The 57,007-nt window shown below is 67.9% G+C and carries 53 protein-coding genes (1 of these 53 cut by a window edge); 19 read left to right on the top strand and 34 right to left on the bottom strand.

Translation table 11 applies throughout. The annotated features are described in order from the left end of the window. On the top strand, nt 1-1,878 hold the final stretch of the coding sequence (gene hrpA, locus GOAMR_RS21205) for an ATP-dependent RNA helicase HrpA (protein WP_040516035.1). Its footprint begins 2,121 nt before the window's first position; the window shows 1,878 of its 3,999 coding nt (coding positions 2,122-3,999); its start codon lies beyond the left edge, outside the window; it ends in the stop codon at nt 1,876-1,878. 25 nt (nt 1,879-1,903) lie between these two features. On the opposite strand, the gene nrdR is transcribed toward hrpA, so the two are convergent. Then, nucleotides 1,904-2,389, bottom strand: coding sequence for a transcriptional regulator NrdR (gene nrdR, locus GOAMR_RS21200; protein WP_005192862.1), 486 nt, complete (start codon nt 2,387-2,389; stop codon nt 1,904-1,906). 209 nt (nt 2,390-2,598) lie between these two features. Next, nucleotides 2,599-3,075, bottom strand: coding sequence for a LysM peptidoglycan-binding domain-containing protein (locus GOAMR_RS24380; protein WP_005192859.1), 477 nt, complete (start codon nt 3,073-3,075; stop codon nt 2,599-2,601). Nucleotides 3,076-3,332: 257 nt separating this feature from the next. On the opposite strand from GOAMR_RS24380, the gene lexA reads away from it, so the two are divergent. Next, nucleotides 3,333-4,016 carry a transcriptional repressor LexA gene (lexA, locus tag GOAMR_RS21190; protein ID WP_005192857.1) on the top strand — a complete coding sequence of 228 codons (684 nt, stop codon included), beginning with the start codon at nt 3,333-3,335 and terminating at the stop codon, nt 4,014-4,016. Between the two features lie 72 nt (nt 4,017-4,088). On the opposite strand, the gene ptsP is transcribed toward lexA, so the two are convergent. Further along, complete coding sequence (gene ptsP, locus GOAMR_RS21185) at nt 4,089-5,750, bottom strand: phosphoenolpyruvate--protein phosphotransferase (protein WP_005192854.1); 1,662 nt, start codon at nt 5,748-5,750, stop codon at nt 4,089-4,091. Between the two features lie 415 nt (nt 5,751-6,165). On the opposite strand from ptsP, the gene GOAMR_RS21180 reads away from it, so the two are divergent. From GOAMR_RS21180 to GOAMR_RS21165, 4 genes are all read left to right on the top strand, one after another. Next, nucleotides 6,166-6,936: a DeoR/GlpR family DNA-binding transcription regulator gene (locus GOAMR_RS21180; RefSeq protein WP_005192849.1), complete on the top strand. Its 771-nt coding sequence runs from the start codon at nt 6,166-6,168 to the stop codon at nt 6,934-6,936. Next, the gene (locus tag GOAMR_RS21175) at nt 6,933-7,910 is read left to right on the top strand and encodes a 1-phosphofructokinase family hexose kinase (protein WP_005192847.1); all 978 of its coding nucleotides are present in this window, start codon (nt 6,933-6,935) and stop codon (nt 7,908-7,910) included. Before GOAMR_RS21180 ends, GOAMR_RS21175 begins: the two co-directional genes overlap by 4 nt. A gap of 56 nt (nt 7,911-7,966) precedes the next feature. Further along, on the top strand, nt 7,967-10,036 hold the full coding sequence (locus GOAMR_RS21170) for a PTS fructose transporter subunit IIABC (RefSeq protein WP_005192844.1): 2,070 nt from the start codon (nt 7,967-7,969) through the stop codon (nt 10,034-10,036). 67 nt (nt 10,037-10,103) lie between these two features. Then, the gene (locus tag GOAMR_RS21165) at nt 10,104-10,364 is read left to right on the top strand and encodes an HPr family phosphocarrier protein (RefSeq protein ID WP_005192841.1); all 261 of its coding nucleotides are present in this window, start codon (nt 10,104-10,106) and stop codon (nt 10,362-10,364) included. Nucleotides 10,365-10,442: 78 nt separating this feature from the next. Here GOAMR_RS21165 and hflX read toward each other — a convergent pair whose 3' ends face one another. Together hflX and dapF are read right to left on the bottom strand one after the other, a co-directional pair. Further along, complete coding sequence (gene hflX, locus GOAMR_RS21160) at nt 10,443-11,939, bottom strand: GTPase HflX (protein WP_005192837.1); 1,497 nt, start codon at nt 11,937-11,939, stop codon at nt 10,443-10,445. Between the two features lie 70 nt (nt 11,940-12,009). Further along, nucleotides 12,010-12,915 (bottom strand): diaminopimelate epimerase, encoded by a 906-nt coding sequence (gene dapF / locus GOAMR_RS21155; protein ID WP_005192833.1) that lies wholly within the window; start codon nt 12,913-12,915, stop codon nt 12,010-12,012. A gap of 71 nt (nt 12,916-12,986) precedes the next feature. On the opposite strand from dapF, the gene GOAMR_RS21150 reads away from it, so the two are divergent. After that, nucleotides 12,987-13,742: a M15 family metallopeptidase gene (locus tag GOAMR_RS21150; RefSeq protein WP_005192830.1), complete on the top strand. Its 756-nt coding sequence runs from the start codon at nt 12,987-12,989 to the stop codon at nt 13,740-13,742. Between the two features lie 26 nt (nt 13,743-13,768). On the opposite strand, the gene miaA is transcribed toward GOAMR_RS21150, so the two are convergent. Both miaA and GOAMR_RS21140 read right to left on the bottom strand, forming a co-directional pair. Beyond that, entirely contained in the window at nt 13,769-14,695 is a 927-nt protein-coding gene (miaA, locus tag GOAMR_RS21145) for a tRNA (adenosine(37)-N6)-dimethylallyltransferase MiaA (protein ID WP_005192818.1), read from the bottom strand. Further along, nucleotides 14,692-15,477 (bottom strand): class III extradiol ring-cleavage dioxygenase family protein, encoded by a 786-nt coding sequence (locus GOAMR_RS21140; protein ID WP_040516009.1) that lies wholly within the window; start codon nt 15,475-15,477, stop codon nt 14,692-14,694. Before GOAMR_RS21140 ends, miaA begins: the two co-directional genes overlap by 4 nt. 250 nt (nt 15,478-15,727) lie before the next feature. On the opposite strand from GOAMR_RS21140, the gene GOAMR_RS21135 reads away from it, so the two are divergent. Then, nucleotides 15,728-17,083, top strand: coding sequence for a DUF349 domain-containing protein (locus GOAMR_RS21135; protein ID WP_005192810.1), 1,356 nt, complete (start codon nt 15,728-15,730; stop codon nt 17,081-17,083). Nucleotides 17,084-17,163: 80 nt separating this feature from the next. On the opposite strand, the gene GOAMR_RS21130 is transcribed toward GOAMR_RS21135, so the two are convergent. Both GOAMR_RS21130 and miaB read right to left on the bottom strand, forming a co-directional pair. After that, the gene (locus GOAMR_RS21130; RefSeq protein ID WP_005192808.1) at nt 17,164-17,799 is read right to left on the bottom strand and encodes an Rv2732c family membrane protein; all 636 of its coding nucleotides are present in this window, start codon (nt 17,797-17,799) and stop codon (nt 17,164-17,166) included. 12 nt (nt 17,800-17,811) lie between these two features. Then, nucleotides 17,812-19,377, bottom strand: coding sequence for a tRNA (N6-isopentenyl adenosine(37)-C2)-methylthiotransferase MiaB (miaB, locus tag GOAMR_RS21125; RefSeq protein WP_005192799.1), 1,566 nt, complete (start codon nt 19,375-19,377; stop codon nt 17,812-17,814). Nucleotides 19,378-19,578: 201 nt separating this feature from the next. Here miaB and GOAMR_RS21120 point away from each other — a divergent pair, with 201 nt between their 5' ends. Genes GOAMR_RS21120 through GOAMR_RS21105 form a run of 4 tightly spaced genes read left to right on the top strand, consistent with a single transcriptional unit; the run spans nt 19,579 to nt 22,894 of the window. After that, a complete protein-coding gene (locus GOAMR_RS21120; protein WP_005192796.1) occupies nt 19,579-20,307 on the top strand; it encodes an amino acid ABC transporter ATP-binding protein in 729 nt (242 codons plus the stop codon). Further along, the gene (locus tag GOAMR_RS21115) at nt 20,307-21,305 is read left to right on the top strand and encodes a glutamate ABC transporter substrate-binding protein (RefSeq protein ID WP_005192791.1); all 999 of its coding nucleotides are present in this window, start codon (nt 20,307-20,309) and stop codon (nt 21,303-21,305) included. The genes GOAMR_RS21120 and GOAMR_RS21115 overlap by 1 nt, the downstream gene beginning before the upstream one ends. A gap of 15 nt (nt 21,306-21,320) precedes the next feature. Next, a complete protein-coding gene (locus GOAMR_RS21110) occupies nt 21,321-21,992 on the top strand; it encodes an amino acid ABC transporter permease (protein WP_005192788.1) in 672 nt (223 codons plus the stop codon). Beyond that, a complete protein-coding gene (locus GOAMR_RS21105; RefSeq protein ID WP_005192786.1) occupies nt 21,989-22,894 on the top strand; it encodes an amino acid ABC transporter permease in 906 nt (301 codons plus the stop codon). Before GOAMR_RS21110 ends, GOAMR_RS21105 begins: the two co-directional genes overlap by 4 nt. 99 nt (nt 22,895-22,993) lie before the next feature. Here GOAMR_RS21105 and GOAMR_RS21100 read toward each other — a convergent pair whose 3' ends face one another. From GOAMR_RS21100 to pgsA, 7 genes are all read right to left on the bottom strand, one after another. After that, entirely contained in the window at nt 22,994-23,494 is a 501-nt protein-coding gene (locus tag GOAMR_RS21100) for a regulatory protein RecX (RefSeq protein WP_005192785.1), read from the bottom strand. Nucleotides 23,495-23,496: 2 nt separating this feature from the next. Next, on the bottom strand, nt 23,497-24,537 hold the full coding sequence (gene recA / locus GOAMR_RS21095; protein ID WP_005192783.1) for a recombinase RecA: 1,041 nt from the start codon (nt 24,535-24,537) through the stop codon (nt 23,497-23,499). A gap of 289 nt (nt 24,538-24,826) precedes the next feature. Beyond that, nucleotides 24,827-25,021, bottom strand: coding sequence for a DUF3046 domain-containing protein (locus GOAMR_RS21090; protein ID WP_005192780.1), 195 nt, complete (start codon nt 25,019-25,021; stop codon nt 24,827-24,829). A gap of 11 nt (nt 25,022-25,032) precedes the next feature. Then, nucleotides 25,033-26,271, bottom strand: coding sequence for a glycosyltransferase (locus GOAMR_RS21085; protein WP_005192778.1), 1,239 nt, complete (start codon nt 26,269-26,271; stop codon nt 25,033-25,035). Nucleotide 26,272: 1 nt separating this feature from the next. Beyond that, nucleotides 26,273-27,088 (bottom strand): phage shock protein PspA, encoded by an 816-nt coding sequence (gene pspA / locus GOAMR_RS21080; RefSeq protein ID WP_005192776.1) that lies wholly within the window; start codon nt 27,086-27,088, stop codon nt 26,273-26,275. 144 nt (nt 27,089-27,232) lie between these two features. Further along, complete coding sequence (locus tag GOAMR_RS21075; RefSeq protein ID WP_005192775.1) at nt 27,233-27,550, bottom strand: helix-turn-helix domain-containing protein; 318 nt, start codon at nt 27,548-27,550, stop codon at nt 27,233-27,235. A gap of 278 nt (nt 27,551-27,828) precedes the next feature. Beyond that, nucleotides 27,829-28,482 (bottom strand): CDP-diacylglycerol--glycerol-3-phosphate 3-phosphatidyltransferase, encoded by a 654-nt coding sequence (pgsA, locus tag GOAMR_RS21070; protein ID WP_005192774.1) that lies wholly within the window; start codon nt 28,480-28,482, stop codon nt 27,829-27,831. A gap of 173 nt (nt 28,483-28,655) precedes the next feature. On the opposite strand from pgsA, the gene GOAMR_RS21065 reads away from it, so the two are divergent. Next, nucleotides 28,656-29,210, top strand: coding sequence for an amino-acid N-acetyltransferase (locus GOAMR_RS21065; protein ID WP_005192772.1), 555 nt, complete (start codon nt 28,656-28,658; stop codon nt 29,208-29,210). Between the two features lie 53 nt (nt 29,211-29,263). Here the strand turns inward: GOAMR_RS21065 and GOAMR_RS21060 are convergent, their stop codons facing one another. The 5 genes from GOAMR_RS21060 to thyX all read right to left on the bottom strand — a co-directional run bounded on the left by GOAMR_RS21060 (nt 29,264) and on the right by thyX (nt 37,753). Beyond that, entirely contained in the window at nt 29,264-32,173 is a 2,910-nt protein-coding gene (locus GOAMR_RS21060; protein ID WP_005192761.1) for a DNA translocase FtsK, read from the bottom strand. A gap of 330 nt (nt 32,174-32,503) precedes the next feature. Beyond that, on the bottom strand, nt 32,504-34,039 hold the full coding sequence (locus GOAMR_RS21055; RefSeq protein ID WP_005192758.1) for a class I adenylate-forming enzyme family protein: 1,536 nt from the start codon (nt 34,037-34,039) through the stop codon (nt 32,504-32,506). A 7-nt stretch (nt 34,040-34,046) separates the two neighbouring features. Continuing rightward, nucleotides 34,047-35,948, bottom strand: coding sequence for a ribonuclease J (locus GOAMR_RS21050; RefSeq protein WP_005192754.1), 1,902 nt, complete (start codon nt 35,946-35,948; stop codon nt 34,047-34,049). Further along, a complete protein-coding gene (dapA, locus tag GOAMR_RS21045) occupies nt 35,948-36,853 on the bottom strand; it encodes a 4-hydroxy-tetrahydrodipicolinate synthase (protein WP_040516024.1) in 906 nt (301 codons plus the stop codon). The genes GOAMR_RS21050 and dapA overlap by 1 nt, the downstream gene beginning before the upstream one ends. 147 nt (nt 36,854-37,000) lie before the next feature. Further along, the gene (gene thyX / locus GOAMR_RS21040; RefSeq protein WP_005192750.1) at nt 37,001-37,753 is read right to left on the bottom strand and encodes an FAD-dependent thymidylate synthase; all 753 of its coding nucleotides are present in this window, start codon (nt 37,751-37,753) and stop codon (nt 37,001-37,003) included. Nucleotides 37,754-37,992: 239 nt separating this feature from the next. Here thyX and GOAMR_RS21035 point away from each other — a divergent pair, with 239 nt between their 5' ends. Further along, nucleotides 37,993-39,720 carry an alkaline phosphatase D family protein gene (locus GOAMR_RS21035; RefSeq protein ID WP_005192747.1) on the top strand — a complete coding sequence of 576 codons (1,728 nt, stop codon included), beginning with the start codon at nt 37,993-37,995 and terminating at the stop codon, nt 39,718-39,720. Nucleotides 39,721-39,740: 20 nt separating this feature from the next. Then, complete coding sequence (locus tag GOAMR_RS21030) at nt 39,741-40,571, top strand: tyrosine-protein phosphatase (RefSeq protein ID WP_005192745.1); 831 nt, start codon at nt 39,741-39,743, stop codon at nt 40,569-40,571. Here GOAMR_RS21030 and GOAMR_RS21025 read toward each other — a convergent pair. The 4 genes from GOAMR_RS21025 to GOAMR_RS21010 form a co-directional block, all read right to left on the bottom strand. Next, complete coding sequence (locus GOAMR_RS21025) at nt 40,555-41,325, bottom strand: HAD-IIB family hydrolase (RefSeq protein ID WP_005192741.1); 771 nt, start codon at nt 41,323-41,325, stop codon at nt 40,555-40,557. The genes GOAMR_RS21030 and GOAMR_RS21025 overlap by 17 nt on opposite strands. A 141-nt stretch (nt 41,326-41,466) precedes the next feature. Then, nucleotides 41,467-42,693 (bottom strand): winged helix-turn-helix domain-containing protein, encoded by a 1,227-nt coding sequence (locus GOAMR_RS21020; RefSeq protein ID WP_005192738.1) that lies wholly within the window; start codon nt 42,691-42,693, stop codon nt 41,467-41,469. A gap of 15 nt (nt 42,694-42,708) precedes the next feature. After that, on the bottom strand, nt 42,709-43,212 hold the full coding sequence (locus GOAMR_RS21015) for a dihydrofolate reductase (protein ID WP_005192735.1): 504 nt from the start codon (nt 43,210-43,212) through the stop codon (nt 42,709-42,711). 1 nt (nt 43,213) lies between these two features. Continuing rightward, nucleotides 43,214-44,044 (bottom strand): thymidylate synthase, encoded by an 831-nt coding sequence (locus GOAMR_RS21010; protein ID WP_040516005.1) that lies wholly within the window; start codon nt 44,042-44,044, stop codon nt 43,214-43,216. Between the two features lie 172 nt (nt 44,045-44,216). On the opposite strand from GOAMR_RS21010, the gene GOAMR_RS21005 reads away from it, so the two are divergent. Beyond that, entirely contained in the window at nt 44,217-45,863 is a 1,647-nt protein-coding gene (locus tag GOAMR_RS21005) for a TerD family protein (RefSeq protein ID WP_005192730.1), read from the top strand. Between the two features lie 41 nt (nt 45,864-45,904). Here GOAMR_RS21005 and lepB read toward each other — a convergent pair whose 3' ends face one another. Then, entirely contained in the window at nt 45,905-46,780 is an 876-nt protein-coding gene (lepB, locus tag GOAMR_RS21000) for a signal peptidase I (protein ID WP_170319199.1), read from the bottom strand. Here lepB and GOAMR_RS20995 point away from each other — a divergent pair. After that, nucleotides 46,754-47,071: a hypothetical protein gene (locus GOAMR_RS20995; RefSeq protein WP_005192726.1), complete on the top strand. Its 318-nt coding sequence runs from the start codon at nt 46,754-46,756 to the stop codon at nt 47,069-47,071. The two genes, lepB and GOAMR_RS20995, sit on opposite strands and share 27 nt — an antisense overlap. Before the next feature lie 468 nt (nt 47,072-47,539). On the opposite strand, the gene GOAMR_RS20990 is transcribed toward GOAMR_RS20995, so the two are convergent. The 5 genes from GOAMR_RS20990 to GOAMR_RS20970 all read right to left on the bottom strand — a co-directional run bounded on the left by GOAMR_RS20990 (nt 47,540) and on the right by GOAMR_RS20970 (nt 51,684). After that, nucleotides 47,540-47,995, bottom strand: a complete 456-nt coding sequence (locus GOAMR_RS20990) for a flavodoxin family protein (RefSeq protein ID WP_005192725.1) — start codon at nt 47,993-47,995, stop codon at nt 47,540-47,542. Further along, on the bottom strand, nt 47,992-48,516 hold the full coding sequence (locus tag GOAMR_RS20985; RefSeq protein ID WP_005192723.1) for a tetratricopeptide repeat protein: 525 nt from the start codon (nt 48,514-48,516) through the stop codon (nt 47,992-47,994). The genes GOAMR_RS20990 and GOAMR_RS20985 overlap by 4 nt, the downstream gene beginning before the upstream one ends. A gap of 3 nt (nt 48,517-48,519) precedes the next feature. Then, nucleotides 48,520-49,269 (bottom strand): 4-hydroxy-tetrahydrodipicolinate reductase, encoded by a 750-nt coding sequence (gene dapB / locus GOAMR_RS20980; protein ID WP_005192720.1) that lies wholly within the window; start codon nt 49,267-49,269, stop codon nt 48,520-48,522. Between the two features lie 80 nt (nt 49,270-49,349). Next, the gene (locus GOAMR_RS20975) at nt 49,350-50,123 is read right to left on the bottom strand and encodes an NRDE family protein (protein ID WP_005192717.1); all 774 of its coding nucleotides are present in this window, start codon (nt 50,121-50,123) and stop codon (nt 49,350-49,352) included. A gap of 61 nt (nt 50,124-50,184) precedes the next feature. After that, entirely contained in the window at nt 50,185-51,684 is a 1,500-nt protein-coding gene (locus GOAMR_RS20970) for a putative nucleotidyltransferase substrate binding domain-containing protein (RefSeq protein ID WP_005192715.1), read from the bottom strand. A 150-nt stretch (nt 51,685-51,834) separates the two neighbouring features. Between GOAMR_RS20970 and GOAMR_RS23865 the strand changes: the two genes are divergently transcribed. Further along, nucleotides 51,835-52,362 carry a hypothetical protein gene (locus GOAMR_RS23865; protein ID WP_138943844.1) on the top strand — a complete coding sequence of 176 codons (528 nt, stop codon included), beginning with the start codon at nt 51,835-51,837 and terminating at the stop codon, nt 52,360-52,362. A gap of 121 nt (nt 52,363-52,483) precedes the next feature. On the opposite strand, the gene GOAMR_RS20960 is transcribed toward GOAMR_RS23865, so the two are convergent. The 3 genes from GOAMR_RS20960 to GOAMR_RS20950 all read right to left on the bottom strand — a co-directional run bounded on the left by GOAMR_RS20960 (nt 52,484) and on the right by GOAMR_RS20950 (nt 56,565). Then, nucleotides 52,484-54,763 carry a polyribonucleotide nucleotidyltransferase gene (locus GOAMR_RS20960; protein WP_005192710.1) on the bottom strand — a complete coding sequence of 760 codons (2,280 nt, stop codon included), beginning with the start codon at nt 54,761-54,763 and terminating at the stop codon, nt 52,484-52,486. A 406-nt stretch (nt 54,764-55,169) separates the two neighbouring features. Beyond that, on the bottom strand, nt 55,170-55,439 hold the full coding sequence (rpsO, locus tag GOAMR_RS20955; RefSeq protein WP_005192707.1) for a 30S ribosomal protein S15: 270 nt from the start codon (nt 55,437-55,439) through the stop codon (nt 55,170-55,172). Nucleotides 55,440-55,596: 157 nt separating this feature from the next. Then, nucleotides 55,597-56,565, bottom strand: a complete 969-nt coding sequence (locus GOAMR_RS20950) for a bifunctional riboflavin kinase/FAD synthetase (protein ID WP_083837050.1) — start codon at nt 56,563-56,565, stop codon at nt 55,597-55,599. 139 nt (nt 56,566-56,704) lie between these two features. Here GOAMR_RS20950 and GOAMR_RS20945 point away from each other — a divergent pair. Next, nucleotides 56,705-57,007 (top strand): metal-dependent transcriptional regulator (locus tag GOAMR_RS20945; protein ID WP_005192703.1); only part of this gene is annotated, 303 nt, incomplete at its 3' end.

Genomic DNA, 57,007 nt, shown 5'->3' with positions numbered 1-57,007 from the left:
GAGATCCTCGAAACCTCACGGCTGTTCGCGCATACCGTTGCCGCCGTCGACCCGCTCTGGGCTGAGCGTCTGGCCGGGGATCTGGTCAAGCGCGTCTACAGCGAACCGCACTGGTCGCAGCGGCGCGGCGCGGCGATGGCATACGAGAAGGTCACCCTGTACGGGGTGACGCTCGTGGCCCGCCGCCGCGTCAACTACGGCACCATCGACCCGGTCGTGTCTCGGGAACTGTTCATCAGGCACGCCCTCGTCGACGGTGAATGGACCACCGAGCACGCGTTCTTCCAGAAGAACCGTGACCTGCTCGACGCGGTCGACGACATCGAGCAGCGCATCCGCCGCCGCGACATCTCGATCACCGAGGATCAACTGTTCGACTTCTACGACGCCCGGGTCGGCGCCGACTGCGTATCCACGCGGCATTTCGACACCTGGTGGAAGAAGACCCGACGCACCCGGCCCGACCTGCTCGACCTCGACCCGGCCCAGTTCGCCACCGTGGTTCCCAACGCGGACAAGGACTTTCCGCCCGCGTGGCGACAGGGCGAGGCGACCTTGGAACTGCGGTACCGGTTCGATCCGACCGCGGGCGACGACGGTGTCACCGTGGTCATCCCCGAACCACTGCTGACGCATGTGCGTCCGGCGGGCTTCGACTGGCTGGTGCCGGGACTGCGCGGTGAGGTGGCCACCGAGCTGATCAAGACGCTGCCAAAACACATCCGCAAGACGATGGCCCCGGCAGGCCGCTTCGCCGACCTGGCGCTCTCGCGGCTCAAGCCGCGATCGGAACCACTTGTGGCCGGGCTGGCGCGCGAACTGTCGGTGATCACCGGTTCGACGATCACCCCGGCCGACTTCCGGCCGGCGACGCTGCCCAAGCATCTGACCATGAACTTCAGCGTGGTCGACGGCTCCGGGCGCGAGATCGCGGCAGGCCGGTCGCTGCCGGAACTCCGCAAGACACTGACGACGACCGGTGCCGCCCGCGCACCGAAGGCGCCGACCTACACCGACTGGACGGCCGACGGGATCGGCACCCTCGCCGAGTCGACCACCACAACCGTTGCCGGACAGAAGGTCACGCATTTCCCGGCGTTGCTCACCGTGCCGGTCGGGCCCCGATTCGGGGTGCAGGTCACTGCCGCGGTGTCCGCCGCGGAACGAGACCGCCGCCATCCGGTGGCCGTCGCCGCGCTGTTCGACCACCGCATCCCGGCACTCACACCCAAGATCACGGCCGGGCTCGATCCGCGAGGCAGGTTGAGCCTGAGCCAGAGCCCGTACCGTGAGCGCGACCGGATGGTCGCCGACTGTACCTATCGGGCGATCCGCGACGCGGTCGCGGCCGATCCCGCGGCCGTCTCGGCGGTACGATCCCCCGACGCCTTCGAACGGCTGCTCACCACGCTGAGTCCGCAGGTGCGTTCGGCTGCGCCCGAATACTTTTCGGCGGCGATCGCGGCGCTCCGCGAGGTCGCCCCACTACGCGGCCTCATCGACCTGCACGCAGGCTCGGCGGCCGCCGACGATGTGGCCGAACAACTCGACAACCTCATCTTCGACGGATTCATCGCCGCCACGCCCCTGTCCGCCCTACGGCATCTACCCCGTTATCTGCAGGCCGCGCAACAGCGTCTCGAGGCACTTCCGGCCGGCGCGGACCGGGACACACAGGGTTTGCGCTCGATCGACCGGGTCATCGAACACTGGAATGCCCGGCTCGCGAAGGTACCGGCCACGCGGCGGGACGCGGTCAACGACGCGGCGCAGTGGCTGGTCGAAGAACTGCGGGTCGGGCTGTTCGCCCAGCGTTTGGGCACCGCCTACCCGGTGTCGGAAAAACGGATCATCAAGGCGATCGACGCACTGCGCTGACAAGGCGCGGCGGCGGCCGGCGGGGTCAGGCCCGTTCGGATCCCGCCTCCGCCGGTGCCGTCGCACCCGAGACGCCACGCAGGTCGTCGATCTCGCGCTGAAAGTCCTCGACGGAGTCGAACGAGCGGTACACCGAGGCGAACCGCAGGTACGCCACCTCGTCAAGGTCGCGCAGCGGGCCGAGGATCGCCAGACCGACCTCGTTGCTGGGGATCTCGGCCGAGCCCGAGGCCCGGATGGCCTCCTCGACCTTCTGCGCGAGCAGGGCGAGGGAATCCTCGTCGACGTGCCGGCCCTGGCAGGCCCGGCGCACACCTCGCATCACTTTCTCGCGACTGAACGGCTCGGTGACGCCGTTGCGTTTGACCACCGACAGCACGGCACTTTCGACGGTGGAGAATCGGCGGCCGCACTCCTGGCAGGCCCGCCTGCGCCGGATCGCCTGCCCTTCGTCGGCGACACGTGAGTCGATGACCTTGGTGTCTTCGTTGCGGCAAAACGGGCAGCGCATGTTGTCCTCATGACCGTCGCGGGGCGCGCCGGCGCACCGCGGAACGGTCACACCGTGTCGGTTTCCGACTGGACCCTGTGGCATGAGAATACCGCCGTTCAGCGAGGCGCTCGATGTACCCCTGACGGTGGGCGCCCTGTCACAGCGCCTGTTTCCCGACCCGTCGCCGGGGTCGCGGCCCGTCGGCACCGGGTTCCTCGGTACCGCACTCATCGATATCGGGGCACGACGAGCGGCTGCCCGGGCACCAGGCCGGACGAGGTCAGGTCGTTGAGCTCCCGGATCTGTTCGACGACCGCTTCGACGGGATAGCCGGGCGCGACCCGGGCGGCGACCGAGGAGAGCGACTCGTTCGAACGGACGTGCACGAGCGCACTGCCGGTGGGGTCCGGAGCCACCGCGTCGGCGTAGTTGTTGCCGACGATGACCAGCAGCCATGTGACGACGGCCAGCAGCGCGCCGGCCAGTACTGCCGAGGCGACAGACCGGCGTCGGGCGATGGTCTCCCACGACGCGATCTCGCGTGGGTCGTGACCTCGTGCGGCACAACGTGTACCGGCCGGCACCGGGGTCCGCGGAGCCACCCGGCGCGCAGCCGTGCCGTGGTTGCCGGCCGGCCGGCGCGGGGCGATGCGGTCGTGCGTCGGTGCCGCACGGCGGGCGTGTTCTGCGAATGTCGTGGCCATCGCCACCACCTCCGAGGTTGTCGTTCCTGTTGCCCGATCCGGCCGGCTATCCGTCCGGATGTTCGATCAGTTGTTCGATGAACTGATGTTCGATTTCTACCACGGGGCTACGACAAAGTCGCACGGATCTCGAACAAACGTTTGGTACGCGGGTCGCAGTTCGACTACGCTGGCGTTCGAATATCTCGACGAATCACGCCAGAACACCCGATCCGGGCGACGTGACCGGCAGGTCTGACCGACAGGAGAGAACATCCATGAGTGAGAAGACCGGAGACGCGTCCGGCACATCCGATGTCGTTGTGGCAGAGGAATCGCTGACGCCCCGGCAGCGCGCGGTGCTCGAGGTCATCCGGACCTCTGTGCGTGAGCGGGGCTACCCGCCCAGCATCCGGGAGATCGGCGACGAGGTCGGTCTGGCCTCCACGTCGTCGGTGGCCCACCAGTTGCGCACACTCGAACGCAAGGGTCTGCTCAAGCGCGATCACAATCGTCCGCGCGCGGTCAATATCCAGGAGTCCGACCAGTCGCAGGCCAAGGTCGCCGCGATCGGTTCGAACCTGCCCGAACCCACCTTCGTCCCGGTACTCGGCCGGATCGCCGCCGGCGGCCCGATCCTCGCGGAAGAGGCTGTGGAGGATGTGTTCCCGCTGCCGCGTGAGCTGGTGGGCGAGGGATCGCTCTTCATGCTGAAGGTCGTCGGCGAGTCGATGATCGACGCCGCCATCTGCGACGGCGACTGGGTGGTGGTGCGCCAGCAGAACGTCGCCGACAACGGTGACATCGTCGCCGCGATGCTCGACGGCGAAGCCACCGTCAAGACATTCAAGCGCAAAGACGGACATGTCTGGCTGATGCCGCACAACGAGCACTTCCAGCCGATCCCCGGCGACGAGGCCGCGATCCTCGGCAAGGTCGTCACCGTCATGCGACGCATCTGACCCTCACAGCCACGAAACGCCCTCGGCCCCGGAGGTTTCTCCGGGGCCGAGGGCGTTGACGGGTGGCGGTGGCTACAGCAGGATCGCCGCCACCGCGGTGCGCGCCGCCTCCGGATCCTCGGCGGCCAGCGCGGCATCGGCGGCCTCCCGGCACTGGTCGCTGCTCGTCTGCGCGAGCCGGGCGCCCACCGCGGCAGCCGCGACCGGCGCACTCGACAGCGAGGTCACGCCGAGGCCAACCAGTACGCACGCCAGCAGAGGATCGGCCGCGGCCTCCCCGCACACGCCGACCGGTTTGCCGAGTTCCTTACCCGTCCGCGCCACGTTGGCCACCAGGTTCAGGACCGCCGGTTGCCAGGGATCGGTGAAGGCCGCCAGCTCGGCCGACATCCGGTCGGCCGCCATCGTGTACTGGGTCAGGTCGTTGGTGCCGATCGAGACGAAATCCACCTTGGACAGGATGGCGGGCGCCAGCACCGCCGCCGCGGGGATCTCGATCATCACTCCGGCCACGAGTCCGCGGCTGCGCACCTCGGCGGCGAATTCCTCCGCCTCGCCGGCGCCGGCGATCATCGGGGCCATCACCCACGGTGTGGCGCTTGCGTTCTCGGCGGCCCGGGCGATCGCATCGAGCTGATGGGTTCGGATGTCCGGATGCACCGATGCGATCCGGTTGCCGCGCACGCCCATCGCCGGGTTGGGTTCGTGCTCCTGCGAGACGAACTTGAGCGGCTTGTCCGATCCGGCGTCCAGGGTGCGGATCACCACCTTGCGGCCCTCGAAGGCGTCGATCACCTCGCGGTACAGCGCCGCCTGCTCGTCCACGGACGGTTCGTCGGCCCGGTCCAGGAACGCAAGCTCGGTGCGGAACAGCCCCACCCCCTCGACGGGGTGATCGGTGGCGGCACGCGCCGACGTCCCGTCGGCGACATTCGCCAGGATCGCCACCGTGTGGCCGTCGGCGGTCTGACCGGGCCCCGACCACGTGGCGGCCGCCTCCGCGGCCCGACGGCTCTCGTCCACCCGCGATCGTGACTGCTCCTCGTCGGGTTCGATCTCCACCACACCGGTGGTGCCGTCCACCAGGATGGCTGTGCCCGCGCCCACCTCGGCGAGGTCCGCGACCGCCACCACGCAGGGAATGCCGAGTTGCCGCGCGATGATCGCGGTGTGGCTGGTCGGCCCACCGAGCCGGGTGACCAGCGCGATCACCAGCGCGGGATCGAGTCCGGCGGTGTCGGCGGGCGCCAGATCGTCGGCCACCAGGATGGACGGCGTATCCGGGACCGGCACACCGGGTTCGGGTACGCCCAGCAGTTCGGCCACCACCCGGTCGCGCACGTCGTGGAGGTCGGTGACCCGTTCGGCCATCAGGCCGCCGAGCTTGGTGAACAGGGCGGCGAACTCGTCGGTGGCCGCGATCGCGGCGGCCGGGGCCTGCGCACCCTTGGCGATCAGCTTCTTGGCCGCGCCCACCCAGCCGCGGTCCTCGGCCAGGCCCGCGGTCGCGGACAGGACCTCGGCCGCGACGCCGGTGGACGCCGACGCCCGGTCACGCAACCGGCCGGCCACCGCGGCCGCGGCATCGGCGAACCGCTTCGCCTCGGCGTCGCGCTCACTCTCTGGGATCTCGGCGCTGTCAGGGGTGAACGCGGGCCGCTCACCGGGCCACAGTGCCGGACCGTAGGCGATGCCGCCGACGACCGGTGTTCCTTTGAGAGCTGTTGGGGGCATGGGTCCACCATCCTTGTGACGTGGCGGTTCCTCACCCGGCACCGCGGCTTCGAGGAACCTTGAGACGAGTCAGCGTGTGACTCAGCTTACAGTCGACGCTCCCCAGGCTCGCAGTAGAAACAACTTTTGTCAACATACTCGGACATAACCGCAACGAAAGCGGAGCCGGATCAGGCCTCGCTCAGTGCCGGAGGCGCATCGACAGAATAGGCGACTTCCGACCTATTCTGTGATCTATACTACAAATATCGCTTGACTCTCTCCGGATACCGGCGTAAACACAGTGATACCAACAACATAGTCCACGCAATCGCATGTGAAACCACATGAAGCAGTTTCGGGATCAGTTAGCCCGGATGTGTGGTGTTATGTGGTTCTAGAGCAGATCACACCGGAGTGAACGATCGGAGTTCTCGTGTATGCGGAGGAACGCCAGCAGGCGATCGCCGACGAGGTCCGCAGAGTGGGCCGCGCATCGGTCGCGGACCTGGCCGGCCGGTTCTCCGTGACCAGCGAGACCGTTCGCCGCGATCTGGCCACGCTCGAGCGCGCCGGCCATCTGCAGCGGGTCCACGGCGGGGCCGTCCGGCCCGGTCTGATCCGCGTTGTCGCCGAACAGGGCCTCGATGTCCGCGAGACCACGCACGTCGACAGAAAACTCGCGATCGGCATGGCCGCCATGAAGTTTCTGCCGCCCAACGGCGGCTCGGTCCTCTTCGACGCGGGCACCACCACCTTCCAGGCCGCGATGGCCCTGCCCCATGGCCACGGCCTGACGCTGATCACCAACAGCATCCCGATCGCTGGTGCCCTGACCAACCACTCCGACGGCTTCGTGCACGCGATCGGTGGTCGCGTCCGCGGTCTCACACAGGCCACCGTCGGAGCGGACACGGTCGCGGCGATCCATCGACTGCGGGTGTCGACGGTGTTCATCGGCACCAACGGCATCACCGCACGGCACGGCCTGTCCACCCCGTATCCCGAGGAGGCGGCCGTCAAACGGGCCATGGTGGCGTCCGCCGATCAGGTTGTGGTCCTTGCCGATTCATCGAAGATGGGGCGCGAGGACCTCGTCCGCTTCGCCTCCCTGGACGAGGTCGACGTCCTGATCACCGACTCGACGGTCAGTTCCACCGACGCCACCGAACTCGCCGACCACGGAATCGAGGTTGTTCTCGCATGACCGCCCCAACCAGCTACGACATCGTGACCCTCACCGCCAACCCCAGTCTCGACCGCACCCTGGAACTGTCCGGCGTGCTGCAGCGCGGCGAGGTCCAGCGCGCCGTCGCGGCCCGCACCGAACCCGGCGGCAAGGGCGTCAACGTCTCGCGGGTCGCCGCGGAGGCGGGCGTGTCGACGCTGGCGCTGCTTCCGGGCCGGGCCGGTGACCCGCTGCTCACCGCGCTCAACGGTGTCGGGCTGCCCTACCGCGCCATGCCCATCGACGGCGAGATCCGGTCCAACCTCACCATCGCCGAACCTGACGGCACCACCACCAAGATCAACGCGCCGGGTGTCACACTCGACGCGGATCAGGCGCGAGCGCTCACCGAGCTCGTGATCGAACACGCCGCGTCGGCGTCATGGGTGACCCTGTGCGGTTCGCTGCCCCCAGGTCTGCCCGACGACTGGTACCGGACGCTGCTCGACGCGCTCGCCGACCTCCCGTGCCGCGTCGCCGTCGACACCTCCGGGGCGCCGCTGGTAGCCGCAGCCGCCGGCCGGTCGGACCTGATCAAACCCAACGACGAAGAGCTCGCCGAGGTCACGGGAGCAGATCCCGCCGTACTGAAAGCGGCTGCCGCCGCGGGTGATCTGGCGCCGATCGTCGCCGCGGCCGGCGAACTGGCCGCGCGCACGGGAGGTGCGGTGCTGGCCACCCTCGGTGCCGCCGGGGCCGTGCTCACCACCGCCGCCGGCAGTTGGTCGGCCACCCCGCCACCCACGGTCACCAAGAGCACCGTCGGTGCCGGTGACTCGTCACTGGCCGGCTACGTTCTGGCGGCGTTGCGCGGAGAGCCCGAACCCGAGCGGCTGCGTTCCGCTGTCGCCTACGGTGCGGCGGCAGCCGGCCTGGCCGGAACCCAGCCGCCCGCACCCGCTCAGCTCGATCTCGGGCGGGTCGGCCTCACCGAACTCGCCACCACCCGCTGACGTCTCTCCCCCGGCATATCTCCCCTGTTCCAGAGGAACCCGACAAAGGAAAGCCCATGGCACAACAGATCATCACCGTCGACACGGTGCGCCTCGACGTCGACGCCGGCGCCGATCCGCCCGCGGTGATCAACTATCTCGCCGGCGCCCTCGGCGAGGCGGGCCGCACAACGGACCCGTCCGACCTGATCGAGGGCGCCCTGGCCCGCGAGGCCAAGTCTGCCACCGGTCTGCCCGGCGGTATCGCCATCCCGCACGCGCGCGCCGAGTCCGTCACTGAGGCGAGTCTGGCGATGGCCCGGCTCGCCCCCAAGGTCGACTTCGGTGCGCCGGACGGCCCCGCCGACATCGTGTTCCTGATCGCCGCGCCGGCGGGCGGGGCGAGTGAGCACATGAAGCTGCTCAGTTCGCTGGCCAGGGCGCTGGTGCGGCCCGATTTCGTCGCCGATCTGCGGTCGGCCGAGACGCCGGAGCGCATCGTCGAACTCGTCGACGGGGCGATCAATCCGCCACCGAAGAAGCCCGCTGCTCCGGCCGCCGAGGCCGCACCCGCAGCCGCTGCGGCGGCCCCTGCCGCACCCGAGCCGGCCGTATCCGACAAGCCGTCGATCGTGGCGATCACCGCGTGTCCCACCGGCATCGCACACACCTATATGGCCGCCGACGCCCTCAAGTACGCGGCCGAACGCGCCGGGGTCGAGTTCCATGTGGAAACGCAGGGTTCCTCGGCCACAACACCTTTCGATCCGAAGGTGATCTCCGATGCGGGCGCGGTCATCTTCGCCACCGATGTCGGGGTCAAGGGTAAGGACCGGTTCGCGGGCAAGCCCGTGATCGCCTCCGGCGTCAAGCGCGCCATCAACGAGCCCGACAAGATGATCGCCGAGGCCGTTGCCGCGGCGAATGATCCGCACGCCGCGCGGGTCGCCGGCGGTGAGGGCGGCGGGGTCGGCGAGGCCGCGCCCACCGGCGGTGGTGTCGGCCTGGGTGGGCAGACCCGGCAGGCGCTGATGACCGGCGTGAGCTACATGATCCCGTTCGTCGCCGCGGGCGGCCTGCTGATGGCTCTGGGCTTCCTGCTCGCCGGATACGAGATCGGCAAATCCACGCTCGACCCGGGTGGTTCGCTGTCCGACGGCGCGTACATCGCGCTGCACAACACCATCACCAACCTGCCCGACGCCGGTCTCAAGACCTACCTGGGCGCGGTGAGTTTCGCGGTCGGCAGTGCCGCACTCAACCTCGCGGTGCCAGTGCTTGCCGCCTACATCTCGTTCGCCATCGCCGACCGGCCCGGCATCGCCCCCGGTTTCGTGGCCGGTCTGGTGTCGGTGGCCATCGGCGCCAACTTCCTCGGCGCCCTGCTCGGCGGTCTCATCGCCGGTGTGGCGTGCCTGTGGATCGCCCGGATCCCGTTGCCGCAGTGGGCCCGCGGCCTGCAACCGGTGGTCATCATCCCGCTGCTGGGCAGCGCCATAGTCGGTGGTCTGCTCTACATCGTGCTCGGCAGACCGCTGTCGTGGCTGATGGACCAGCTCAACGACGGCCTGAACTCGATGTCGGGAGGTTCGGCGGTCGTGCTGGGCATCGTGCTCGGCCTGATGATGTGCTTCGACCTCGGTGGGCCGCTCAACAAGTCGGCGTACCTGTTCGCCACCGCGGGTATCGCCTCGGCGTCGGCCGGCGAGGCGCAGTACCAGATCATGGCGGCGGTCATGTGTGCCGGCATGGTGCCGCCGCTGGCGATGGCGCTGTCGACGGTCCTGCGGCCGGGCCTGTACTCGAACCCGGAGAAGGAGAACGGCAAAGCGGCCTGGCTGCTCGGCGCGTCGTTCATCTCCGAGGGCGCCATCCCGTTCGCCGCGACCGATCCGCTGCGGGTCATCCCGTCGACGATGCTCGGCGGCGCGGTCACCGGCGCGCTGTGCATGGCGTTCGGCGTGGAACTGCGCGCACCCCACGGCGGTGTGTTCGTCTTCTTCGCGATGAACAACTGGGGACTGTTCCTGGTCGCGCTGGTCGCGGGAACGGTCGTGGCGGCGCTAGCCGTCACGGCGGCCAAGCAGTTCTGGAAGCCCACGGCCAAGTCCGACGATGCGGCGCAACCGCAGACGGTCGCGGCCTGATCCGCCTACGATCACAGGCAAACCGACCCCTACAACCGATCAAGAATCAACCAAGGAGATCGATCTCATGCCCAGCACAACCGTCACCGTCGGATCAGCAGTCGGCCTGCACGCCCGCCCCGCCACGATCATCGCCGAGGCCGCCGCCGAGTCCGGCCAGTCGGTCACCATCGGCCTCGAAGGCGAAGAGCCGGTGGACGCCGGTTCGGCCCTGCTCATCATGACCCTCGGCGCGGAGAAGGGCACCCCCGTGGTGGTGACCGCCGACGATCAGTCGACGCTGGATGCCATCGCCGCCCTGGTGGCCAAGGACCTCGACGCCGAATAGTCTTGCTGTTCAACGATGTCCGGCCCGCCACGCGCCGTGCGTGACGGGCCGGATGCCGTTCCGGAGGTCGTGGTGGGCCTAGGACACTCGCAGCTCGGCGAGTTCTCCGGCCATCGCGGCCGGTACCCGTACCCGCATGATGGTGCCCTGCTCATCATGGTCGGTGGACAGCACCTCACCGTCGCGGTGGATCCGGCTGACCACATCACCGCGGCTGAACGGCACCGCGATGGTCACCTCGACGTCGTTGCGGGCGACCTCGGCGCGGATCCGGTCGAACAGCTCGGGCAAACCCTCTCCGGTGTGCGCGGAGACGAACATCGCGCCGTCGAGGATGCCGCGCAGCTCGGTGCGCCGATTCTCATCGATGGCGTCGATCTTGTTGACCACCAGCAACTCCGGCGGCGGCGCGACGCCCTCCTCGGCGACGATCTCGTTGATCACCCGGCGCACGGCCGCGATCTGCTCGGTGGGGAACGGATCGGAACCGTCGACGACGTGCAGCAGCAGGTCTGCGTCGACGACCTCCTCCAGAGTCGAGCGGAACGCCTCGACGAGCTGAGTGGGCAGGTGCCGGACGAATCCGACGGTGTCGGTGAACACCACCTCGCGGCCGTCGGCGAGTGTGGCGCGGCGCGTGGTGGGATCGAGGGTCGCGAACAGGGCGTCCTGCACCAGCACACCCGACCCGGTCATCGCGTTCACCAGACTTGACTTGCCCGCATTGGTGTAGCCGGCCACCGTGATCTTGGGGATCGAACTACGTTGCCGAGCAGCACGTTTGGTGGTGCGTGCGGTTTTCATCTCACGAATCTCGCGGCGCAGCTTGGCCATCCGCTCGCGGATCCGCCTGCGGTCGGTCTCGATCTTGGTCTCACCGGGACCACGCAGGCCCACACCGCCGTTGCTGCCGGCCCGGCCACCGGCCTGCCGGGACATCGACTCACCCCAGCCGCGCAGCCTGGGCAGCATGTACTCCATCTGCGCCAGCGACACCTGCGCCTTGCCCTCGCGCGAGGTGGCGTGCTGGGCAAAGATGTCCAGGATCAGCGCGGTGCGGTCGATGACCTTCACCTTGACGACCTTCTCCAGCGCCGTCAGCTGAGCGGGAGTCAGTTCACCGTCGCAGATGACGGTGTCGGCGCCGGTGGACAGGACCACCTGACGTAGTTCGTCGGCCTTGCCGGAACCGATGTAGGTGGCCGCGTCGGGGGTCGAGCGGCGCTGGATGAGTCCGTCGAGCACCTGCGAACCGGCGGTCTCGGCCAGTGCGGCCAGCTCCACCATGCTGGCCTTGGCCTGGGCGGCGGTGCCCTCGGTCCACACGCCCACCAGCACGACGCGCTCGAGGCGCAGCTGCCGGTATTCGACCTCGGTGACGTCCTCGAGTTCGGTGGACAGACCGGCGACGCGCTGCAGTGAGGCGCGGTCGGACAGCTGCTGCTCGCCGGTGGTCGGCGGTGTCATGCGGAAGGCCGACACGGGTGCGTCGTCGATCGCCGGACCGAAGTCATCGGGATCGAAGTCGGGCTCATCGAGGTCCGGAGCGGAGGTCTGTGATGCGAATTCAGTCATTTGACCTCCATGATGACACGGTGCGGCGAACCCGGGCATCTGCTTTTCGGGCGGCCCGCCGCCGCCCGTCTCAGCCGGCGTCCGACCAGCCGGGCCGGAACCGGCCCTCGGCGACCAGCATCGACGGACCGCGCAGCGTAGCCCCGTCGGGGGTGATCGTCACGATCACCGATCCGCCGGGCACGCTGATGTGCAGCGACCCCGAGTCCTCGCCGAGCACACCGAGCGAGGCCTTGCCCGCGGCGACCAGTCCGGTGCCGCAGCTACGGGTTTCCCCCACACCCCGCTCGAAGACCCGCATGTGCGCGGACCAGTCGGCACCGTCACCGGTCGCCTGCGCGGGGGTGACGAGTTCGAGGTTGGTGCCGTTCGGGAACACCGCGGGGTCGATGGTGACCCCGGCCGAGAAGTCGAGTGCGGCCAGTTGTTCCGGTGTCAGGTCCGGAACCACGCAGGCCAGATGCGGGTTGCCGACGTCGACGACCGCGCCGCGATAGGTGATCTCCCCGACCCGCGCCTCCGATTCACCGTCGACGCGGGCCTGGCCCATCTCGACGGTGACGTCGGCGCGCACGTCGTCGAAGGAATGGACGATCACCGGGCGTCCGCCGGCGCGTGAGCCGACGGTGAAGGTGTCGGTGTCGGTCAGGCCCGTGGCCCGCACGTAGTGGGCGAACACCCGCACGCCATTGCCGCACATCTCGGCGATCGATCCGTCGGCGTTGCGGTAGTCCATGAACCAGTCGTCCGGCCGGACCCCGTCGGGCAGTTGCTCCAGGATTCCGCGTTCGACCAGCGCGACCGCACGGGCCACGCGCAGCAAACCGTCCGCGCCGATGCCCCGCTGCCGATCGCAGATCGCGGCCACCGCGGCCACGTCGAGGTCGAGTTCTGCTGCCGGATCGGCGAGCACCACGAAATCGTTCTGGGTGCCGTGGCCTTTCACAAAACGGAGCGCGTCGGTATCGGTCACCACACCGACATTACGTGCAGTGCCATGACGTACAGTGGCCGCCCGCCGGTCCGGTGCGTGGTACCAAGGTGAGCATGCGAAGGACAGGGACCCTGCGCCTGGGCGCGACGACGCTGGCGGTGACCGCCGTCATCGGCTGTTCCGGCGGTGGCCAGATACCGGGGCCCAGCTCGGCCAGCCCCGCTCCGCACTCCGGATCCGGAGCGGCGAGTGCCACCCCCGTCAACCCGGCCGCCCGCGCCGCGGGCCTGGTCGACGTCCGTACGGTGGTGCCCGACGCCATCATCGATCTGCGTTATGCGACCACCGACAACTTCGTCGGAATGCGCCTCTACCCGGCGAACGCGAGGTGCCTGGTCCACGAGTCGATGCGACCGGGACTGCGCGCGGCGGCCGCCGCCCTTCGCTCCGCGGGCCGGGGTGAGAGGCTGGTGTTCTGGGACTGCTACCGGCCGCATTCGGTGCAGCAGAGAATGTACAAAAAGGTGTCCAACCCGGCGTGGGTGGCCGCGCCCGGCCCCTATTCCCGCAGCCACGAGAGCGGCCGGTCCGTGGACGTGACGCTCGCCGTCCGCCGGCAGCACTGCCCGGCCGCTCGGCGCGTAGGCCGCGACTGTCTGGTCGAGATGGGCACCGGATTCGATTCGTTCACCTCCCGGGCCACCGCCTACGCCACCGACGGGGTGTCGCCCGCGGCGCGGGCCTCCCGCGCCCGGCTCCGGACGGCGATGGGGACGGGCGGTCTGCGCGTCTACTCCGGCGAGTGGTGGCATTTCGACGGGCCCGGCGCCGACGTGCGGCGTCCCGTCATCGACGCGCCGCCCACCTGAAGGCCGGATCGTTCGGTCTGGGGCGCTCAGTCCGGGTCGATCACGCGCAATGCGGCGCTGAGCAGGTCCGGATCGGCGCCGTCGAGCCAGGTGATGCGGTGGTCGCGACGGAACCAGGAGCGTTGCCGCCGGACGTAGCGGCGGGTGCCGATGAACGTCAGCTCCTGCGCCTCGTCAAGCCCGATCGCGCCGTCGAGGTAGTCCAGGACCTGTGCGTATCCGATCGCACGCGGGGCGGTCACGCCGTCACGCAGGCCCACCTCGCACAGTGCCTCGACCTCGGTCACCAGCCCGTCGGCGAACATCTGGCCGGTGCGCGCCGCGATCCGCTCGTCGAGGGCCGCGGTGTCCCGGTCCACAGCGAGGATGACGGTCCCCCACCGCGGTTCACCGATCGTCGGCGCCGACGCCGCGAACGGTTTGCCGGTCAGTTCCACCACCTCCAGCGCGCGCACGATTCGGCGGCCGTCGGTGTCGAGGATCGTGGCGGCCGCCTGCGGATCCACCTCGGCCAGCAGACGGTGCATCGCAGCCACACCGACCTCGGCGAGTTGCTGCTCGTAGCGGCCACGGACCTGCGGGTCGGTGGCCGGGAACGACCAATCGTCGAGCAGCGCCTGGACGTACAGCATCGATCCGCCGACGATGACCGGGGTGATTCCGGCGGCGCGGAGCCGTTCGATGTCGGCGCGGGCGGCGGCCTGATACCGCGCCACGGTTGCCGTTTCGGTGACGTCGAGGACGTCCAACTGGTGGTGGGTGATGCCGCGGCGTTCGGCAACGGGCGGTTTCGCGGTGCCGATGTCCATGCCGCGATGCTGGGCCATCGCGTCGACATTGACGATCTCGCCGCCCAGCCGGTCGGCGATGTCGAGCCCCAGCGCGGACTTACCGCTGGCGGTGGGGCCGACGATCGCGACCGGGACCGGCAGGTCCGACGGCTCTTCGCTCATGCTCCCGGCGCCTGTGCGTCTGACGCGGGTGTCCATGAGGCCACGACGTACCCGACGCCGAACGGAGCCCCCGCATAGTCCGTCACCGCGGCCACCGGCAGGCCGTCGCACAGTCCGGCCGCGACCTGCCACGCCACCCGGCCCCCGACACCGGCGCGATCGCAGTCCTGCGGCGACAGACCGGCCAGCAGGTCGCGATCACCGGATCCGACGGCCGCGACAAGCCTGTTATTGAACTCGACCGACTCCTCGACGAGGCCACCGCCGGGGGCCGACGGGCTCAGCTGGGTCGAGCCGTCACCCACCACCAGCACCCCGACGGGCCGGTCGGTCGTCGCCAGCGCCTCGGCCAGGGCCCGGCCGGTGCGCAGGCAGGTATCTGGCGCGGCCCCAGGATCGACGATCAGCGGCTCGACCCGTTCGGCACCGGCGGTCTCGCGCACCCAGGCCGCGATCAACATCGACAGCGGGAGCCTGCCGGCATCAGCGGCCGCGTCGGCCACCGACGGGGGCAGCAGGCGGTGACCGGTGTCTGACGCTCCGGGTGCGCGCAGGGACACGTGGACATCGACGCCGTACGGTGCGAACGTCCCGTCCGGTCCCCGACCGGCGGCACCGACATCGGCCGCACCGACGGCCACCCATTCGGGGGCGAGGGCCGACAGCGCCGCACCCGCCGCACGCACCGCGTCGCGGACGGGCACCGCCTCCGTCGCCCGGGGACCGGCCAGTCGGGGCACCAACAAGGGCGCGCTCGGAACGAAGACGACGCGGGCCAACACAATGGGCAACGCTAGCTGACCGGGCAGCGCCACCGGCCTCAGGGCCGTATCACAACAGCGGACATCACCCCGCGATTCGGGGAAAACGCGCTGCGATAGGCCCGGAAAACTCGGGAGGACGCGACACCAACCGGTCTGAACTGTTTGAATGGTGGAGATATGCGGCTTTCCATGTCAGTGTGGTCGCCGATGTCAGCGATAACGGCAGCCGCGACGCGCGGCACAAGCGAGTGCAGGGACGTGTGAGCAAATGACCAAACCGACCGATCCCACCGCAAACGATCTGGGTGCCCCGCGCCCCGCCCCCCGGCCGGGTCCGCGCCCGGGCCCCAAACCCGGTCCGAGGCCGTCTCCCGCCGTCCCCCCGACGCACGCCCCGGTTCCGCACGGGGACCCGCACGAGTTCGGCCGCATCGACGGCGACGGTGTGGTGTGGCTCAAGACCCCCGACGGGGAACGGTCGATCGGGTCGTGGCAGGCGGGGTCGATCGAGGACGGCCTGGCTCATTTCGCCCGGCGATTCGACGATCTCGCCACCGAGGTCGAGATCCTGGAGGAACGTCTGGCCGCCGGGTCCGGCGATCCGCGCAAGGCGCAGCAGAGCGCCAAGCACCTGCTCGATGAACTGCCCACCGCCACCGTCCTTGGTGACGTCGCGGCCATCGAACGGCGACTGACCGCGATCGTCACCAGCGCCGATGATGTGGCATCCGCGCAGCGCATCGCCCGCGACGAGGCCAGGGCCACGGCCATCGCCCGCAAGGAGGAACTGGCGGCCGAGGCCGAGCAGATCGGGGCCGACTCCACCCAGTGGAAGGCGGCGGGCGATCGGCTACGGACCATCCTCGACGAGTGGAAGGGCATCAAGGGCGTCGACCGCAAGACCGACGACCAGCTGTGGAAGCGGTACGCCAAGGCCCGCGACGCGTTCAACCGGCGCCGGGGCGCGCACTTCGCCGAGCTCGACCGCGAACGGGTCGGCGCCAAGATGCGCAAAGAGGAGATCATCACCCGCGCCGAGGAACTGTCCTCGTCCACCGACTGGGGTCCCACGGCCGCCAAGTTCCGCGACCTGCTCACCGAATGGAAGGCCGCCGGCCGCGCGCCGCGTGACACCGACGACGCGCTGTGGCAGCGGTTCAAGGCCGCCCAGGACGTGTTCTTCGCCGCCCGCAACTCGGTGGTGACCGAACGGGACAACGAGTTCGCCGCCAACGCGTCGGCCAAGCTCGCCCTGCTCGGCGAGACCGAGAAACTGATCGATCCCGACACCGATCTCGACTCCGCGCGACGCGAGTTCCGTGTCTTCCGCGACAAGTGGGACGAGATCGGCAAGGTGCCGCGGGAACAGATGCACAGCCTGGAGAACCGGGCCCGTGCCCTGGAGAAGAAGATCCGGGACGCCGAAGACGCCCAGTGGCAGCGCACCGACCCCGAGGCCGAGGCGCGCGCCGCCCAGTTCGCCGACCGCGCGGCCCAGTTCGAGGAGCAGGCAGCCAAGGCCGCCGAGCGGGGCAAGGATCGCGACGCCGCCAAGTTGCGCGAGCAGGCCGCGCAGTGGCGCGAGTGGGCGGACGCCGCGCGCAGCGCGATCTCCGATCGCTGACCTCACCAGGCAATCTCACCAGGCAATGACCAACGGCCCCCGGCGATCTGCCGGGGGCCGTTGGTGATTGCGAAGTCTGACTAGTGCTGCTCGTCGGGGTCATTCCCGGTGTCGTGGATCGGGCGGGTCTGCAGCAGGCGCGCCAACTCGTCGCGTTCGGCGGCCTCCCGCCGACGCTCCTCCTCCAGCGCCAGATGATAGGTGCTGCGCGCCCACACGATCCGGGCCCAGTGGAACGCGAGCAACAATGCCGCGATCTCCCCGAGCACCAGCCCGATGCCTACCCCCGACGGGGGCTCCACCCCCCCGACGCCCGGAGTGTGCCGCGACCACCAGGCCAGCATCCCGGCGACGCAGGTCACCGCGGTGCCGCACAGCGCGACCCAGGCCACCACCCACCGCCGGGTCAGCAGCGCCAGCGCCGATCCACCGACGCCGAAGATCAACAGCATGTAGACGAAGATCCGCGACGTGACGTTCAGATGCGCGTTCGCGGCGTCGGGCGCGTTCGCGAGCACCTCAAGTCCGCTGGCGCTCCCGGTATGCGGCAGCACCAGCGACATCATCGCCACCAGCACGCCGACCGCCACCATCAATGCCCGTGCGCCCGGGTCGATCTCGCCGGCCACCTTCTTCTCGGCGGCACGCAACTCGTCCTCGTAGGCGGCGAACTGTCCGCCCGCGGGGCTTTGCGCAGGCCCGATGTGATCGCTCATTGTGCTCTCCTCCTAGGACCCGCAACCGACCGAGCAGCCGGTGTCGGCCGGCTCGGCGGCCCGCGGGCCGATCGACGGCATCCCCAGCCCGACGCCGATCGGCAGGGTGACGGGGGTGATCGCCTTCTCGTGTGCGTCACCCGCACGCGTGGTGCGGTGAGTGATGATGCCCGCATCGGCGACGAGATGATGCGGTGCGGCGCCGGTGATCGTGGTGGTCACCACGTCACCGGGCCGGATCGCGCCTGCGACGTCACCGGCGGCGAAGTGGACCAGCCGACCGTCCCGTGCGCGGCCCGTTTTTCGTTGTGTCGCAGCGGATTTGCGACCCTCGTCGGCGACCACCAGCAGCTCTGCCTCGGTACCGACCAGGCGCTGGTTCTCGTCGAGGCAGATCTTCTCCTGCAGCGCGATGAGGCGCTGGTAGCGCTCGGACACGACCTCGGGCGGCACCTGCTCGTCCATCGTGGCGGCCGGCGTTCCCGGCCGCGGCGAGTACTGGAAGGTGAACGCGCTGGAGAAGCGCGCCTTCTCCACCACGTCCAGGGTGGCCTGGAAGTCCTCTTCGGTCTCGCCGGGAAACCCGACGATGATGTCGGTGGTGATGGCGGCGTGCGGCATCACCTCACGCACCTTGTCGAGGATGCCGAGGAACTTGCGCTGCCGGTAGCTGCGGCGCATCGCCTTGAGGATGCGGTCGGAACCGGACTGCAGCGGCATATGCAACTGCGGGCAGACGTTGGGGGTCTCGGCCATCGCCTCGATCACGTCGTCGGTGAACTCGGCCGGATGCGGCGAGGTGAACCGTACCCGCTCCAGGCCGTCGATGTCGCCGCACGCCCGCAGCAGTTCCGCGAACGCGCCGCGATTGCGCGGCTGGTCGGGGTCGGCGAACGACATGCCGTAGGCGTTGACGTTCTGCCCCAGCAACGTCACCTCCAGCACACCCTGATCGACGAGCGCCTGCACCTCGGCGAGCACGTCGCCCGGGCGCCGGTCGACTTCCTTGCCACGCAGCGACGGCACGATACAGAACGTGCAGGTGTTGTTGCAGCCCACCGACACCGACACCCAGCCCGAATACGCGGAGTCACGCTTGGCCGGCAGCGTCGACGGGAAACGTTCGAGCGAGTCGAGGATCTCCACCTGCGCGGCCTCGTTGTGCCGGGCCCGGTCGAGCAACGCCGGCAGCGAACCGATGTTGTGGGTGCCGAACACCACGTCGACCCACGGCGCCTTGCTCAGCACCGTGTCCTTGTCCTTCTGCGCCAGGCAGCCGCCCACCGCGATCTGCATCCCCGGCTTGCGGGACTTGACCGGGGCCAGGTGCGACAGGTTGCCGTACAGCTTGTTGTCGGCGTTCTCCCGGATCGCGCAGGTGTTGAAGACGACCAGGTCGGCCTCTGCGTCGTCGGCGGCCCGGACGTAACCGGCACCCTCCAGCAGGCCCGAGATCCGCTCCGAGTCGTGCACGTTCATCTGACAGCCATAGGTGCGGACCTGGTAGCTGCGCGCGGGATCAGGATCGGACCCGGCCACCTCGGGTCCCGGCACACGCTCGGACAACTCGATACTCACCCGTTCAGAGTACTAACCCGACGCAAATCGCCCCTTGACGTCGGTATCGGCTTCGTAAGGTCCGGTAAACGACCTTTGCCGTTTCGGCGCGCCAGATCACATAGGGCACTCTAAGGTTTGTTCATGACAGATTCGCCGAATGCACCTTCCAAGGATATTTCGTCGTCACCGTCGTCGGGGAGTTCGCCAGGGGGAACCTCGATGATCTCGATCAAGGGCGTCCAGAAGCACTTCGGACCGCTGCACGTCCTCAAAGACATCAATCTCGAAGTGCCCAGGGGGCAGGTCGTGGTCGTCCTGGGGCCGTCCGGATCCGGCAAGTCCACCCTGTGCCGCACCATCAACCGGCTCGAACCCATCGACAGCGGCGAGATCCGCATCGAGGGCACCCTGCTGCCCTCTGAGGGCAAGGACCTGGCGGCGCTGCGCGCCGACGTCGGCATGGTGTTCCAGTCGTTCAATCTGTTCGCGCACAAGACGATCCTCGACAACGTCACCCTCGCACCGATGAAGGTTCGCAAGCAGAACAAGGCCGACGCCACCAAACGCGCCCTCGAACTGCTCGACCGCGTCGGCATCGCCAGCCAGAAGGACAAGTACCCCGCGCAGTTGTCCGGCGGTCAACAGCAGCGGGTGGCCATCGCCCGGTCGCTCGCGATGGAACCGAAGATCATGCTGTTCGACGAGCCGACCTCGGCCCTCGACCCCGAGATGGTCAACGAGGTCCTCGACGTGATGGTCTCACTGGCCAAGGAGGGCATGACCATGCTGGTGGTGACCCACGAGATGGGCTTCGCCCGCAAGGCCGCCGACCGGATCATCTTCATGGCCGACGGCGCCGTGATCGAGGACACCGATCCGGAGAGTTTCTTCACCGCACCCAAGTCCGACCGGGCCAAGGACTTCCTGAGCAAGATCCTGGGGCACTGATGCGACGGCGAATAGGTTCACTCACCGTCCTGGTCGCGGTCCTGGTCACCGTCGGCGGGCTCCTGGCCGCGTGCGGCAGTACCGAACCCCGTAGTCTCGTCGACTCGATCCGTAAGGGATCGGTGGTGCTGGGCACCAAGTTCGACCAGCCCGGACTGGGCATCTACAACCCCGACAACGGCGGCGTCGACGGATTCGACGCCGATGTGTCGAGGTATGTGGTCAACCACATCGCCGACAAGCTCGGCGTCAAACACCCCAAGGTCAAGTGGCGCGAGACTCCGTCCGCGCGCCGCGAGGCGATGATCGAGAACGGTGAGGTCGACACCATCGCGGCCACCTACTCGATCAACGCGGCCCGATCGAAGAAGGTGTCGTTCGCCGGCCCCTACCTGGTCACCTATCAGGGTCTGCTGGTGCGCCGCGACGACGACTCGATCACCCAGCTCACCGACCTGCAGAAGGACAAGAAGCTCTGCTCCGTGACAGGTTCGACATCCGCGCAGAACGTCAAGGCCCAGCTCCCGTCGGTCCAGTTGCAGGAGTTCGACTCGTACTCGGCCTGCGTCGAGGGGCTGCGCCGCGGCAAGGTCGACGCACTCACCACCGACGAATCGATCCTGGCCGGATACTCCAACTTCTGGTCGGGCGAGTTCAAGCTGGTCGAGATGACCTACCCGAAGGACGCCTGCGTCAAGGAGGCGCTCAAGTCCGCGGGTGCGCCGTTCTCGACCGAACGGTACGGCATCGGCGTCGGCAAGGACGACGGCGAGGCGGTCGCGCTGCTCAACGAGGCGCTCACCGCGATGCTCAAACCGGGTACCGACGGCACTTCCGAGTGGATGAAGGCGATCCGCAAGAACCTCGGCGACGAGTTCGTCGATCAGGTGTCGGCCCGTGCCGCCACGCCCGATTCGAAGTACAAGTTCGAGCCGACGGTCGGTGACCTGTCGTTCCTCGACTCCGCATCCACCCCCTGCCCTGCGAACCTGAAGTGAGTGAGGTGAACGACGATGAGTGAACTCTGGGACAGCATGGGGCCCGAACTGTGGCCCGCATTCTGGATGACGATCAAACTGACGTTCTTCTCCGCGATCGGCGCCCTGATCTGGGGAACAATCCTGGCCGGCATGAAGGTGTCGCCGGTTCCGGTGATGCGCGGCTTCGCCACCGTCTACGTGAACGTGGTCCGCAACACCCCGCTGACGCTCATCATCCTGTTCTGCGCGATGGGCCTGAGCTACAACCTCGGTCTGCAGTTCGCCTCCACCAACTCGACCAACATGTTCTGGCTGTCGGTGGTCGGTTTCATCGTGTACACGGCGACGTTCGTCTGTGAGACATTGCGGTCCGGCTTCAACACCGTCCCGATCGGTCAGGCCGAGGCGGCCCGGTCACTCGGGCTGCCGTTCATCCAGGTGTTCGGGTCGATCGTGCTGCCGCAGGCGCTGCGCGCGGTCCTCGGCCCGCTCGGCAGCGTCCTGATCGCGTTGACCAAGAACACCACCATCGCCTCGGCGATCGGTGTGGCCGAGGCGTCGGCACTGATGAAGAGTGAGATCGAGACCTTCTCCGACCAGCTGTTCGTGATCTTCGGCATCATCGCCGTCGGATTCATGATCATCACCCTGTCGGAGGGTGCGGCCTTCGGATATCTCGCCAAACGATTCGGGGTGAAGCGATGAGTGACCACAAACCGGCCGGCGCCACCGTCCTGTACGACGCGCCCGGCCCCAAGGCCAAGGTCCGCAATCAGATCACCGCGGTCGCCTTCATCGCGATCCTCGCGGCCATCGCCATCTGGGTGATCGTCACCCTCGCCAGCAACGATCAGTTCGCGGGCGAGAAATGGGAACCGTTCTCCTACTGGAGCACCTGGAAGGGCTACATCCTGCCCGGCCTGTGGCGCACGGTGGCGGCGGCGGTCGTCTCGATCGTGCTGGCCATGATCCTGGGTGCGGTCCTCGGCATCGGCCGGCTCTCCGATCACACCTGGGTACGTGCCATCGCCGGCACCCTGATCGAGGTGTTCCGCGCCATCCCGGTGCTGATCCTGATGGTGTTCTGCTGGTTCCTGCTCGCCAAGTACGGCGTGGTGCCGTCCTCACAGCTGGCGTTCACCGCCGTGGTGATCGGCCTGACCCTGTACAACGGCTCGGTGATCGCCGAGATCATCCGCTCGGGCATCAACTCGCTGCCGAATGGCCAGACCGAGGCGTCGAAGGCGCTGGGCCTGCGTAAGGGTCAGATGATGCGCATCATCCTGCTGCCGCAGGCGGTGACGGCGATGCTGCCGGCGCTGGTGTCGCAGATGGTCATCGCGCTCAAGGACAGCGCGCTGGGCTACATCATCGGCTACTCCGAGGTGATCCGCAGCGGTCTGCTGTCCTCCGCCCGGTACGGCAACTACATCCCGGCGTTGATCGTGATCGCGATCATCATGATCCTGATCAACTTCGGACTGTCGTCGCTGGCCACATATCTGGAGAAGCGGCTGCGGACCGGACGCCGGAAGGTGACCGTGCCGGACGCCGATGACGCCGACATCGCCGCGTCGGAGAACCTCCCCACCTTCGGGACCAAGTAGCACCGCTCTCAGAAGTTCCTGAAAAGTCCGGGGCCGCCCGGGGATTCGATCCCCCGGACGGCCCCGGACTTCTTCTGTGACTGTGTTCCCGGCGGCCGATCACGACCTGCTGCCGAGCACCTCTCCGACCACCTCGATCACCGTCGACTGGTCATAGCCACGCCGCGACAGCATGCCCGCGAGCCGGCGGTACGCTTTGTCACGTTCGGCCCGGTCGGTGAGATCGACGCGCATCGTGGCCAGCTTCTTGGCCGCCATCTGGGCGGCGTTGGCCCGCTCTGCCCCGGGGTCGATGTCGGCCAGTGCCTCGTCGATGACCTCGGCGTCGATGCCCTTGGTGCGGAGCTCCTGTTTGAGCGCGATCCGGCCGCGGCCGCTGTGCGCATGCCTCGACCGCACCCACTCGGCGGCGAAGTCGGAGTCGTCGAGCAGCCCGGCGCGGTCGAGTCGCGTCATCACGTCATCGACCACATCGTCTTCAAAACCTCTGCGCAGCAACCGTTCACGCACCTCGTGACGGCTGCGTGCCCGGACCCCGAGAAGCCGGAGCGCCACGTCCCACGGGGAGACGGTGCGCCCGGTCTCGGCGTCTGCGGTCACCGTCAGAACTCGACAGGTGCGGGAGCCACATCGTCATCGTCGAGCACAGCGCCGATGCCGAGCTTCTCCTTGATCTTCTTCTCGATCTCGTCGGCCGTCTCGGGGTTCTCTTTGAGATAGTTGCGGGCGTTCTCCTTGCCCTGCCCGAGCTGATCGCCCTCGTAGGTGTACCAGGATCCGGACTTGCGGATGAAGCCCTCGGCCACGCCGAGATCGATCAGCGAGCCCTCCTTGCTGATGCCGTGCCCGTAGAGGATGTCGAACTCGGCCTGCTTGAACGGCGGTGCCACCTTGTTCTTGACCACCTTGACGCGGGTGCGGTTACCCACCGCGTCGGTGCCGTCCTTGAGGGTTTCGATGCGGCGCACATCCAGGCGCACCGACGAGTAGAACTTCAATGCCTTACCGCCGGTGGTGGTCTCGGGCGAACCGAACATCACACCGATCTTCTCGCGCAGCTGGTTGATGAAGATGGCGGTGGTCTTGGACTGGTTGAGCGCGGAGGTCATCTTACGCAGCGCCTGGCTCATCAGGCGGGCCTGCAGACCGACATGGCTGTCACCCATCTCGCCCTCGATCTCCGCCTTGGGCACCAGCGCGGCGACCGAGTCGATGACCAGGATGTCGAGCGCGCCCGACCGGATCAGCATGTCAGCGATCTCCAGCGCCTGCTCACCGGTGTCGGGCTGGGACACCAGCAGCGCGTCGGTGTCGACGCCCAGCTTGGCGGCGTAGTCGGGATCGAGCGCGTGCTCGGCGTCGATGAACGCGGCGATACCACCCTGGGCCTGGGCGTTGGCCACCGCGTGCAGTGCCACCGTCGTCTTACCCGACGACTCCGGTCCATAGATCTCCACGACCCGGCCACGGGGCAGTCCGCCGATACCCAGCGCGATGTCGAGCGCGATGGAACCGGTGGGGATGACCTCGATCGGCTGGCGGGCCTCCTGCCCGAGCCGCATGACCGAACCCTTGCCGAAGTTCTTGTCGATCTGCGCGAGGGCGAGATCGAGTGCCTTCTCACGATCCTGAGTCGGTGCCATTGTGTCTCCTCTGGTCGGTGCTGCCTTGGCAGCCGAGCTGCCGCGTTTACGTGTCTGCTGTGTGGACCGGGATCTGCCCGAAGCTGTGGTTGCCATCGCCTCGCACACTATCGGTGAGGTCTGACAAACAGCGTCCGGCGTGCCGGGCTCCGCTCTCAACATCTGATGCTCCGCCGAACATCCGGTGTCGTTCGAACATAAGGATGAACGAACGGATGTTCTATTGGCAAGTCTGACACGCGCACAAGTACCTGACAACCAGAGTTTCCACAGGTCAGGGTGAGACCGGCTACCAGCGTGCGCGGGGTACGTCGAAGTCCCGGCAGATGGCCACCCACACATCGCGGGGATCGTGGCCGTCTTCGATGGCCTGTGCCCCGGTCCGGCCCGCGAACTCCGTCAGGACGTGATCGGTGAGAATCGAATCTGCCGTCTGCACACCGAATTGGGTGTGCATCAGCTCGGTGAATTCAGTGAGTCGCACGATCCTCGACACTATCCCCGCAGCACCCGGTCGATGACCCACACCGGGTCGACGACCTCGCCCGCCGAGACTGCGATCCGCCTGGCGGCGGTGAGGTGTTCGGGGTTGTCGAGGACGGCACGGACGGCGGAGGCCACCGCGTCCGCGGTGACGGGCCGCACGAGTTCCCCCGCTCCCGACCGGCTCACCCGGTTGGCCAGTTCCCACTGGTCTCCGCCGCCGGGGATGGTGACGACGGGAACACCGTGGGTCAGGCTCTTGGCGAGGATGCCGTGCCCACCGCCGCAGATCAGCACCTCGACCTCGCCCGAGGCCAGCAGGCGGTCCTGGCGTGCCAGACCCGCCACCACGGCACCGGGCGACAGTCCGGCCCGCGCACAGATGCCGGCCACGGTCGCGTCGTCGATGTCCAGGCCGGATACCACCACCCGGACGTCGCGGCCCACCTGCCCGAGTCCGCTCAGCACGTGGTCGACCATGTCCGCGGCACCGGTGACGGCCGTCGACGGGGCCACCATGATCAGCGGTCCGTGTCCCTCCGGCACCGTGAACAGGTCGTCGGTCGGCTCCCACAGCAGCGGGCCGACGATGTGGGTGCGCTCGGGCCAGTCCGGACGGCGAACCTCCAGTCCGGGAAGCGTGGCCACCATGCGGGCGGCGGGATCAGGAGTGTGCGGCAGTCCGATGGACGCCCGGGCGCGTGCCCGCTGGCGTTCTCCGAGTCTGATCGAGCGCGCGGTGGCGGTCCGCATCACCGCATCCCGCAGCCGGCCCAGCGGGCCTTCACCCACTGCGAGGCCCGAACCGACCGGGGGCAGTCCACGGGACGCGTCGTACAGCGGATGTGGCGAACACTCCACCCAGGGGATACCCGCGAGCTCGGCCGCCCAGCCACCGCCGACGGTGATGACGTCGGAGACGACAAGCTCCACGCCCTCGGCCACCAGGGAGGGTTCCAGCGCACAAGCGATACGGGCGGCGCGCCCGCTGAGCTTGTCCCCCGCGTCACCGTCGTCGTCATCGGCACGAGCGGTCAGCCCGGGCAGTTCGAGTGCGCGGATGCCGCGTCGTGCGGCCTCGTCCAGCCAGCGGGTGCCGGTGTAGACAACGGCACCGAAACTCACCCCGTCCGGCCGGATGGACTCCTCAAGCCGCCGGGCCAGCGCGAACGCCGGAAACGCATGCCCGGCGTCGGGGCCCGCGACGATGCCGATCCGGTGCGTTCGGCTGTCGGCCCGTGCCCCGGCCAACCTAGTGGGTCTGCGGCGGAAGCGTCTGTCCGGGCACGGTGCCCGGCTTGGCCAGGTCCGGTGCCGCTGCCGGGGCGCCCGCCGACGGCAGTGCCTCGCCACGCATGCTGGCCCGGATCTGCTCCAGCCGCGAATGCCCGGCCATCTGGACACCGGCCTGCTCGACCTCGGCCATGCGTCCCTGGACGGAATTCTTGGCCAGTTCGGCCGAACCCAGCGCGTTGGCGTAGCGCCGTTCGATCTTGTCGCGCACCTGGTCCAGGTTGGGGGTGTTGCCCGGAACGGCCAGCTCGCTCATCTGGTTGAGCGAGGCCGACACCTGCTCCTGCATCTTGGCCTGCTCCAGCTGGCTCAGCAGCTTGGAACGCTCGGCCAGCTTCTGCTGCAGCATCATGGCGTTACGTTCGACGGCCTGCTTGGCCTGGGCCGCGGCCTGCAGCGACTGGTCGTGCAGCACCTTGAGGTCTTCGACGCTCTGCTCGGCGGTGACCAGTTGCGCGGCGAACGCCTCGGCGGCGTTGGTGTACTCCTGCGACTTCTGCACATCGCCCGCGGCCGCGGCCTGGTCGGCCAGCGTCAGCGCCTGACGGGTGTTGGCCTGCAGCTTCTCGATCTCCTCAAGCTGCCGGTTGAGCTTCATCTCCAGCTGACGCTGGTTACCGATCACATTGGCGGCCTGCTGGGACAACGCCTGGTGCTGGCGCTGCGCGTCCTCGATCGCCTGCTGGATCTGCACCTTCGGATCGGCATGTTCGTCGATCTTCGCGTTGCCGAGGGCCATCAGGTAGCGCCAGAACTTCACGAACGGGTTCGCCATGCTTGCGTCAACTCCATTCACCGGTTGAAAAGTGGGTTGGGGACCAATCTGGCCCTGACATCCGACTGTAGTCGTCCAGGCCGCGCACCGGCACCACTGTCGTTCGGACGCGTCATCGGCCGAGGTCGTGCCGGATGCCTCCGGTCAGGCCGCGGCGAGCTCGGCACCCGGGCGACCGGCCGGAGCCGGGATGACCACCTTGGTGGCCGACAGCGCGGCGTCGTGCTGGGCCGGACGAAGCGTCTGCCCCGCGTCGAGCAGGATATCGGCAAGTTCGACGTCGAGGGCATCGCAGATCGCGGCCAGCAGCTCGCTCGACGCCTCCTTCTGGCCCCGCTCGACCTCGGAGAGGTAGCCAAGGCTCACCCGCGCGTCGGTCGACACCTCACGCAGCGTCCGGCCCTGGTCCGTACGTACCCGGCGCAAACTCTCACCCAGCGCCTCACGCAGCAGTACCGCCATCGACACTCCCTCCTTCGGGTCGTCACCGTCGTATGCGCCGACCGACCATCACAACGATCGCGCCGCCCGATCCGTTCCCACCCGCTGATTTCGGTTCCGGGATTCCGGCCGGATCCGGCATGGGCGCTCTCGTCTTCCCGCCGACAGTAGTCCACTATCGGCGTCGACGCGCTGCACGACCGGCCGATTGCCGATCGTGACTCATCTCACGTGGCGTTCGTCCCACGCTACCAAGGTCCACACGGCCGGCGCCGCGGACATACCGCCGATCCGGCCGATCAGCGTGCGGCGCGGCCCTTGGCGCGCAGCGCGATGGCCCGCCAGACGTAGTCGCATGCGGTCACCACGGTCACCACGACGGCCGCCGCCATGAGGACCACCGCGATCAGGTGCCAGGCACCGTCGAGCGGCAGCAGGTAGAAACCGATCGCCAGCGACTGCAGCAGGGTTTTCAGCTTGCCACCGCGGCTGGCCGGGATCACACCGTGCCGCAGCACCCAGAACCGCAGGGCGGTCACGCCCAGTTCCCGCGCCACGATGATGCCGGTCACCCACCAGGAGACCTCACCGAGCACGGACAACCCGACGAGGGCGGCCCCGATGAGGGCCTTGTCGGCGATCGGGTCGGCGAGCTTGCCGAACTCGGTGACCAGGCCCCGCTCCCGGGCCAGCCGGCCGTCGTAACGGTCGGTGAGCGCGGCTATCGCGAAGATCACCGTGGCCGTGATGCGCCACGCGGTGCTGTTGCCGTCATCGACGAACAGGGCGACCACGAACACCGGCACGAGCACAATCCGGAACACCGTGAGCACGTTGGCGATGTTGAGCAACGGCACCTCATGCGGCGCGGCGGGGTCGACACCACCGGTCACCGGGTCATCCACGATGTCCCCGGTCTCCTCGTCGAGGGCGCGACGCACCCGGTCGGTCATGATTCACCGACCGATGACGGCATGTCCTCAGGACGACGAAAGCTCACTTGCACACACAACAGACTATCCGCGATACCGGCCGGGATTGGCCATCAGGTCACACACGGCCGGATTCGTGTCACATGACCGAGTCACCACGCCGCGCCCCCGGTTGCCGAAGTAGATTGATTCGCATGTCCACCGCCGATACCGTCCCCGACGCCGATACGCCTGCGCCCGATCGTGATCCCGTCGTCGTGCGACGTGCCCGGACGTCCGATGTACCGCGCATCAAGGAGCTCATCGACCAGTACGCCGGCCGGATTCTGCTGGAGAAGAACCTGGTGACCCTGTACGAGGCGGTCCAGGAGTTCTGGGTCGGCGAGATGGACGGCGAAGTGGTGGGATGCGGCGCGCTGCACGTGCTGTGGTCCGATCTCGGCGAGGTGCGGACCGTGGCCGTGGCCCGCGACCGCAGTGGGCACGGCATCGGGCACCGGATCGTGGCACGGCTGATGGCCGTCGCACGTGAGCTTGAGCTGAGCCGGGTGTTCGTGCTCACCTTTGAGACCGAATTCTTCGGCCGGCACGGCTTCGTCGAGATCGAGGGCACGCCGGTTACCCGTGAGGTGTTCGAGGAAATGTGCCGCTCGTACGACACCGGTGTGGCCGAATTCCTCGACCTGAGCTACGTCAAGCCGAACACGCTCGGCAACACCCGGATGCTGGCGCACCTGCACGACAACTGATGCACGACGACCGGGGCACACGGCCCCGGGTCGCGTGATTCCACCGACCCGGATCAGTCGGTGTCCGCAGCCGGTGCGTCCCCGCCGGTGATCGACGCGATCACACCGGCCAGGTCCTCCGGCTTCACGAGCACCTCGCGGGCCTTGGATCCCTCGCTGGGCCCGACCACCCCGCGTGTCTCCATGAGGTCCATCAGGCGGCCGGCCTTGGCGAAGCCGACACGCAGTTTGCGTTGCAGCATCGACGTCGACCCGAACTGGCTCGAGACGACCAGTTCGATGGCCTGCAGCAGATCGTCGAGGTCGTTGCCGATGTCGGAGTCGATCTCCTTCTTGTCCCCGGCCTTCGCGGTGGTGACACCGTCGACGAACTCGGGCTGGGCCTGTTCGCGGCTGTAGTCGACCACCGCCGCGATCTCCTCGTCGGCGACAAAGGCGCCCTGCATACGGATCGGCCGCCCGGCCCCCATCGGCAGGAACAGTCCGTCGCCCATGCCGATGAGTTTCTCGGCTCCCGGCTGGTCGAGGATGACGCGGGAGTCGGTCAGCGACGATGTCGCGAATGCCAGCCGGGACGGCACGTTGGTCTTGATCAGGCCGGTCACCACGTCCACGGACGGCCGCTGGGTGGCCAGGACCAGGTGGATCCCGGCCGCGCGTGCCTTCTGGGTGATGCGCACGATCGCGTCCTCGACGTCGCGGGGCGCGGTCATCATCAGGTCGGCGAGCTCGTCGACGATCGCCAGGATGTAGGGGTACGGCTTGTATTCGCGTTCGGACCCCAGCGGTGCGGTGATCTCGCCCGAGCGCACCTTGCGGTTGAAGTCGTCGATGTGCCGCACCCGCGAGGCCTTCATGTCCTGGTAACGCTGTTCCATCTCCTCCACCAGCCAGGCCAGCGCGGCGGCGGCCTTCTTGGGTTCGGTGATGATCGGCGTGATCAGGTGCGGGATCCCCTCGTACGGGGTGAGTTCGACCATCTTGGGGTCGATGAGGATCATCCGCACGTCCTCCGGGGTGGCCCGGGTGAGCAGCGAGACCAGCATGGAGTTGACGAAGCTCGACTTGCCCGAGCCGGTGGAGCCGGCCACCAGCAGGTGCGGCATCTTGGCCAGGTTGGCCGAGACGAAATCGCCCTCGATGTCCTTGCCGAGTCCGATGACCAGCGGATGCTTGTCCTTGAGCGTCGACGGCGCCTCGAGCACGTCGGCCAGCCGCACCATCTCACGATCGGAGTTGGGCACCTCGATACCCACGGCCGACTTGCCGGGAATCGGGGCGAGGAGCCGCACGTTGTCGGTGGCGACCGCGTAGGCGATGTTGCGCTGGAGTGCGGTGATCTTCTCGACCTTCACGCCCGGGCCGAGTTCGACCTCGTAGCGGGTGACGGTCGGGCCACGGGTGTAGCCGGTCACCATCGCGTCGATCTTGAACTGTTCGAGGACGCCGGTGATGCGGTCGATCATGTCGTCGTTGGCGCGGCTGCCTGCGACCGGCGGTTCGCCTTCGATCAGCAGCGACGTGGGCGGCACGTGGTACGAGTTCTCCGCGTCGGGACGGCGGCCCGGCGCCGGCCGCGGCGCCTCGACAGGCGCGGCGGCGGCAGTGGCGGCCTCGTGCCGGCCCCGTCCGGCAGCGGGTCCGGCCGGGGTCGCGGGAGTATCTTCCCAGCTCGCCGGGTCGGCATCGGCGACGGGTTCGGCAACCGGGCGCGCGGCGGTGCTCCGATCGATCGGTTCGGTGAGATTGTCGGACCCGAGCGGATCGGTCGCGGCACCGGCGAGGTCGGCGTCGCCGAAGTCGGCGGCGGCGAAGTCGTTGGCGGCACCCCGCCGCGTGGTGCGCAGTTCTTCGAACAGGCCCGGGTCGGCGGCAGCGCCGCGCCGGTCGCCGATGATCTCGGTGCGTGCGGTGTCGCGCATCTGCCCGGCGGTGGCACCACGCCGGAACCCACCGCTGTCGCGGCCCGGGGCCGGTGCGTCGTAGGCGCCGTACTGCGACGCCCGGGGCGTGCGGCGGCGCGCCGTCCCGTCGTCGGGCGGATAGTTGTCGTACGGGTCCGGCGAGTAGCCGGTCTCGGGGCGCTCGGCCCGGTAGCCCGCTTCGCCGTCGAGGTCTCGCCGATCCGTCTGGTCGTCGGCATCGCGCCGGTAGCGGTCGGCGCCCTCGATCCGGTCCGTTTCCCACGGGGTCTCGTCGTCCTCGTCCGGATGAGGGTTCCCGCGCAGCCGCAGGCCCAGGTACTCCCCGGTGCCGGCGACGACATCATGAATGGTGCGCTCGCTGAGGATCAGCGCGCCGAACGCCATGATCAGCAGCAGGATCGGCACCGACACCCATGCGGTGACGCCGTTGGTGAGCGGGGTACCGACGACATATCCGATGTAGCCGCCGGCGTTGCACCGGCCGGTGAAGTCGCGTGGCGCGCCCGCGATCAGGTGAACCAGGCCGAGCGCGGGCAGGCCCAGCAGCAGCACCCCGCCGATGTGCCGGGGCTGCTTTCCGGGGTTGGCCGGGCGGCGCATCAGGACCAGCGCGAGCACCACCAGCACCACCGGCGCACCGATCGCGGCGATGCCGACGGCCGACCGCACCGCCGCGTTGATGAGCGCGCCCACCGGACCCGCGGCGCCGAACCACACACCGACGGCGACCAGAAATCCCGCGATGAGGATGGCGAGGGCGGCCCCGTCGCGCTGATGCGACGGGGCGACTCGCTCCTCGTCAGGTTCGAGGTCCAGGTCACCGGGATCGGCGCCGGCATCGAGGTCGTCGGGTTCGAAGCCCGGTGACTCGGGTCGCGCCGTGCCCACGCGGGCCAGGCCCCCGACTCCCCTGGCCAGCAGGGCCCAGCCGTTCCCGACGCCCCGCCCGACCGCCGCGGCGACGGACGGACGGTGGACATCGGTGGTCTGCTCCGTGAGCGGTTTGGATGACTCCGCTCGTGGCCGGGTACTGCGCACCGAACCGCGACCTTTGGCGGCAGAGCGCGGTTTGCTTTCTCCGGCAGCCTTTTTCGCCGTGCTTTTCCGGCGGGTCGGCGTACTGTCGGCGTCACCCGCGCGCGACCGTGCGGTTGTGGCGTCCTTACCCCGCGACGACCGAGCAGCAGCCGACCGGCCACCGGCCGCTCGGCCGGTGGCCGCACCCGCTCCCTGGGTACGTGCCGAAGACGCGCGTGAACCCGTGCTCGCTCTCGAAGCCATGGGGACAGAATAGTCCGCCCGGACCCCGTCAGTCACTTACGCAACATCTGTCCCGGTGATCCGCGTGTCGTCGGCGGGCCGGCACGATCAGTTGCCGTCGCGGAGCGATCGCCGCAGGATCTTGCCGGTCACCGTCTTGGGCAGCTCGTCGACGATCACCACCTGCCGCGGATACTTGTACGCCGCCATCTGCTTCTTGCAGAAATCGACGAGCTCCTGTTCGTCCACCGACGCACCCTCCTGCAGTGAGACATACGCCTTGACCGTTTCGCCCCGGTACTCGTCGGGTACGCCGATCACCGCGGACTCGCGGACCGCCGGATGGGTGTAGAGCACGTCCTCCACCTCCCGCGGCCACACCTTGTAGCCGGAGGCGTTGATCATGTCCTTCTTGCGGTCGACGATGTAGAACCATCCGTCGGCGTCCATGAATCCGACGTCGCCGGTCCTGAGCGCACCGTCCGGGAGCGACTCGGCGGTCTTGTCGGGTTTGTTCCAGTAGCCGGGCACCACCTGCGGACCGGATGTCACAAACTCCCCAACCTCACCGACGGGGACGTCCTCACCGTCCTCCCCCACCACCCGGACGACCGTGTTGAACACCGGCACACCCACCGACAGGGCACCCGAGGCCTCGTCGACGGGGGCACGCACTCCGAGCGGCACGCCGTGGGACGGCGAGTTGGTCTCTGTGAGGCCGTAGATGTTGTGGATGTAGGCACCGAAGAACTTCTCCATGCGGTCACCGACCGCCGGGGAGATCGGAGCGCCGCCCGAATAGAGGATCCGCAGGCTCTCGAAATCCTCCGGGGTGGCACCCGGTGCCGCGGATAGCGCGTTGTAGGCGGTGATGGCGGCGACGGTGAACACCGGCCGGTGCTCGCGGATCGCGTCGAGAGCGACGTCGGGTGCGAAGCGGTGCATCAGGATCAGCGGCGTGTGCGCAATGATCGCGAACATGATGTGCCCGACGAGCCCGGTGATATGGAACAAGGGTGCCACCGCGAGGATCGGCTCACCCGAGCGCAGGCCGGTCCAGTCCCGGTACACCTGCGCGTTGAACGCGAGGTTGCCGTGTATGTTCATGGCACCCTTGGGTTCTCCGGTGGTGCCCGAGGTATAGGTGAGCACCGCCGTGTCGCCGGGCCCGAAGGCGGGGCGCGGCAGAGTGCTCCCGTCGTGGGCGGCGATCAGCACCGTCAGGTCGACGGCCCCGTCAACCGCCTCCCTGGACACACCCTCGAACAGTCGTGTGTCGTCGCGGGTCTGGAAATCCAGCGGCGAACACGTGATGACCGTCCGGACGTCCGTGTCACCCGAGGCGATGAGCGGTCCGGCCACCGTGCGGTACAGGTCGTCGAGCGTCAGCAACGCCACGACGCCGGAGTCGGTGAGCATGTACCGCAGTTCACGCTCGCGGTTCATCGGATTGATCAGCACCGCGATCCCACCGGCCTTCCACGCCGCAACCAGCCCGATGACGAAGGCCGGGTTGTTCTGCGTGTAGATCGCGAGCCGGTCGCCCGTCACGAAGCCCTCGGCCACCAGCGCACCGGCCAGGGCATCCGCCGCCCGGTCGACATCATGATCAGCCCGATGAGCGCCCCCGGAGGGTTCACCCACTGCGTGATCAGTTGGCGCGCACCGCGAGAACCGTCGGAACGATCATCGGGCGGCGGCGATACTTCTCCGACACCCAGCGGCCGACGGCGCGGCGGATCGTCTGCGCGATCCGGTGTGTGTCGGTGACACCTTCGGCGTACAGCGCGTCCAGTGCCTTCCCGACCAGATCGGCGGCGTCCTTGAGCGCGGCCGGATCGTCGGAGAAACCGCGGCCGGAGATCTCCGGCGGGCTGACGGCCCGGCCCGTCTCGGGGTCGACCGCCACGGTGATCGCGATGAAACCGCCCTCACCGAGTACCAGCCGCTCCGACAGCGTCGACTCCCCGACGTCGCCGACCGACAGACCGTCGACGTACACGTAGCCGACGGGCACCCGGCCGGTGATGGTGGCCAGGCCGTCAACAAGGTCGACGACCACACCGTCCTCGGCCAGCGCCACCCGTCCCGGGGCGACACCGGTGGCGATGGCCAGATCACCGTTGGCGCGCAGATGCCGCCACTCGCCGTGCACCGGCATCACGTTGCTGGGACGCACCGCGTTGTACAGGTACAGCAGCTCACCGGCCGACGCGTGCCCGGACACGTGCACCTTGGCCGACTGCTGGGTGATCACCGTGGCACCGCGCTTGGCCAGGCCGTTGACCACCGCGAACACCGAGTTCTCGTTGCCCGGGATGAGCGAGGAGGCGAGCACGACGAGATCGTCGGCGCGAATGTTGATCTGCCGATGCTCACCGCGCGCCATCCGCGACAGCGCCGACAGCGGCTCACCCTGCGAGCCTGTGGAGATCAGCACCACCCGGTGGTCGGGCAGCGTGGCTGCGGTGTCGAGGTCGACGACCACGCCGTCGGGCACCGACAGATAGCCGAGGTCCTGCGCGATCTGCATGTTGCGGACCATCGACCGGCCGACGAAGGTGACCCGCCGGTTGTGGGCATAGGCGACGTCGATGATCTGCTGGATGCGGTGCACGTGGCTGGCGAACGACGCCACGATCACCCGCTGTTTGGCCTTGCCGATGACCTGGTCGAGCACACCGCCGATCTGGCGTTCGGGGGTGACGAAGCCGGGGACCTCGGCGTTGGTGGAGTCCACCAGGAACAGGTCGACGCCCTCATCGCCGAGTCTGCTGAACCCTGCCAGGTCGGTGAGCCGACCGTCGAGCGGCAGCTGGTCGAGCTTGATATCGCCGGTGTGCAGCGTCAGGCCGGCGCCGGTGCGGATGGCGACGGCGATCGCGTCGGGGATCGAGTGGTTGACGGCGAAGTACTCGCAGTCGAACGGGCCGTGCTGGGTCCGCTCCCCCTCACTGACGCGCACCAGCTTGGGCCGCTGCCGATGCTCGCGGCACTTGGCCTCCAGCAGGGCGAGCGTGAACGTGGAGCCGACGACCGGGATGTCGCCGCGCAGGCGCAGCAGGAACGGCACCGCACCGATGTGGTCCTCGTGTCCGTGGGTGAGGATCACGGCCTCGACGTCGTCGATGCGGTCCTCGATGTACCGGAAGTCGGGCAGGATCAGGTCGACGCCGGGCTGCGCGTCCTCGGGGAACAGCACACCGCAGTCGACGATCAGCAGTTTGCCGTCGTATTCGAAGACGGTCATGTTGCGGCCGACCTCCCCGATACCGCCGAGCGCCACGACCCGCAGTCCGCCGCGGGGCAGCTTCGGTGGCGGGCCCATCCGGTCCGGTGCGGTCTGCGTGGTCTGCGAGTCGGCATCGGCCCGGGTGGCCGTGGTCCGGGCACGTTCGTGCCTGCCGCGGGCCTCGCGCCCGGTGGGCTCGGGAGCGGACTCCGCTCCCCCGGCCGCGTGCCGTGCGCCGGAGGTGCTGTCGGCGACCGATGCGGGCGAGGGTGGGCCTGCCTGTCGTGAGGCGCTGCGTCGACGCCGGGCTGGGTTCGTCATCAGCTCAGCAGTCCTGCCGTGGCCAGGTCTTTGGCCAGCTCATCGATCTGCGCGGTGTCGGCCGGCACCTGTGGCAGCCGGGGATCGCCGACGTCGAGGCCGAGCAATCGCAGCGAGGCCTTGACCATCGTGACACCGCCGAGCCTGCCCATCGCACTCACGAGAGGTGCGACGGAGGTGTTGATCTCGCGGGCCGTCACCACATCGCCCTTCTCGAAGGCCAGTTGCATCTCCCGGAGCCTGTCGGCGACGAGATGGCCGATGACACTGACGAATCCGGTGGCACCCACCGACAGCCACGGCAGGTTCAGGCCATCGTCTCCGGACAGGTACTCCAGGCCGGTGGTGGCGATGATGTTCGCGCCCGAGGCCAGATCACCCTTCGCGTCCTTGACGCCGACGATCCGCGGATGTTCGGCCAGCGCCCGGATGGTGGGTTCGGCGATCGGGACCACCGATCGGGGCGGAATGTCGTAGAGCAGCACCGGCAGGTCGGTGGCGTCGGCGACAGCGCGGAAGTGGGCGAGCAGACCGGCCTGCGGCGGCTTGGAGTAGTACGGGGTCACCACGAGCAGACCGTGTGCGCCCGCCTCGGCACCGGCGATCGCGAACTCGACGCTCTCGGCGGTGTCGTAGGTGCCCACACCGTGGGTGATGCGGCACCGGTCACCGACGGCGTCCAGGACCGCGCGAAGGACTTCGAGTTTCTCGGCGGGCTGCGTGGTGGGCGACTCACCGGTGGTGCCGGACAGGACCAGCCCGTCACAGCCCTTGGTCACCAGGTGGTCGGCCAGTTCCGCCGCCTTGTCGAGGTCGAGGGTTCCGTCGGCACGGAACGGAGTCACCATCGCCACCACATTCGTCCCGAAAGGGTGCGCGTCAGGCTGCTGCACGGCTGCGTTCATGGTGGTCAAGGCTACCTTCTCCTGGGTGGATCCCGCGCCGGGGCATACCGTCGCGGACGGGGTGTGTCGAGAACGAAAGCGGGTGAGCTGCTCCACCCATGGGACCTGGGCGGGTGCCCAGATCTCACGGGCGTGGCGGGTGGGCGGTCAGCCTTCGAGAACGTACGGCGAGGTGGCCACCTCGGTGCCGTCGGCGAGCGTGCCGATCTCGAAATCGCCGAAGACCGTCGGCGCGGTCCGCATCAGGTGCCGCAGGCATTCGACGGCGAGCTGGCGGATCTCGACGTCGGCGTGTTCGGTGGCCCGCATGCCGATGAAATGCCGCCATGCCCGGTAGTTGCCGGTCACCACGATCCGGGTCTCGGTGGCGTTCGGCAGAACCGACCGGGCCGCCTGCCGGGCCTGCTTGCGGCGCAGGATCGCGTTCGGCACGTCGGCGAACTTCGCTTCGAGGGCCTCCAGCAACTCGACGTAGGCCTCCCGGCTGGCGTCGGTGGCCTTGATGAACAGCTCTTCGAGCGCCTCGTCACCCTTGATCGCCGGCGGGGCCACCACGTTCGAGTCGTGTTCGGGCACGAACCGCTGCGACAGCTGCGAGTAGGAGAAGTGCCGGTGCCGGATCAGTTCATGGGTGCATGAGCGCGAGATCCCGGTGATGTAGAAGGTCACCGACGCGTGTTCGAGCAGCGACAGATGACCCACCTCGAGGATGTGCCGCAGGTATCCGGCGTTGGTCGCGGTGCGCGGGTTCGGCTTGTCCCAGCTCTCGTAGCAGGCGCGGCCGGCGAACTCGACCAGCGCCTCACCGCCGTCGGCGTCGGTGCTCCACGGCACGTCCGGCGGTGGGGTGAACTCTGTGGCCGCCACCATCTGGACCTTCAACGGCACCAGTTCGGACACACCGCCTCCTCCATCGTCGATTCCCGCCGTCCACTCCTTCGCGAGACGAACGCCTCGATTCTCCCCCAACGCCTCCGCCCGGCGTCGTCAGGCCCGCCGATCGGGTGCGCAGGGCCGATCAACCGATGTCGCCATGGTGAATCGACGACGAATTCTGTCTGAGAAGCGGGTGTCGTCCGGCCGACTTGCCCAGGAGTAAGGTGACCAGACGCACACGGGACCGACTGCCATGGCGCATGATGTTCGACGTGCCTACTCAGCCGCCCGTGTCCGGTGCGCCCACCGCTGCCGGGTCCCCCGCGCCCGCCACCCCCGATCGCCGCACTGTGCTGCGGGCCGGCGCCGGCATCGGTGTCGCCGCCACGCTGTACGCCGCCGGATCCGCCGGGCCGGCGTCCGCGGCGCCGTCGAGCGGCGGCACTCACCGGGTGTTCGCGCACGGTGTGGCCTCGGGTGATCCGATGGCCGACCGGATCATCCTGTGGACGCGGGTCACCCCGACCGCGTCCGCCACCCCCGGATCCGGCGTCGGTACTCCGGTACAGGTGACCTGGCGGATCGCCACGGACGTCGAGTTGCGCTCGGTGGTCTCCTCCGGCACCACCACGACCGGCCCCGACCGGGACTTCACCGTGAAGATCGATGCGACGGGCCTGGCCCCCGACACCCGCTATTGGTACGCCTTCACCACCACCGTCGGCGGCACGACACACCGCTCGCCCGTCGGGGCCACCCGCACCGCCCCCGCGCCCGGTGCCGACGTCAGCCGGGTTCGGTTCGGTGTGGTGTCGTGCGCCAACTGGGAGGCCGGCTACTTCGGCGCGTACCGGCATCTGCGCGGCCAGCGGGACCTCACCGCGATCGTGCACCTCGGCGACTACTACTACGAGTACAAAACCGGCGAATACACGGGTAAGGGACCTGCCATCCGGATTCACTCCCCCCGCAACGAGGCCCGGACCCTGCGCGATTACCGGATGCGCCACGCCCAGTACAAGACGGACCCCGACCTGGCCGCCCTGCACCTGGCGCTGCCGTGGATCTGCACCTGGGACGACCACGAGTCCGCCGACAACTCCTGGCGCGGCGGCGCCGAGAACCACTCGGCGTCGGAGGGTCCGTGGGCCACCCGTAAGGCGGCCTCCGAACGCGCCTACTACGAGTGGATGCCGGTGCGCCCGCCGGCCGACCCGAACGGCAGGCACCTGTACCGGCGCCTGGCCTTCGGCAACCTCCTGGACCTGTCGATGCTGGATCTGCGCACCTACCGGGACAAGGAGGCGTCGATGATCTCCCGCAAGATCGATGATCCGGCGCGCACGATCACCGGAAAGACCCAGATGAAGTGGCTGACCGACGGCCTGGCGTCCTCGACGGCCGCGTGGCGGATCGTGGGCAACCCGGTGATGATCACTCCGGTCCTGCTCCCTCCGCTCGACAAGAAGACCACGGCCGCGATCACCGATGTCCTGGGCCTGCCCGAGGGCGGGATCCCCTACAACGCCGACGTGTGGGACGGCTATACCGCCGACCGCAAGAAGCTGCTGCGCACCATCGCGGACAAGCACATCGGCAATGTGGTGTTCATCACCGGCGATATCCACACGTCGTGGGCGTGTGACGTCCCGATCGATGCCGCCGGATACCGGTCCGGGAATGCGGTGGCCACCGAGCTCGTGGTGCCGTCGGTGACGGCCGACAACATCGACGAGATGATCAAGGTCCCCGAGCACACGGTCAGCAACGCGATCCCCCCGGCTCTCACCGCACTCAACCCGTATATCAAGTGGACCGACCTCGACGCACACGGCTACGGGGTGTTCACAGTCACCAAGGCCGCGGTGCAGATGGACTGGTATTTCTTGCGTGACAAGACCAAGCGGCTGACCGGGCAATACCATGCCAGGTCATTCCAGGTCCGCAGCGGATCCAATCGTGTTATTCCGGTAGTCAACCCTATTCGTTAACCCGCGAAAGGAACCTTGTCATGACAACTCGCACGCTTTCCCGGCCTCTGCGCGTGTTCACCAGCGTCGCCGCGGTGTCGGCCATCGCGCTGGCCCCGGCCGTCGCGGGACAGGCCGGTATCGCCTCCGCGGCGCCGAACGACACCGGCTCGTCCACCACCGACGCCCCCGGTGTCGCGACGCCGAGCGTCATCCACCTCGCGGGCACCGAGAACACCCGGACATTCGCCTCATACACCACGACCTCCGGCAAGCACATCTCGCCCGCGGTGATCCGCAGCGACAACCTGTCCAAGCTGACCGCGTCCGACCTCCGGAAGCTGAAGTCGCTGAAGGTGACCTCGATCGTGGATCTGCGCACCCAGATCGAGTACACGGTGCAGCCCGACAAGGCGGTCCCGGGTGCCACCCGCAAGAGTTACGACATCCTCGGGCAGACCCCGATCACCAATCTGGTCGACCTGTCGTCGGCGTACCGGGCGTACATCACCGCACCGTCGGCGCGGGCCGGGTTCCGCAAGACGCTGCTCGACATCAAGAACACCACCTCAAAGGGCAATTCGGTGCTGTTCCACTGCAGCGCGGGCAAGGACCGCACCGGCTGGACCGCGGCGCTGGTGCTGAGCATCCTGGGCGTCGACCGGGGCACCATCGAACGCGACTACCTGGCCAGCAACACCTACCGCCACGCCTCGCCGAACGATCCGCTCAACGGTGTCCGCATCGAATGGCTGCGCACCTCGTTCAACACGGCCAAGGCCAAGTACGGCAGCCTCGACGGCTACCTGCGCAAGGGGCTCGGTCTGACCACCAACGATCTCAACACCCTGCGCGCTAACCTGCTGAGCTGAGCAAGGCGTCGAGCTTGGCGTAGGTGTCGCGCCAGCCCTCGACGGCGATCGAGGTGATACCGAGGTCGGCGACGGGCCGGTCGTTGCCGCCCTCATCGAGCCGGTCGCCGTAGAACAGGATGTCGGCGGTGTCCAGGCCCAGGATCTCCATCAGGCGCCTGGCACCGTACGCCTTGTCGATACCCTTGCGGGTGACATCGACCGAGGTCGATCCGCCGCTGCGGACCTCCAGGTCGGGCAGCCGTTCGGCGGCATAGGCACGCAGGGTTTCTTTCTTGGCGCCGTCGGGATCCCAGGCGGCCTTGGCGTCGACGGGGGCCGACTGACCGAGTGCGCTGTAGGTGATCTGTGAGCCCCTGTCCTCGAGGATCGGTCCCCACGGATCGTCCTCCCACAGCCCGAGCGTCTTCGCACCGGTCTCCAGGATGTCCAGGGTGCGGGCCTTCTCGTCGTCGGACAGGTATTCGGCGTACACCGTCTCCCAGCCGGAGTCGCCGAGCCGCACGTACTGGGTGCCGCAGGTGGGCATCAGATGCAGGTTGGCGGCGTTCGGATCGCCACCGATGCGGCTGAGCACCTGCGCGTCGAACTGCCCGAACTGGCCGCCGGAGATGATGCACACGAGGCCGCGGTCGAGGAGCCGGCGCAGTTGCGCGGCCATCTCGTCGGGCAGTGGGCTCTTGGACGGGGCCAGGGTGTCGTCGAGATCGAACATCACCAGCCGGTACGTGTTCCCGCCGAATTCAACAGCCATCGCGGTTCGGTCCTGCTCTCTGCCATCGCGTGCCCAGCGCACGTCACTGTGCGAGCACACTACGTGGTGTCCGCTAGGGCGCGGCACGGAACACCTGATCGGCAGGCGGTGGCTGTGACCGATATCGCAGGGACCGGGTCCTCACGTTCCAATCGCCCGGGACAGCCTGGCCGCGAGATCACCCGCACCCCCGATCGCGACGCCGTCGAGGCCGAGCCAGCGTGCCATGGTCGTGAGGTCGGTGGCCAGATGCTCGGCGACCAGGTCCCGGTCGCGGCCGGGTTCGAGGTGCGCGGCGGGCACCCGCAACACCCCGGCTGACCGGTCGGCCTTCAGGTCGACACGGGCGGCGATGTCGTCACCGAGGAGATAGGGGTGCACATAGTAGCCGTGCACCCGCTTGTGTGCGGGGGTGTAGATCTCGATCCGGTAGTGAAAGCCGAAGAGCCGCAACGCTCGTGGCCGGAAAAATACGAGCGGGTCGAAGGGTGACAGGATTGTCGAGACACTCACCGCGCGCGGCGTCCGGGCATCGGCGGCCAGGTAGGCAGGTCCATCCCAGCCACCGACGGTCACCTCGCGGACCATGCCCTCCTCGACGGCGTCGTCGATCGCGCGTTGGGTGTCGGCGCGGGACATCCGGTAGTAGTCGGCGATGTCGGCGGGCGTGGCGACGCCCAGTGATGCCGCCGCCCGCGCGACGAGCACGCGCTGCGCATCGGCACGGTCGATGCGGATCGCGGCGACGTCCGGTCCGATGAAGCGTTCGGTGCGGTCGTAGAAGCGGGAGAAGTTGCCGTCGCGGACCGCCGACAACTGTCCCGCGGCGAACAGCGCCTCGCAGATGTGTTTGACCTCGCCGCGCTCCCACCAGCTTCCGGCCTTCCCCTGTCCCCGCACGATGCCCAGGGCCGCTTCGATGTCCCGCGGCATACTCGGGCCGAGGTCGTCGATGACGGCGACGACGTCGTCGGCCATCGCCGCGTTGCGGGCCATCACCTCGCGGGTGTATTTCCACCGGCCACCAGCGAATTCGTCCATGCGCCAACGCATCAGCGGCCAGTCGTCGACGGGGATCAGTGCGGCCTCGTGCGCCCAGTATTCGGCGAGGAAACGCGGTTTGCCCGGCGGCTGCCAAGCTGCCCGGGCCAGCAGTTGCCGGTCGTACGGTCCGAGCCTGGAGAACAGCGGCAGATAGTGCGCCCGGACGGCCACGTTCACCGAGTCCATCTGGATGAGCCCGGTCCGCCCGAGGACCCGTTTCAGATGCGCCATCGTCGGCGCCGCCGTCGGTCGCTTGTCGACGAAACCCTGTGCCGCCAGCGCGATCCGGCGTGCCTGCGCCGCCGACAGCCTGTCCTTGGTCACCCGGGTTCCCGTGTCTCAGTCCGCTATGCGGCGATAGTCGACAAACCGGTATCGGGGTCCGGCCGAGGAGGTCAGCCACTCACCGCGATCGACCTCCTGCCACGTCTCGTCGATCTCGGGTGCGAAGGCATCCGCATTGTCGACGGTGAGATCGATCTCGGTGACGCGGAGTTCGTCGGCGCCGCCGATCGCGGCCCGGTAGATCTGCTCGCCACCCATCACCGACACCGTCGTCCCCTCATCGCGGGCACCCACCAGCGCGTACGCGTCGTCGAGCGACCCGACCACGTCGGCGCCGTCGGCCCGCAACTCGGGGTTGCGGCTGATCACGACGTTGCGCCGGCCCGGCAGCGGCCGGAACCTGGCCGGCAGCGACTCCCAGGTCCGCCGCCCCATGATCACCGGCGACGACCCGGTCAGTTCCTTGAACCGGCGCATGTCCTCGGGCACCCGCCACGGGATGGTGTTGGCCCGGCCGATGGCGCCGTCGCGGTCCTGCGCCCAGACGAGTTGGATCACGTCAGACGGCCACAGGCGCGGCGATACCCGGGTGCGACTGGTACCCGATCACCTCGATGTCGTCGTACTCGTAGTCGAACAACGAGTCCCGGTGCCGCAGCCGCAACGTCGGGTAAGGGTACGGTTCTCGCGACAGTTGCCGCGTCACCTGCTCGACGTGATTGTCGTAGATGTGGCAGTCGCCGCCCGTCCAGATGAATTCGCCCACGTCGAGACCGGCCTGCGCGGCCATCATGTGGGTCAGCAGCGCGTACGAGGCGATATTGAACGGGACCCCGAGGAACAGATCGGCGCTGCGCTGGTACAGCTGGCACGACAGCTTGCCGTCGGCCACATAGAACTGGAAGAACGCGTGGCACGGCGGCAGCGCCATCTGTGGAATCTCCCCCACATTCCACGCCGACACGATGTTGCGCCGCGAATCCGGGTTGGTCTTGAGCATCTCGAGCGCCGCGGAGATCTGGTCGATGTGCTCCCCCGACGGCGTCGGCCACGCCCGCCACTGCGCCCCGTAGATCGGGCCGAGCTCACCGAAGTCGTCGGCCCACTCGTCCCAGATGGTGACCCCATGCTCGTGTAGCCAGCCGACGTTCGAGTCGCCGCGCAGGAACCACAGCAGCTCGTAGATGATCGACTTCAGATGCACCTTTTTGGTGGTGATCAGCGGAAACCCGGCCGCCAGGTCGTAGCGCAGCTGATGCCCGAAGATGCTGCGGGTGCCGGTCCCGGTGCGGTCGGCCTTCGGGGTGCCGCCGGCAAGCACCAGCCGCAACAGATCCTCGTAGGGGGTGGGAATGTCGCCCGGCGCGGGGCTGGTCGCGTGGAAGGGCATGCTCACCCGCGCAAGTTTACGCACGTCTCAGGCACGGCCCGGCCGCCGTGCCTCCACGGCCACCGCCCGGCGACACGGGAAGTCTGAGCGTCGAACTGGGCGAGATGGCGAGTAACCGTGGGCGAACCCCAGTCTCGACTGTGCGTCGTACACTGCCGATACGATTCCGTTCATGACCAGCGGCGCTACGACATCACTCACAGCGGGAGCCAACGTCTCCCTCCAGACAGTCCCGACGTCAGTACTCGTCGCCACGAACGACCCCGCTCACTCCGTCGATGCGCAAGCATTGCTGCTAACCACGGCAGGACGGGTGCGCACTGACGACGACTTCGTCTTCTACAACCAGCCCCGGCATCCGTCAGGTGCGGTGGCAGTGACCGCCACACCGACGGCGGCGGCGGTCACAATTGATGTGCCGCATCTGGAGTTGCCCGTTGACCGAATTGTGCTGTGTTTGTCGGCGGAGGACCCGATCGCCGACTCGCGGTTCGCTGTCACCCTCACCTGCGAGCAGCGGTCCGTGACAGTCGTGCGGTTCGACTGTGCTTGGCCGTCCGGTGTGGCGGCCCTGATGGTGGGTGAGTTCTATCGACGAGCAGGTGGCTGGAAGTTTCGGGCCATCGGGCAGGGGTGGAGTTCGGGTCTGGCCGGATTGGCAACTGAGTTCGGTGTCAACATCGATGACGATCCCACTCCTAGCTGTGGCGCTCCCACCACACCTCACCCGGCCGTTGATCCAGCGCCTGCGCCCCAGAGCACGGTCCCCGCGGGGTGGTTCTCTGACCCAGCAACCGACACGATACTGCGGTGGTGGGATGGCACCACCTGGACTGGACACACCAGGCCCCTGCACAACCTGCCCGGCACGTGTCCACGGTGCGGCAATCAACTCAAGACTCGTCTGATGGGCCGGGCCACCCGGCCATGCAGGTTCTGTGAGAACCAGATCCGCCAGTTCATGGAAAGTTGGCGTCCGCAGTTGGCACAGGTTCTCGACACTTCCGGCCCGCACAGCGATCAGTGGGATCGTCTGTGGATGCAGTTGCAGTTTGAGCAGATCGCTGATTCGGTCGGCCGGGCGGCACTGGATGACGTCGGACTCGCCCACCTGGAGCAGCTAGCAACGTTCGCGTTCGCCGACGGTGAGATCGAAGACACCGAACTCGCTGACTTCGAAACTGCGCTCGCCGATCTCGGGCTGTCGCCGAGTCCTCAGCTCAGCATATTGAAGCAACGCATGCAGCGCGGCCGGGAAATGACGAAGATCCGCGCCGGTGAACTGCCCATCGCCACGCCCTCTGATATCCACTTGGACTCCGACGAAGTCCTGTACCTGGACGTGCACGCCCAACTGATCCGATACCTCGCCAACGGACCAAAAACCACGCCCGGTCGGTTGCTGGTGTCGAACAAGAAGATCCGGTTTATCGGTACCGGCGGCGGTCAGACGAACTGGGACAAGATCGTCGGGGTGCGCGCCGAATACCGAAATCTAGTCGTCTCGGCAGCTACTGCCCGCGGCGCTGCCCAGTACACCGTCGCCGATGTCGACTACGTCGCCGCAGTCACCGAGGGCGCGCTACGGATCGCAAAGCGCCAGGTACTCGCTCCCGGGGAACGAGACTCCCGTTCAGTACCCCAGCACGTACGGGCAGAGGTTTTCCGACGCTGCGGGGGTCGTTGCGTCGAATGCGGATCGACGTCCTACCTCGAATACGACCACATAATCCCCTGGAGTCGGGGTGGCGCGACCAGCGTCGAGAACCTTCAAATCCTTTGCCGTGCCTGTAATCAGGCGAAGGGCGCACGCATCTGAACAGGTCTGACCGGTTGAGTCCACATCAGGCTGGAGGACGATCACGGCTGGGGATTGACGACGTCCATGCCGCCGATCCGTGAGAGCGGGAATACGATGAACCGGACCTTGCCGCGGATTTCGCTGACGGGGACGGTGCCGTTCAGTTCATCGGTGATGTGGGCGCGGGAGTCGGCGGAGGAGAGCCGGTTGTCACCCATCACCCACACGTTGCCGTCGGGGACGGTGATCGGACCGAAGTCGGTGCCGTAGCAACTGGTCGGTGTGCCTGCTGCGGTGTCCGCTTGCAGTGCGGTGTCGATGTACGGCTCACGCAACGGTTTCCCGTCGACGGTGACGCCGCGGCCGTCGGCATTCTTGCAGGCGACGGTCTGCCCACCGGTCGCGATGACACGTTTGACGAGGTTGTACTCGTCCGGTGGGGCGAAACCGAACCACGAAAATCCGTCCTGAACACCTTTGATCACCACATTCGATGATCGCCGTGATGTCCAGCCGCCCTCCCAGGATTCGGTGGGCGCGTTGAAGACGACGACGTCCCCGGGTTTCGGATCACCGAACCGGTAGGCGAGCTTGTCGATGACGATATGGTCGTTGCTGCATCCGGCACAGCCGTGCAGGGTCGGCTCCATCGACTCCGACGGGATCACGTACTGCCGCCCGATGAATGTCTGTAAGACCCAGGTCAGCAGCAACACGCAGGCCACGACGATGACGATCTCGCGGACCGTCGAGCGCCGCTTCTCAGGATTATCGGTTGCGCCGATCGGACCCTGGTCACCATCATCGGTGTTGACATGCTCTTCGTGCGCGGCATCGGTTGCCTCGGTACCGGTGTCACGTGTGGTTGGTTCCCCGGTGGTCGAGTTAGGACGGAAAGGTGGCACGAGATGTCCGAGAAGCCCCCCAAGCTGCATGTCACACAGCATGCCATTTTCACCGAGAGCGACGGCGCCTGGACCGGCCGCTACGGCGGCGAGAATTGGTCGGTCACCGCCACATCGAAGCAGGAAGCCCTCGACCTGATGGTGGAAAAGCTGGAATCGGTCAGCGACGACTACGCCCGCAACGAGCGACTCATCAGACTTGCCGAAAGGGTCATCGCCGGTACCCACACCGAGGAAGGTTTCGAAGCCGAGTACATCACCGAAACCTCGTACGAGGACCGGATGATCGAGCTCATGGAAACCCAGTTCGATGACGACTGACCCCGGCGATCACCACATCAGAGTGCTTGCCCAGCACATCGATCGAGGGTTACCGATCTTCTCGTCCCGATCGGAGGTCACCGCCTGCGAGACCGACCGATCGATGATCGGCCGCAAGATCGTCCAACGACGACAACATGTTCAGCGACAATTCCGCCGGCACTTCAAGTGACACGGGACCTCTTGAGCAGTCGGGTGATTCATGGGCAGCCTCGGACGTTCACACAATATTGGATTAATAATCCACCGCCGCCTCCGGCGACCGGCTCCATGACACACCACGCATGGACACTCCTGGGAGGGAGATCTGTGATCGACAGGCATCACGATTCAGCCGGGCTGTGATCCGGTCCGCGGGTCACCCGCCTGAACAGTGCATCGATCGGTTGACCGCATTCTGGAAACACCGCTTACCGAGTACGAGTACACCCCGCGACGATCTGGGCCTTCTCGTGCAGTATTTTCGCGTCACTGCTCCATGAGTCCGGCGGCCACGGACGCGCCGAGCTCCCAGCACCGTTCCAGGTCAGCTTTCTCGGGCTTGTTGGAGACGATGACGTCGTCGGCGGCCTTCACCCATCCGAGGCCTGCCGTGATCGACGTGACGGCACGCTCGGCGCCCTCGGTCCCCTCGTTGCCGTGCAGGTACAGACCGTATGGACGACCGCGCGTCGAATCGAGAATCTGGTAGTAACTGGTGTCGAAGGCGTGCTTGAGCGCGCCGGAAATATAGCCGAGGTTGGCCGGGGTGCCGAGCAGGTAGCCGTCGGCCTCCAGGAAGTCGGTGACCGTCACCGACAGGGCCGCACGGCGGACCACTTCCACACCCTCGATCTCCGGGTCGGTCGCGCCGCTGATCACGGCTTCAAACATCGCCTGGCAGTGCGGCGACGGCGTGTGGTGGACGATCAGCAGCCTGCTCACGAGCCCGAGGCCTTTCCGGCGTCGTGATATTGGGCGACGGCCCGTTTCATCATCTCGCGGGCGCGGGTGCGGTCGCCGGCGTAATCGTAGGCGCGGGCGATGCGGTAGGTGTTGCGCCAATCGTCGGGGTCGGCTTCCCATTCGACCTTGACCTGGGCGAACAGCTCATCGGCCACGTCACGTTCGAGACGCCCCGACGGCCGCTTGGGAAGGTGCGAGATGTCGAGCTCACGGCCTTCCTCTGTGATCACGCGGGCGAGTTGCTGGTGTTCGATGCCGGCGCGCAGCGTCGAGTACACCAGCCACACCCCGATGATCGGCAGGATGATGACGCCGATGCCGAGCCCGATCCCGGCGACACCACCGTCGGCGATCAACCCGACACCGCGCCACCCGAGCAGCACGAAGTACACGCACAGCGCGACGATCAGGAAACCGATCAGCCACACGATCGGCCGGGCATCCTTCTGCTTGGCAGCCTTCTGCGTGCTGCCGGGATCCTCTGAGTTCTCCGGGGCCATCGCCTACAGGTCCATGAAGTGTTCGAGGCCGACGGTCAGCCCCGGATGGGCGGCCACATTGCGCACGCCGAGCAGCACACCGGGCGCGAACGACGACCGGTCGAGTGAATCGTGCCGGATGGTCAGGGTCTCACCCTGGGTGCCCAGCAGCACCTCCTGGTGGGCGACGAGACCGGCCAGGCGCACCGAATGCACCCGGACCCCCGACACCTCGGCGCCGCGCGCACCGTCGAGTTCCTGGCTGGTCGCGTCCGGGCACGGCGCCAGACCCGCGTCGGCGCGCGCCTGCCCGATCAGTTCGGCGGTGCGGTACGCGGTCCCCGACGGGGCGTCGGCCTTGTGCGGGTGATGCAGTTCGATGACCTCGACCGACTCGTAGAAGCGGGCGGCCTGCTGCGCGAACCGCATCGACAGCACCGCGCCGATCGCGAAGTTGGGGGCGATGAGCACCCCGACGCCCGGATTGGCGGCGAGCCAGCCGCGCACGGTGTCGAGGCGGTCGGCGGAAAAGCCGGTGGTGCCGACGACGGCGTGGATGCCGTTGTTGATGAGGAACTCCAGGTTGCCCATCACCACGTCGGGGTGGGTGAAGTCGACGACCACCGAGGTCTGGGTGTCGGTGAACGTCGTGAGGGCGTCATCCTTGTCGACGCCGGCGCTGTAGGTGAGGTCGTCGGCCGCCTCGACGGCCGCCACGATCGCCTGCCCGACTTTGCCGTTGCTGCCGAGCACGCCGACGTTGATTCCGCTCACTGCCACTTCCTCACGTTTGTCACCGGTCCTGGTCCCGGGACAAGTCTACGTTCGCCCACATCGGCCGACGCCACGGCCGCCTACCACTCCACAGTCGACTGGTCCAGGTAGGTACCCTCGTCGAATCGCCGTTCGGTGAGGATCCCGTGGCCGTCGGCGCGCATCCACAGGACAGAGCTGGTCCGGGTGCCGTATCCGGGGGTGCGGATAAACGCCGGCGACAGGTCCCGTTCGCGGCCGATCCCGACACCGGTGTCGGGCAGCAGGTCGTCGGGCGCGGGCCGGTCGTCGGCAAGGACCGCGAACAGGGCTTCGTCGGCCGCGGTGGTCTGCGGCGGCGCGGTTCTCAGCGCCGCGGTGACCGCCTCGACGGTGCGCGCCACCTTGGGCCAGGAATTGTCCAGGGCACCGTTGGACAGCCCGTGCACGCCGTCGGCGACCCGCTGCGCCGCGATCTCGGGCCTGTTGGCCGCCCACCATACCGAATCACCGTCGGACACCACAAGATTGACCGGGGCATACTCAGCCGCGGTGTCGGTGAGGCGCCGCGCCTCGTCGGCCGGGGAGATGCCGGAGGTGAGGAAGTCGACGGGCAGCGCACCCCGCGATCGTTTGTCGGGCTCGGGCACCGGATCACCGTCGCGCACATTGGTGACGGCCGCGAACCGTCCGGGCACCTCGGCGCTCACCCCCATCCAGGTTCCGCCTGCCACCGCATCCCGGCCCCCGATGACCGGCAGATCCGCCCACCGGTGCACCGGTACTGTCTCGCGGGCATAGAACTCGTCCCGGTTGGCGGCCACCACCAAGGGAAAACCGTCGATCACGTTGACCGCGAACACAATCAAACACATCTGTCACCACATTCCTGACCCGGGCCCCTGCCGGATCCACCTCATCGCACGCCGATCAGCGTCAACCGATCAGGGGAAGATTCTGCCCGAGATTGTCGAGCCGGCGTTGGATACCGGCGATCTCCCGTACCGATTGCGCGACGAGACTCCGGTCGAGCGGAGACAGGCGCTTCATCTCCAGCAGGTCGCTGACCGGTTCGCCACGGTCGAACTGGGCGACCTGATAGTTCAGGCGCACCCGCTGTAGCACCTCGAATACTTCGATCAGCGTGGCCGCCTGATCACCCGGCAGGACGACGCTGCCCGCCGCCGCCCGCAGCCGCGACCTGGTGTCACGCTCGTCGGAACCGGCGAACAGCGCCACCCAGCGGGCGATGTCGGTGAGCGGCGCGAGGGCGTGTTCCTTGATATCGAAGGTGCCGCCCTTACCGGAGAATACATCCCGCATCGTGCGGATCCGGGCCTTGGTGGTCAGGGCCTCAGCCAGCAACATGCCCATGGTGGTGCGGCGGGACCGCAGCCCGTCGAGGACGTTCTCCATTCCGGTGCCGCCGGCTCCCCAGATCGGCCGGGAGTCGAGTAGCAGCGACGTGTACACGATCGCCTCGTCCTTGAGGGGTGACTCCATCCACTGCTGGGCCGCGTCGTGCCATTCCCCGCGCCTGCGGGAGAACCACGGTTTGGAGGCGACGACGCCGTTGAGGTCGATGGCCAGACCCCCGCCGCCCGCGATGCCGATCACCTCGGCACAGGCCTGGCGGAATCGGGCGATGTCGGCGTCGGACACCTCGTCGGCGAAGGCCACCGCCGAGTCGACATCGGAGCTGAGTACGGCGTCGCGACGGGCGTTGCTGCCCAACGACAGCCAGCGGATCCCGGACGGATCGAGGCCGTGCCGCTCGCTCACCAGATCAAGTGCGCGGCGCACCACCGCATCACTGAGCAGCGACGCGATCGCACTCACCTCGTGCGCCGCCTGGCCCCGGCGGACCAGGTCGGCGACGAAGTACGGGATCCGTTTGGCATGCTGCTGCAGCCCCGACGGGGTGGCTGCGACGGCGATCTGCCGGCGCAGTGTGAGGCTCGGACCGGCCGGCGCCGACAGCAGGTCAGCGGCGGTTACCGCGCCGAGCAGGGTGCCCGCGGTGTCGATGACGGGCACACACGTCAGCTCCTGTTCGAGGACGAGGGCCAGCACAGCGGCGACCGGGGTGTCCGCGGCGACCGCCGGCACCGGTGGGCCGACGATCGCACCGACGGCCGTCTGCGGGTCGACGCCGCGGGCCACCACGTCGGCCCTGATGCCCACGTCCGTCAGCACACCGAACCCTGCGCCGAGCGCGACCATCAGCGCCGCGAACCCGCGCTCTGTCATCACCGTGGCCGCGTCCCGGACGGTCATCGACGCCGGAACCACCAGCGGCTCGCCCGTGATGAGTGCGCCGATCGCTCCGGCGGGCGCCTCGTCGACGCGGCGCGGCACGGTCAGTTTGTCACCGGTCGGACCCGTCTCCCATCCGCCCGAATGCGGCATCGGGGGCCGCGGAGTCGACTGTTGCACCCTGTGATTCTACGGTCGCTCCCCGATCGCCGAGCCTGTGGATAACTCTCGGCAGCCACCTCCGGAACCCGTTACGCTTGACGGACAGAACATCGGCGAAGGGGGCAGCGCATGGCGGATCCAGACGACCTGGATGCACGACTGCGGAATGTGGAACGCGAGGTCGAGGGCCTCAAGACCGAGAACAAGGAACTGCGCCGTGACGTCTCCGCGGCCCGGGTTCTCGCGGCCGGCGCTGACCAGGATGTCAGCAACATGCACGCCGCGTTCCGGGCGCAGACGATGGTCCTGAACGCCATGCGCGAAACCCAGCTTGAGCACGGCAAGCGCATCGGTGGTCTCGATCAACGCATGGGCGGTCTCGATCAACGCATGGACGGTCTCGATCAACGCATGGGCGGTCTCGATCAACGCATGGACGGTCTCGATCAACGCATGGATGGCCTCGATCAACGCATGGACGGTCTCGATCAACGCATGGATGGCCTCGATCAACGCATGGACGGTCTCGATCAACGCATGGACGGTCTCGATCAACGCATGGCTGGCCTCGAATCCGAAATGCGCACGGGCTTTGCCACGATGGCCGCCGGAATGCAGCAGATCACCACCCTGCTCACCACCGCGCTCGACGACGGATCATTCGGCCTCGGCCGCAATCGTCCGGGCAACACCTGAGATCCGACCCCATCTGAGATCCGACCCATCTAGGATCCGACAACCGTCACACGAGGGCGGCCCGCCATCCCGGTCAGGATGGCGGGCCGCCCCGTTGACGCTGTCGATCAGGTGATCGCCGTCAGGCGTTTGCCTTCTCGGTGTCGTCGGCCTTGGCCTCGCTCGCCTTGTCGTCGTCCACCGGGACGAGGCTGATCTTGCCGCGCTCGTCGATGTCGGCGATCTCCACGCGCAGCTTGGAGCCGACGTTGACCACGTCCTCCACCTTGTTGATGCGCTTGCCCTTGCCGAGCTTGGAGATGTGCACCAGACCGTCGCGGCCCGGAAGCAGCGATACGAACGCGCCGAAGGCGGTGGTCTTGACCACGGTGCCCAGGAAGCGTTCGCCCACCTTGGGCAGCTGCGGGTTGGCGATGGCGTTGACCTTGTCGATCGCGGCCTGCGCGGACGGGCCGTCGGCGGCGCCGACGAACACGGTGCCGTCGTCCTCGATGGAGATGTTGGCGCCGGTCTCCTCGGTGATGCCGTTGATCGTCTTGCCCTTGGGGCCGATCAGCTCACCGATCTTGTCGACGGGGATCTTGATGGTGGTGATCCGCGGCGCGTACGGGCTCATCTCGTCGGGCTCGTCGATGGCCTCGGCCATCACGTCGAGGATGGTCAGGCGGGCGTCCTTGGCCTGGCCGAGCGCACCGGCGAGCACGTGCGACGGGATGCCGTCGAGCTTGGTGTCGAGCTGCAGCGCGGTCACGAAGTCCTTGGTGCCGGCGACCTTGAAGTCCATGTCGCCGAAGGCATCCTCGGCGCCCAGGATGTCGGTGAGGGCGACGTAGCGGGTTTCCCCGTTCACCTCGTCGGACACCAGACCCATGGCGATACCGGCGACCGGGGCACGCAGCGGCACACCGGCGTTCAGCAGCGACATGGTGGAGGCGCACACCGAACCCATCGAGGTGGAACCGTTGGAGCCCAATGCCTCCGACACCTGACGGATCGCGTAGGGGAAGTCCTCGACGCTCGGCAGCACCGGCACCAGGGCACGCTCGGCGAGAGCACCGTGGCCGATCTCGCGGCGCTTGGGCGACCCGACGCGACCGGTTTCACCGGTGGAGTACGGCGGGAAATTGTAGTGGTGCATGTACCGCTTGGAGGTCTCGGGTCCGAGCGAGTCGATCTGCTGGGCCATCTTCACCATGTCGAGGGTGGTGACGCCCAGGATCTGGGTTTCGCCACGCTCGAACAGGGCCGAACCATGGGCGCGCGGGATCACGGCGACCTCGGCGGACAGCGACCGGATGTCGGTGATGCCGCGGCCGTCGATGCGGAAGTGATCGGTCAGGATGCGCTGGCGCACCAGCTTCTTGGTGAGCGAACGGAACGCCGCACCGATCTCCTTCTCGCGGCCCTCGAACTGGCCGGCGAGCTGGTCGAGGATCTCACCCTTGAGCTCGTCGGTGGCGTCCTCACGCTCGTGCTTGCCGGCGATGGTGAGGATCTGCGACAGCTTGTCGGTGGCCGCGGCGGCGACGGCGTCGAAGGCGTCGGCCTCGTATGCCGGGAACAGCGGGAATTCGCCGGTCTCCTTGGATGCGGCTGCGGCCATCGACTTCTGCGCCTCGCACAGGGCGGCGATGAACGGCTTGGCGGCTTCCAGGCCCTCGGCGACGATGGCCTCGGTGGGTGCCTGCGCACCACCGGCGATGATGTCGATGACGTTCTCGGTGGCCTCGGCCTCGACCATCATGATGGCGACGTCGGCGTCGGCACCTTCACCGGAGACGATGCGTCCGGCGACGACCATGTCGAAGACGGCGCCTTCGAGCTGCTCGACGGTCGGGAACGCGACCCACTGGCCGGCCTTGTTCTCCTCTGTCGGGATGAGGGCGACTCGGACACCGCCGACGGGGCCGGAGAACGGCAGGCCGGCGATCTGGGTGGACGCCGACGCGGCGTTGATGGCGAGCACGTCGTACAGATCCTGCGGGTTGAGGCTCATGACGGTGACGACGACCTGGATCTCGTTGCGCAGGCCGTCGACGAACGACGGGCGCAGCGGCCGGTCGATGAGGCGGCAGGTGAGGATGGCGTCGGTGGACGGGCGGCCCTCGCGGCGGAAGAACGAGCCGGGGATACGGCCGGCGGCGTACATGCGCTCTTCGACGTCGACGGTCAGCGGGAAGAAGTCGAAGTGTTCCTTCGGCTGCTTGGATGCCGCGGTGGTGGACAGCAGCATCGTCTCGTCATCGAGGTAGGCGGTCACCGAACCGGCGGCCTGCAGGGCGAGCCGTCCGGTCTCGAACCGGATGGTGCGGGTGCCGAAGCTGCCGTTGTCGATGACGGCGGTGGCTTCGGTGATCGAGTCGTCGAAGTCCTCGGCGACGTCGGTATTCACATCGGTCATGTGAGGTGGGGATTCCCTTCGTGTCGGCCGCACAGCGGTCGCGGCCGGGTGTGTTTCCGGCGAGGCCGGATCTTGTGGACAGCCCGACGGCACGCAGCACACCGTCAGGTGCGCGCGAACGGCATCGAGCGTGGTGGAGTCAAGGCATAGCGCGGATCAGATACGTCGGACACGACCATGTGTGCCCGGTTCCGCGGAGACGGCCTTCGATCGAAGCGGCCGGAACCCTTGTTCCGGCGGCCACTACCGAGGACCGATCTGCCGACGATTCCCGTATTAAACCTGGGTATGTCTTGACAACAGCCTGTTCAACAGTATCACTGTCGGATCTGTTGACAGGAATAACACCGCGGCCGCCCCCGGAGGTCCGGGAGCGGCCGCGGCGAAGCAAGTAGTGCGCGAGGTCTCAGCGACGCAGGCCGAGGCGCTCGATGAGCGAACGGTAGCGGTTGATGTCGACCTTGGCGACGTACTTGAGCAGACGACGACGACGGCCGACGAGCAGCAGCAGGCCGCGGCGGCTGTGGTGGTCGTGCTTATGCTGCTTGAGGTGCTCGGTGAGGTCGGTGATGCGCTTGGTCAGCAGCGCCACCTGGGCCTCCGGCGAGCCGGTGTCGGTCTCGTGCAGGCCGTACTCGGCCAGGATGACCTTCTTCTGTTCGGCGGTCAAAGCCATGGGGATACTCCCTGTTGTTTCAGTTCCGCGCTCTGTTGTCCGTCCCCGGCACCTACCAGGTGCCCGATCCGGTGGTGCGCCGCCGCGGACCGCAGCAACACCGACGGACAAATCTACCAGCGGACCGGACCTGCTCCCAAATCAGGAGCGCACCGGTTCAGGAGTCCGCCGCATCCAGGATGACGCGCGTCTTCTCGACGTCGCGGTTCATCTCGGCGATGAGGTCGTCGACGTTGGCGAACGGTTCCATGCCGCGGATGCGGCTGACGAAGTCGACGGCCACGTGCTGGCCGTACAGATCGGCCGACTTGTCGAGGACGAACGCCTCGACGGTGCGGGTGCGCCCGGAGAACGTCGGGTTGGTGCCGACGGAGACCGCGGCCTGGTACCGCTGTCCCGGCTCGACCTGCCCGGCGACCGGCGCCTGACCGAGAACGGTGAACCAGGCGGCGTACACACCGTCGGCGGGGATCGCCGAATACATGGGCGGCGCGACGTTGGCCGTCGGGAATCCGAGATCACGGCCACGCTTCTCACCGTGCACGATCACCCCCTCGACGCGGTGCGGCCGGCCGAGAGCCTCCGCGGCGCTTTCGACGTCACCGGCGGCGACGCAGGAGCGGATGTAGGTGGACGAGAACGTGACGGCGTGTTCGCCGAACAACGAGATCGCCTCCACCTCGAACCCGAACCGCTGCCCCAGTTCGGCCAGCCTGGGCACGTCCCCCGCCGCTTTACGGCCGAAGGTGAAGTTGTCGCCGACCACGACGACCGCCGCGTGCAGGTACTCGACGAGCACCTCGTGCGCGAAATCCTTGGGTGTCCGGGACATCAGCTCCGGCGTGAACGGCATGACGCAGAACACGTCGATGCCGAGTTCCTCGGCCAGTTCGGCACGGCGCGTGAGCGTGGTCAGTTGCGGCGGATGAGCGCCCGGCCGCACCACCTCGGTGGGATGCGGGTCGAAGGTCATCAGCACCGACGGGATTCCGCGTTCGGTGGCCGCAGCCGTGGCCGCGTTGATGAGCTGGGCGTGCCCCCGGTGCACACCGTCGAAAACCCCGATAGTGACCACGCAGCGACCCCAATCGGCGGGGATGTCTTCCAAGCCTCTCCAACGCAACACGCGCACAAGCCTACGACCGCCCGGCGGTTGCAACCACCACGGACACCCGACACACCGGCGACAGGTACGTGAATGGTGGCGCGGCGTACGTCGTCGCGCCCGCGAGAGGTTCGGAACCGAATGGCTTACAGTGGCAGCTATGCCCAACTCGCGCGCACGCTCGGCGCGGCCCTCCGGCCCCGGTTCCGGACGCGCGGTCACCGACCTGTCATCGGTGACGCAGGACTACCTCAAGGTGATCTGGACCAGCCAGGAGTGGGCCGAGGTGAAGGTCACCACCAAAATGCTCGCCGAATCGCTCGGGGTGTCGGCGTCGACGGCATCGGAGGCCATCCGCAAACTCGCCGAGCAGGGCCTGGTGTCCCACGAACGCTACGGAGCGGTGACTCTGACCGAGGAGGGCCGCACCGCCGCCATCCACATGGTGCGCCGCCACCGCCTT

The organism is Gordonia amarae NBRC 15530 (assembly GCF_000241345.1).
Taxonomy (GTDB): domain Bacteria; phylum Actinomycetota; class Actinomycetes; order Mycobacteriales; family Mycobacteriaceae; genus Gordonia; species Gordonia amarae.
Note: the sequence above shows the minus strand (reverse complement) of the source record. Positions and strands in the feature narration are given on the sequence as shown.

What these genes read in the sequence shown, in the direction of transcription:
- GOAMR_RS20960 (WP_005192710.1), bottom strand. Translation starts at nt 54,763, where the DNA reads ATGACCGATGTGAATACCGACGTCGCCGAGGACTTCGACGACTCGATC.
- nrdR (WP_005192862.1), bottom strand. Translation starts at nt 2,389, where the DNA reads ATGCGCTGCCCGTTTTGCCGCAACGAAGACACCAAGGTCATCGACTCA.
- ptsP (WP_005192854.1), bottom strand. Translation starts at nt 5,750, where the DNA reads ATGCCCCCAACAGCTCTCAAAGGAACACCGGTCGTCGGCGGCATCGCC.
- miaA (WP_005192818.1), bottom strand. Translation starts at nt 14,695, where the DNA reads ATGAGCGAAGAGCCGTCGGACCTGCCGGTCCCGGTCGCGATCGTCGGC.
- GOAMR_RS21050 (WP_005192754.1), bottom strand. Translation starts at nt 35,948, where the DNA reads ATGACGAACCCAGCCCGGCGTCGACGCAGCGCCTCACGACAGGCAGGC.
- GOAMR_RS21130 (WP_005192808.1), bottom strand. Translation starts at nt 17,799, where the DNA reads ATGAGCGATCACATCGGGCCTGCGCAAAGCCCCGCGGGCGGACAGTTC.
- GOAMR_RS21075 (WP_005192775.1), bottom strand. Translation starts at nt 27,550, where the DNA reads ATGGCGGTACTGCTGCGTGAGGCGCTGGGTGAGAGTTTGCGCCGGGTA.
- pspA (WP_005192776.1), bottom strand. Translation starts at nt 27,088, where the DNA reads ATGGCGAACCCGTTCGTGAAGTTCTGGCGCTACCTGATGGCCCTCGGC.
- GOAMR_RS21105 (WP_005192786.1), top strand. Translation starts at nt 21,989, where the DNA reads ATGAGTGACCACAAACCGGCCGGCGCCACCGTCCTGTACGACGCGCCC.
- GOAMR_RS20975 (WP_005192717.1), bottom strand. Translation starts at nt 50,123, where the DNA reads ATGTGTTTGATTGTGTTCGCGGTCAACGTGATCGACGGTTTTCCCTTG.
- GOAMR_RS21150 (WP_005192830.1), top strand. Translation starts at nt 12,987, where the DNA reads ATGCGAAGGACAGGGACCCTGCGCCTGGGCGCGACGACGCTGGCGGTG.
- GOAMR_RS21175 (WP_005192847.1), top strand. Translation starts at nt 6,933, where the DNA reads ATGACCGCCCCAACCAGCTACGACATCGTGACCCTCACCGCCAACCCC.
- GOAMR_RS24380 (WP_005192859.1), bottom strand. Translation starts at nt 3,075, where the DNA reads ATGGCCACGACATTCGCAGAACACGCCCGCCGTGCGGCACCGACGCAC.
- lexA (WP_005192857.1), top strand. Translation starts at nt 3,333, where the DNA reads ATGAGTGAGAAGACCGGAGACGCGTCCGGCACATCCGATGTCGTTGTG.
- GOAMR_RS20985 (WP_005192723.1), bottom strand. Translation starts at nt 48,516, where the DNA reads ATGGCCCCGGAGAACTCAGAGGATCCCGGCAGCACGCAGAAGGCTGCC.
- GOAMR_RS21110 (WP_005192788.1), top strand. Translation starts at nt 21,321, where the DNA reads ATGAGTGAACTCTGGGACAGCATGGGGCCCGAACTGTGGCCCGCATTC.
- GOAMR_RS21120 (WP_005192796.1), top strand. Translation starts at nt 19,579, where the DNA reads ATGATCTCGATCAAGGGCGTCCAGAAGCACTTCGGACCGCTGCACGTC.
- GOAMR_RS21025 (WP_005192741.1), bottom strand. Translation starts at nt 41,325, where the DNA reads ATGGCTGTTGAATTCGGCGGGAACACGTACCGGCTGGTGATGTTCGAT.
- GOAMR_RS21115 (WP_005192791.1), top strand. Translation starts at nt 20,307, where the DNA reads ATGCGACGGCGAATAGGTTCACTCACCGTCCTGGTCGCGGTCCTGGTC.
- GOAMR_RS21065 (WP_005192772.1), top strand. Translation starts at nt 28,656, where the DNA reads ATGTCCACCGCCGATACCGTCCCCGACGCCGATACGCCTGCGCCCGAT.
- rpsO (WP_005192707.1), bottom strand. Translation starts at nt 55,439, where the DNA reads ATGGCTTTGACCGCCGAACAGAAGAAGGTCATCCTGGCCGAGTACGGC.
- GOAMR_RS21035 (WP_005192747.1), top strand. Translation starts at nt 37,993, where the DNA reads ATGTTCGACGTGCCTACTCAGCCGCCCGTGTCCGGTGCGCCCACCGCT.
- GOAMR_RS21165 (WP_005192841.1), top strand. Translation starts at nt 10,104, where the DNA reads ATGCCCAGCACAACCGTCACCGTCGGATCAGCAGTCGGCCTGCACGCC.
- GOAMR_RS21005 (WP_005192730.1), top strand. Translation starts at nt 44,217, where the DNA reads ATGACCAGCGGCGCTACGACATCACTCACAGCGGGAGCCAACGTCTCC.
- pgsA (WP_005192774.1), bottom strand. Translation starts at nt 28,482, where the DNA reads ATGACCGACCGGGTGCGTCGCGCCCTCGACGAGGAGACCGGGGACATC.
- GOAMR_RS21010 (WP_040516005.1), bottom strand. Translation starts at nt 44,044, where the DNA reads ATGCCCTTCCACGCGACCAGCCCCGCGCCGGGCGACATTCCCACCCCC.
- lepB (WP_170319199.1), bottom strand. Translation starts at nt 46,780, where the DNA reads ATGCAGCTTGGGGGGCTTCTCGGACATCTCGTGCCACCTTTCCGTCCT.
- recA (WP_005192783.1), bottom strand. Translation starts at nt 24,537, where the DNA reads ATGGCACCGACTCAGGATCGTGAGAAGGCACTCGATCTCGCCCTCGCG.
- GOAMR_RS21170 (WP_005192844.1), top strand. Translation starts at nt 7,967, where the DNA reads ATGGCACAACAGATCATCACCGTCGACACGGTGCGCCTCGACGTCGAC.
- GOAMR_RS20995 (WP_005192726.1), top strand. Translation starts at nt 46,754, where the DNA reads ATGTCCGAGAAGCCCCCCAAGCTGCATGTCACACAGCATGCCATTTTC.
- GOAMR_RS21135 (WP_005192810.1), top strand. Translation starts at nt 15,728, where the DNA reads ATGACCAAACCGACCGATCCCACCGCAAACGATCTGGGTGCCCCGCGC.
- dapA (WP_040516024.1), bottom strand. Translation starts at nt 36,853, where the DNA reads ATGAACGCAGCCGTGCAGCAGCCTGACGCGCACCCTTTCGGGACGAAT.
- GOAMR_RS21030 (WP_005192745.1), top strand. Translation starts at nt 39,741, where the DNA reads ATGACAACTCGCACGCTTTCCCGGCCTCTGCGCGTGTTCACCAGCGTC.
- hflX (WP_005192837.1), bottom strand. Translation starts at nt 11,939, where the DNA reads ATGACTGAATTCGCATCACAGACCTCCGCTCCGGACCTCGATGAGCCC.